Source organism: Dolichospermum lemmermannii CS-548 (genome assembly GCF_028330815.1).
Lineage (GTDB): Bacteria > Cyanobacteriota > Cyanobacteriia > Cyanobacteriales > Nostocaceae > Dolichospermum > Dolichospermum lemmermannii.
The window spans coordinates 1-55,450 of the sequence record NZ_JAQMTJ010000215.1; the positions used below are offsets into that span (position 1 = coordinate 1).

The 55,450-nt window shown below is 37.6% G+C and carries 62 protein-coding genes, 3 tRNA genes and 2 pseudogenes (1 of these 67 cut by a window edge); 39 read left to right on the forward strand and 28 right to left on the reverse strand.

Annotation, left to right across the window (positions count from 1 at the left end; genetic code table 11):
* Positions 1-289 precede the first annotated feature (289 nt).
* Both PN450_RS13920 and PN450_RS13925 read left to right on the forward strand, forming a co-directional pair.
* Positions 290-436: pseudogene (locus PN450_RS13920) on the forward strand (M23 family metallopeptidase); the annotation flags it as partial.
* A gap of 49 nt (positions 437-485) precedes the next feature.
* A tRNA-Arg gene (locus tag PN450_RS13925) sits at positions 486-558 on the forward strand.
* Positions 559-780: 222 nt separating this feature from the next.
* Here the strand turns inward: PN450_RS13925 and PN450_RS13930 are convergent.
* Positions 781-1,189: pseudogene (locus PN450_RS13930) on the reverse strand (transposase); the annotation flags it as partial.
* A 704-nt stretch (positions 1,190-1,893) separates the two neighbouring features.
* Between PN450_RS13930 and PN450_RS13935 the strand changes: the two are divergent.
* Positions 1,894-3,024, forward strand: a complete 1,131-nt coding sequence (locus PN450_RS13935; protein WP_271836689.1) for an aldo/keto reductase — start codon at positions 1,894-1,896, stop codon at positions 3,022-3,024.
* Between the two features lie 22 nt (positions 3,025-3,046).
* Here PN450_RS13935 and PN450_RS13940 read toward each other — a convergent pair whose 3' ends face one another.
* A complete protein-coding gene (locus PN450_RS13940; protein WP_148761759.1) occupies positions 3,047-4,927 on the reverse strand; it encodes a cation:proton antiporter in 1,881 nt (626 codons plus the stop codon).
* Between the two features lie 454 nt (positions 4,928-5,381).
* Between PN450_RS13940 and PN450_RS13945 the strand changes: the two genes are divergently transcribed.
* The 3 genes from PN450_RS13945 (at position 5,382) to PN450_RS13955 (ending at position 7,724) form a co-directional block, all read left to right on the forward strand.
* Positions 5,382-5,615 carry a hypothetical protein gene (locus tag PN450_RS13945; protein WP_271836690.1) on the forward strand — a complete coding sequence of 78 codons (234 nt, stop codon included), beginning with the start codon at positions 5,382-5,384 and terminating at the stop codon, positions 5,613-5,615.
* Positions 5,601-5,673, forward strand: a tRNA-Glu gene (locus PN450_RS13950). Before PN450_RS13945 ends, PN450_RS13950 begins: the two co-directional genes overlap by 15 nt.
* Before the next feature lie 377 nt (positions 5,674-6,050).
* Complete coding sequence (locus PN450_RS13955) at positions 6,051-7,724, forward strand: ABC1 kinase family protein (RefSeq protein ID WP_271836691.1); 1,674 nt, start codon at positions 6,051-6,053, stop codon at positions 7,722-7,724.
* A gap of 189 nt (positions 7,725-7,913) precedes the next feature.
* Here the strand turns inward: PN450_RS13955 and PN450_RS13960 are convergent, their stop codons facing one another.
* Positions 7,914-8,249 carry a ribbon-helix-helix domain-containing protein gene (locus PN450_RS13960; protein ID WP_015078842.1) on the reverse strand — a complete coding sequence of 112 codons (336 nt, stop codon included), beginning with the start codon at positions 8,247-8,249 and terminating at the stop codon, positions 7,914-7,916.
* Between the two features lie 83 nt (positions 8,250-8,332).
* On the opposite strand from PN450_RS13960, the gene PN450_RS13965 reads away from it, so the two are divergent.
* The 3 genes from PN450_RS13965 to PN450_RS13975 all read left to right on the forward strand — a co-directional run bounded on the left by PN450_RS13965 (position 8,333) and on the right by PN450_RS13975 (position 9,573).
* Positions 8,333-8,548 (forward strand): hypothetical protein, encoded by a 216-nt coding sequence (locus tag PN450_RS13965; RefSeq protein WP_015078841.1) that lies wholly within the window; start codon positions 8,333-8,335, stop codon positions 8,546-8,548.
* Between the two features lie 100 nt (positions 8,549-8,648).
* Positions 8,649-9,167: an HNH endonuclease gene (locus PN450_RS13970; protein WP_148761764.1), complete on the forward strand. Its 519-nt coding sequence runs from the start codon at positions 8,649-8,651 to the stop codon at positions 9,165-9,167.
* 16 nt (positions 9,168-9,183) lie between these two features.
* Positions 9,184-9,573, forward strand: a complete 390-nt coding sequence (locus PN450_RS13975; protein WP_015078839.1) for an alr0857 family protein — start codon at positions 9,184-9,186, stop codon at positions 9,571-9,573.
* A 6-nt stretch (positions 9,574-9,579) separates the two neighbouring features.
* Here PN450_RS13975 and PN450_RS13980 read toward each other — a convergent pair whose 3' ends face one another.
* The gene (locus tag PN450_RS13980; RefSeq protein ID WP_271836692.1) at positions 9,580-10,431 is read right to left on the reverse strand and encodes a polysaccharide deacetylase family protein; all 852 of its coding nucleotides are present in this window, start codon (positions 10,429-10,431) and stop codon (positions 9,580-9,582) included.
* A gap of 278 nt (positions 10,432-10,709) precedes the next feature.
* On the opposite strand from PN450_RS13980, the gene PN450_RS13985 reads away from it, so the two are divergent.
* Positions 10,710-11,477, forward strand: a complete 768-nt coding sequence (locus PN450_RS13985; RefSeq protein ID WP_015078837.1) for a ChaB family protein — start codon at positions 10,710-10,712, stop codon at positions 11,475-11,477.
* 217 nt (positions 11,478-11,694) lie between these two features.
* Here the strand turns inward: PN450_RS13985 and PN450_RS13990 are convergent.
* Positions 11,695-11,779: transfer RNA gene (locus PN450_RS13990), tRNA-Leu, on the reverse strand.
* Between the two features lie 406 nt (positions 11,780-12,185).
* Here PN450_RS13990 and ndhL point away from each other — a divergent pair.
* The 4 genes from ndhL to PN450_RS14010 all read left to right on the forward strand — a co-directional run bounded on the left by ndhL (position 12,186) and on the right by PN450_RS14010 (position 14,509).
* Positions 12,186-12,395 (forward strand): NAD(P)H-quinone oxidoreductase subunit L, encoded by a 210-nt coding sequence (ndhL, locus tag PN450_RS13995; RefSeq protein ID WP_080683924.1) that lies wholly within the window; start codon positions 12,186-12,188, stop codon positions 12,393-12,395.
* A 26-nt stretch (positions 12,396-12,421) separates the two neighbouring features.
* Positions 12,422-12,733: a DUF3007 family protein gene (locus PN450_RS14000; RefSeq protein WP_015078835.1), complete on the forward strand. Its 312-nt coding sequence runs from the start codon at positions 12,422-12,424 to the stop codon at positions 12,731-12,733.
* A 64-nt stretch (positions 12,734-12,797) separates the two neighbouring features.
* The gene (trpA, locus tag PN450_RS14005; protein WP_213711722.1) at positions 12,798-13,601 is read left to right on the forward strand and encodes a tryptophan synthase subunit alpha; all 804 of its coding nucleotides are present in this window, start codon (positions 12,798-12,800) and stop codon (positions 13,599-13,601) included.
* A gap of 239 nt (positions 13,602-13,840) precedes the next feature.
* Positions 13,841-14,509, forward strand: coding sequence for a hypothetical protein (locus tag PN450_RS14010; protein ID WP_015078833.1), 669 nt, complete (start codon positions 13,841-13,843; stop codon positions 14,507-14,509).
* Positions 14,510-14,907: 398 nt separating this feature from the next.
* Here PN450_RS14010 and PN450_RS14015 read toward each other — a convergent pair whose 3' ends face one another.
* From PN450_RS14015 to PN450_RS14025, 3 genes are all read right to left on the reverse strand, one after another.
* A complete protein-coding gene (locus tag PN450_RS14015) occupies positions 14,908-15,183 on the reverse strand; it encodes a hypothetical protein (RefSeq protein WP_271836693.1) in 276 nt (91 codons plus the stop codon).
* Between the two features lie 64 nt (positions 15,184-15,247).
* Positions 15,248-15,460: a type II toxin-antitoxin system HicB family antitoxin gene (locus PN450_RS14020; RefSeq protein ID WP_015078826.1), complete on the reverse strand. Its 213-nt coding sequence runs from the start codon at positions 15,458-15,460 to the stop codon at positions 15,248-15,250.
* Positions 15,460-15,651 (reverse strand): type II toxin-antitoxin system HicA family toxin, encoded by a 192-nt coding sequence (locus tag PN450_RS14025; RefSeq protein WP_271836694.1) that lies wholly within the window; start codon positions 15,649-15,651, stop codon positions 15,460-15,462. Before PN450_RS14025 ends, PN450_RS14020 begins: the two co-directional genes overlap by 1 nt.
* A gap of 204 nt (positions 15,652-15,855) precedes the next feature.
* On the opposite strand from PN450_RS14025, the gene PN450_RS14030 reads away from it, so the two are divergent.
* From PN450_RS14030 to PN450_RS14045, 4 genes are all read left to right on the forward strand, one after another.
* Positions 15,856-16,185, forward strand: a complete 330-nt coding sequence (locus PN450_RS14030; protein WP_271836695.1) for a XisI protein — start codon at positions 15,856-15,858, stop codon at positions 16,183-16,185.
* A 266-nt stretch (positions 16,186-16,451) separates the two neighbouring features.
* Positions 16,452-16,853: a Pepco domain-containing protein gene (locus PN450_RS14035; protein ID WP_271836696.1), complete on the forward strand. Its 402-nt coding sequence runs from the start codon at positions 16,452-16,454 to the stop codon at positions 16,851-16,853.
* 6 nt (positions 16,854-16,859) lie between these two features.
* Entirely contained in the window at positions 16,860-19,112 is a 2,253-nt protein-coding gene (locus PN450_RS14040) for an SUMF1/EgtB/PvdO family nonheme iron enzyme (RefSeq protein WP_271836697.1), read from the forward strand.
* Between the two features lie 72 nt (positions 19,113-19,184).
* On the forward strand, positions 19,185-19,787 hold the full coding sequence (locus tag PN450_RS14045; protein ID WP_271836698.1) for a Uma2 family endonuclease: 603 nt from the start codon (positions 19,185-19,187) through the stop codon (positions 19,785-19,787).
* Between the two features lie 162 nt (positions 19,788-19,949).
* On the opposite strand, the gene PN450_RS14050 is transcribed toward PN450_RS14045, so the two are convergent.
* Entirely contained in the window at positions 19,950-21,791 is a 1,842-nt protein-coding gene (locus PN450_RS14050; RefSeq protein ID WP_271836699.1) for a protein kinase domain-containing protein, read from the reverse strand.
* Positions 21,792-21,957: 166 nt separating this feature from the next.
* On the opposite strand from PN450_RS14050, the gene PN450_RS14055 reads away from it, so the two are divergent.
* A complete protein-coding gene (locus tag PN450_RS14055) occupies positions 21,958-22,452 on the forward strand; it encodes a hypothetical protein (protein ID WP_168695762.1) in 495 nt (164 codons plus the stop codon).
* 245 nt (positions 22,453-22,697) lie between these two features.
* Positions 22,698-24,266 carry a metallophosphoesterase family protein gene (locus PN450_RS14060; RefSeq protein ID WP_271836700.1) on the forward strand — a complete coding sequence of 523 codons (1,569 nt, stop codon included), beginning with the start codon at positions 22,698-22,700 and terminating at the stop codon, positions 24,264-24,266.
* A gap of 73 nt (positions 24,267-24,339) precedes the next feature.
* Here the strand turns inward: PN450_RS14060 and PN450_RS14065 are convergent, their stop codons facing one another.
* The 6 genes from PN450_RS14065 to PN450_RS14090 form a co-directional block, all read right to left on the reverse strand.
* A complete protein-coding gene (locus PN450_RS14065; RefSeq protein WP_148761787.1) occupies positions 24,340-24,618 on the reverse strand; it encodes a hypothetical protein in 279 nt (92 codons plus the stop codon).
* Between the two features lie 8 nt (positions 24,619-24,626).
* Positions 24,627-25,073 (reverse strand): VOC family protein, encoded by a 447-nt coding sequence (locus PN450_RS14070; RefSeq protein WP_148761789.1) that lies wholly within the window; start codon positions 25,071-25,073, stop codon positions 24,627-24,629.
* A gap of 53 nt (positions 25,074-25,126) precedes the next feature.
* Positions 25,127-25,720 (reverse strand): Uma2 family endonuclease, encoded by a 594-nt coding sequence (locus tag PN450_RS14075; protein WP_271836701.1) that lies wholly within the window; start codon positions 25,718-25,720, stop codon positions 25,127-25,129.
* A 312-nt stretch (positions 25,721-26,032) separates the two neighbouring features.
* Positions 26,033-27,052: an aldo/keto reductase gene (locus PN450_RS14080; RefSeq protein ID WP_271836702.1), complete on the reverse strand. Its 1,020-nt coding sequence runs from the start codon at positions 27,050-27,052 to the stop codon at positions 26,033-26,035.
* Between the two features lie 13 nt (positions 27,053-27,065).
* Positions 27,066-27,401: a cytochrome c6 PetJ gene (petJ, locus tag PN450_RS14085; RefSeq protein WP_213798636.1), complete on the reverse strand. Its 336-nt coding sequence runs from the start codon at positions 27,399-27,401 to the stop codon at positions 27,066-27,068.
* On the reverse strand, positions 27,398-27,622 hold the full coding sequence (locus PN450_RS14090) for a hypothetical protein (RefSeq protein ID WP_271836703.1): 225 nt from the start codon (positions 27,620-27,622) through the stop codon (positions 27,398-27,400). The genes petJ and PN450_RS14090 overlap by 4 nt, the downstream gene beginning before the upstream one ends.
* Positions 27,623-27,831: 209 nt before the next feature.
* Here PN450_RS14090 and PN450_RS14095 point away from each other — a divergent pair, with 209 nt between their 5' ends.
* Positions 27,832-28,608, forward strand: a complete 777-nt coding sequence (locus PN450_RS14095; RefSeq protein WP_148761799.1) for a histidine kinase — start codon at positions 27,832-27,834, stop codon at positions 28,606-28,608.
* Positions 28,609-28,673: 65 nt separating this feature from the next.
* On the opposite strand, the gene PN450_RS14100 is transcribed toward PN450_RS14095, so the two are convergent.
* From PN450_RS14100 to PN450_RS14120, 5 genes are all read right to left on the reverse strand, one after another.
* On the reverse strand, positions 28,674-28,865 hold the full coding sequence (locus tag PN450_RS14100; RefSeq protein ID WP_015078806.1) for a YqaE/Pmp3 family membrane protein: 192 nt from the start codon (positions 28,863-28,865) through the stop codon (positions 28,674-28,676).
* 31 nt (positions 28,866-28,896) lie between these two features.
* Entirely contained in the window at positions 28,897-29,265 is a 369-nt protein-coding gene (locus tag PN450_RS14105) for a phage holin family protein (protein WP_148761801.1), read from the reverse strand.
* A gap of 407 nt (positions 29,266-29,672) precedes the next feature.
* On the reverse strand, positions 29,673-30,524 hold the full coding sequence (locus tag PN450_RS14110) for a hypothetical protein (RefSeq protein WP_148761803.1): 852 nt from the start codon (positions 30,522-30,524) through the stop codon (positions 29,673-29,675).
* Between the two features lie 5 nt (positions 30,525-30,529).
* Entirely contained in the window at positions 30,530-30,697 is a 168-nt protein-coding gene (locus tag PN450_RS14115; protein ID WP_168204413.1) for a hypothetical protein, read from the reverse strand.
* Between the two features lie 137 nt (positions 30,698-30,834).
* A complete protein-coding gene (locus PN450_RS14120) occupies positions 30,835-32,994 on the reverse strand; it encodes a Tex family protein (protein WP_271836704.1) in 2,160 nt (719 codons plus the stop codon).
* Between the two features lie 221 nt (positions 32,995-33,215).
* Here PN450_RS14120 and PN450_RS14125 point away from each other — a divergent pair, with 221 nt between their 5' ends.
* The 5 genes from PN450_RS14125 to PN450_RS14145 all read left to right on the forward strand — a co-directional run bounded on the left by PN450_RS14125 (position 33,216) and on the right by PN450_RS14145 (position 38,625).
* Positions 33,216-33,428, forward strand: coding sequence for a hypothetical protein (locus PN450_RS14125; protein ID WP_039202163.1), 213 nt, complete (start codon positions 33,216-33,218; stop codon positions 33,426-33,428).
* A 331-nt stretch (positions 33,429-33,759) separates the two neighbouring features.
* Positions 33,760-35,010 (forward strand): AAA family ATPase, encoded by a 1,251-nt coding sequence (locus PN450_RS14130; RefSeq protein ID WP_271836705.1) that lies wholly within the window; start codon positions 33,760-33,762, stop codon positions 35,008-35,010.
* A gap of 8 nt (positions 35,011-35,018) precedes the next feature.
* A complete protein-coding gene (locus tag PN450_RS14135) occupies positions 35,019-35,543 on the forward strand; it encodes a hypothetical protein (protein WP_271836706.1) in 525 nt (174 codons plus the stop codon).
* Positions 35,544-35,688: 145 nt separating this feature from the next.
* Positions 35,689-37,161, forward strand: a complete 1,473-nt coding sequence (locus PN450_RS14140; RefSeq protein WP_271836707.1) for a TldD/PmbA family protein — start codon at positions 35,689-35,691, stop codon at positions 37,159-37,161.
* A 123-nt stretch (positions 37,162-37,284) separates the two neighbouring features.
* Positions 37,285-38,625, forward strand: a complete 1,341-nt coding sequence (locus PN450_RS14145; protein ID WP_271836708.1) for a TldD/PmbA family protein — start codon at positions 37,285-37,287, stop codon at positions 38,623-38,625.
* A 252-nt stretch (positions 38,626-38,877) separates the two neighbouring features.
* On the opposite strand, the gene PN450_RS14150 is transcribed toward PN450_RS14145, so the two are convergent.
* Both PN450_RS14150 and PN450_RS14155 read right to left on the reverse strand, forming a co-directional pair.
* The gene (locus PN450_RS14150; RefSeq protein ID WP_271836709.1) at positions 38,878-39,567 is read right to left on the reverse strand and encodes a hypothetical protein; all 690 of its coding nucleotides are present in this window, start codon (positions 39,565-39,567) and stop codon (positions 38,878-38,880) included.
* Between the two features lie 193 nt (positions 39,568-39,760).
* Positions 39,761-40,408, reverse strand: a complete 648-nt coding sequence (locus PN450_RS14155) for a sigma-70 family RNA polymerase sigma factor (RefSeq protein ID WP_271836710.1) — start codon at positions 40,406-40,408, stop codon at positions 39,761-39,763.
* Between the two features lie 884 nt (positions 40,409-41,292).
* Here PN450_RS14155 and PN450_RS14160 point away from each other — a divergent pair.
* Positions 41,293-41,475: a hypothetical protein gene (locus PN450_RS14160; protein ID WP_168651053.1), complete on the forward strand. Its 183-nt coding sequence runs from the start codon at positions 41,293-41,295 to the stop codon at positions 41,473-41,475.
* Positions 41,476-41,749: 274 nt separating this feature from the next.
* On the forward strand, positions 41,750-41,938 hold the full coding sequence (locus PN450_RS14165; protein WP_039201479.1) for a hypothetical protein: 189 nt from the start codon (positions 41,750-41,752) through the stop codon (positions 41,936-41,938).
* Between the two features lie 269 nt (positions 41,939-42,207).
* Here the strand turns inward: PN450_RS14165 and PN450_RS14170 are convergent, their stop codons facing one another.
* Together PN450_RS14170 and larC are read right to left on the reverse strand one after the other, a co-directional pair.
* Complete coding sequence (locus PN450_RS14170; protein ID WP_271836711.1) at positions 42,208-43,119, reverse strand: lysylphosphatidylglycerol synthase domain-containing protein; 912 nt, start codon at positions 43,117-43,119, stop codon at positions 42,208-42,210.
* 66 nt (positions 43,120-43,185) lie between these two features.
* A complete protein-coding gene (gene larC, locus PN450_RS14175; protein WP_271836712.1) occupies positions 43,186-44,457 on the reverse strand; it encodes a nickel pincer cofactor biosynthesis protein LarC in 1,272 nt (423 codons plus the stop codon).
* A gap of 297 nt (positions 44,458-44,754) precedes the next feature.
* On the opposite strand from larC, the gene PN450_RS14180 reads away from it, so the two are divergent.
* From PN450_RS14180 to PN450_RS14190, 3 genes are all read left to right on the forward strand, one after another.
* A complete protein-coding gene (locus tag PN450_RS14180) occupies positions 44,755-45,414 on the forward strand; it encodes an L-threonylcarbamoyladenylate synthase (RefSeq protein WP_271836718.1) in 660 nt (219 codons plus the stop codon).
* Between the two features lie 121 nt (positions 45,415-45,535).
* Positions 45,536-45,679 carry a hypothetical protein gene (locus tag PN450_RS14185; RefSeq protein ID WP_158310511.1) on the forward strand — a complete coding sequence of 48 codons (144 nt, stop codon included), beginning with the start codon at positions 45,536-45,538 and terminating at the stop codon, positions 45,677-45,679.
* A gap of 150 nt (positions 45,680-45,829) precedes the next feature.
* Positions 45,830-47,050: a HetZ-related protein gene (locus PN450_RS14190; RefSeq protein WP_168695745.1), complete on the forward strand. Its 1,221-nt coding sequence runs from the start codon at positions 45,830-45,832 to the stop codon at positions 47,048-47,050.
* A gap of 443 nt (positions 47,051-47,493) precedes the next feature.
* Here PN450_RS14190 and PN450_RS14195 read toward each other — a convergent pair whose 3' ends face one another.
* A complete protein-coding gene (locus PN450_RS14195; RefSeq protein WP_148761828.1) occupies positions 47,494-48,330 on the reverse strand; it encodes a DNA adenine methylase in 837 nt (278 codons plus the stop codon).
* A gap of 65 nt (positions 48,331-48,395) precedes the next feature.
* Here PN450_RS14195 and PN450_RS14200 point away from each other — a divergent pair, with 65 nt between their 5' ends.
* The 3 genes from PN450_RS14200 to PN450_RS14210 all read left to right on the forward strand — a co-directional run bounded on the left by PN450_RS14200 (position 48,396) and on the right by PN450_RS14210 (position 49,871).
* Complete coding sequence (locus tag PN450_RS14200; protein ID WP_015079326.1) at positions 48,396-48,602, forward strand: DUF751 family protein; 207 nt, start codon at positions 48,396-48,398, stop codon at positions 48,600-48,602.
* 117 nt (positions 48,603-48,719) lie between these two features.
* On the forward strand, positions 48,720-49,118 hold the full coding sequence (gene rbfA, locus PN450_RS14205; protein ID WP_148761830.1) for a 30S ribosome-binding factor RbfA: 399 nt from the start codon (positions 48,720-48,722) through the stop codon (positions 49,116-49,118).
* Between the two features lie 510 nt (positions 49,119-49,628).
* The gene (locus PN450_RS14210; protein ID WP_015079328.1) at positions 49,629-49,871 is read left to right on the forward strand and encodes a DUF4327 family protein; all 243 of its coding nucleotides are present in this window, start codon (positions 49,629-49,631) and stop codon (positions 49,869-49,871) included.
* A 319-nt stretch (positions 49,872-50,190) separates the two neighbouring features.
* Here PN450_RS14210 and PN450_RS14215 read toward each other — a convergent pair whose 3' ends face one another.
* Entirely contained in the window at positions 50,191-50,352 is a 162-nt protein-coding gene (locus PN450_RS14215) for a hypothetical protein (protein ID WP_015079329.1), read from the reverse strand.
* A 7-nt stretch (positions 50,353-50,359) separates the two neighbouring features.
* Complete coding sequence (gene petN, locus PN450_RS14220) at positions 50,360-50,446, reverse strand: cytochrome b6-f complex subunit PetN (RefSeq protein ID WP_013189847.1); 87 nt, start codon at positions 50,444-50,446, stop codon at positions 50,360-50,362.
* Between the two features lie 101 nt (positions 50,447-50,547).
* On the opposite strand from petN, the gene PN450_RS14225 reads away from it, so the two are divergent.
* Together PN450_RS14225 and PN450_RS14230 are read left to right on the forward strand one after the other, a co-directional pair.
* Entirely contained in the window at positions 50,548-50,988 is a 441-nt protein-coding gene (locus PN450_RS14225; RefSeq protein WP_148761832.1) for a hypothetical protein, read from the forward strand.
* 79 nt (positions 50,989-51,067) lie between these two features.
* Complete coding sequence (locus PN450_RS14230) at positions 51,068-51,622, forward strand: 3'-5' exonuclease (protein WP_148761834.1); 555 nt, start codon at positions 51,068-51,070, stop codon at positions 51,620-51,622.
* Between the two features lie 101 nt (positions 51,623-51,723).
* Here PN450_RS14230 and PN450_RS14235 read toward each other — a convergent pair whose 3' ends face one another.
* On the reverse strand, positions 51,724-52,149 hold the full coding sequence (locus tag PN450_RS14235) for a DUF4363 domain-containing protein (RefSeq protein WP_148761836.1): 426 nt from the start codon (positions 52,147-52,149) through the stop codon (positions 51,724-51,726).
* Positions 52,150-52,214: 65 nt separating this feature from the next.
* On the opposite strand from PN450_RS14235, the gene PN450_RS14240 reads away from it, so the two are divergent.
* The 3 genes from PN450_RS14240 to PN450_RS14250 form a co-directional block, all read left to right on the forward strand.
* Entirely contained in the window at positions 52,215-52,439 is a 225-nt protein-coding gene (locus PN450_RS14240; protein WP_271836713.1) for an ATP-binding protein, read from the forward strand.
* Positions 52,440-52,516: 77 nt separating this feature from the next.
* On the forward strand, positions 52,517-55,117 hold the full coding sequence (locus tag PN450_RS14245) for a cation-translocating P-type ATPase (protein ID WP_271836714.1): 2,601 nt from the start codon (positions 52,517-52,519) through the stop codon (positions 55,115-55,117).
* 125 nt (positions 55,118-55,242) lie between these two features.
* Positions 55,243-55,450: the 5' portion of a cytochrome b family protein gene (locus PN450_RS14250; protein ID WP_148761842.1), read on the forward strand. Its footprint extends 77 nt past the window's final position; the window shows 208 of its 285 coding nt (coding positions 1-208); the start codon lies at positions 55,243-55,245; its stop codon lies beyond the right edge, outside the window.

Below are 55,450 nucleotides of genomic sequence, written 5' to 3' on the forward strand. Positions count from 1 at the left end.
ATAGATTTTGATGACATTTTTGGTGATTTACTGTTTCTCAAATGCCTTTTTTCACTTTATCTGTTTGTTTTGATGCTCCCTTTGATTTTCATCTCCGTAATTTCCCTCTGTAACATTTTGGGGTGCGGAATGTGGGTTTAACATAAAGCCGTCCTGGAAGGACGGGGCTGTCCCGTCTTTTCGGTCAGGCATAATACTGTTTATGTCTGCACTTTTTGGGCTAAATGTAACTAGTTGAAAAGGGTATTAAGGGTATTAAGGGTATTTTTGCAAAAAATTAGATTGTGGTAGCGAATTATATATCAGTGAAGGACAAACTGTACAAAAAGGACAAGCGATCGCTGCTGTCGGTTCTACAGGCTTCTCCACAGGTCTCCATCTCCATTTTAAAGTCTGCCGCGATGGTACACCTGTTGACCCAGCAAATTACTTATAATTAAATGCTGTTTAAATTCAAAAAGTATGTTATACTATGAAATGTATAAGGGCGCGTGGCTCAGTGGATAGAGCAACAGGTTCCGGTCCTGTAGGTCGGGGGTTCGAATCCCTCCGCGCTCATTTTTTATAATGTCACTTGTCAGATTATTTGACCGCGTTGACAAGTTGGTGTCCGTCTTGCCAAATTATTGTCCGCGTTGACAATTTATTTGTCAGGCATCAATAATTTCTTTGCCACACTTCTTATAGTATGGCAAAACTTTTTATTGTGTCTAAAAAAATATTTAGGGCTTGCTGAAAAAGTGGGAAAAGGCAAGAAAAAAGATAACTAAGTAATTTTATTTCTAACGTCTGTTCCACAATTTTTCGATTGATTTTGTTAACTAAATTTATGTCTATTCTTTCTCTAAAGTGAACTAGCATTGAAGCGTCAAATGGTGGTTTATTACTATCTTGTTGACATTCCTATAAAGTATTGCAGGTAAGGGTTTTCCCCTATCTGTTCTACTGTTTCTCTATCACTAACTCCTAATTTTTCTTTGATTATCAATGCTCCTAATGCCATCCTAAATGTTTTGGCTGGTGCGCCTATTTCCGAGGAAAATATTGCTGCATATTCTGCTTCAAATTCAGACCAAGGTATCATTTTTGTCATGATTACCCACCGATTATCTAATGCCAATTTCTCCTCGAAAGGTAAGTAAGTTGGCGTTAAACAATCAACATATGTAACGAAATGTAAATTCGACAAATACCTTATAGATAGGTTATTTAAGGGTTTTTACGAAAAAAATGTATATTGATTTTATCGTGCCGACTTACTTAGTTGAAACTTTTCTGGTGCTGTTTCTTGTTATTGCGCTTTTTTATACATTTTAATACGCTTTCGTGCAAGGGTTTTTACGCATTTTAACTCTTTTTCTTGCACCTTTTCATCTTCTATCCCCCTCAAGTCATTGATTTGTCACGGTTCTATGTTTATTCAGCAAGCCCTAGTTAGATGTCTGAGATAAACCAAAGTCAAAATTATTTGTTCTGGGAGCGATAATTTAGGTTTTCTACCACCTCCACCTGCAATGATTCTAGTTTTATTTGATTCTAATAAATCTTGTTTCTCATTGTATAATTGTTCGAGCTTTTGAATTAATTTTTGTAGCTGCTCATAATCTAGACTAAGTAAGTTGGCGTTAAACAATCAACATATGTAACGAGATGTAAATTCGACAAATACCTTATAGATAGGTTATTTAAGGGTTTTTACGAAAAAAATGTATATTGATTTTATCGTGCCGACTTACTTAATTAATCTTTGTGTTTCTTTATGATTCTCTTCAATGTGATTCAGTATTAAACTCATATTTTCCTGTTGAAAACTAATTATTATATTCTTTTACCATAAAATGTTACTATTTTGGATATGTCTATTAGATAAGATAATTCCTGATTACCTGCTATATGCAATATCGTCGTTTTGGTAAAACTAATTTACATCTTTCTGTTTTTTCATTGGGAACAATGCGCTATTTAAATGATAGTGAAAATGTCCAACAGACCATTGAAAAAGCTTTATTTTTAGGAATTAATCATTTAGAAACAGCTAGAGGTTATGGTGATAGTGAAGCATATTTGGGTAAAGCTATAAAAGCTGGTTTATCAGTACCCCGTAATCAGATTTATATTACTACTAAAATTCCCCCAACACCAGATGCTGACACTATGCGTCGGTATATTGATGAATCTTTAAATCGCTTGAATTTAGATTATCTGGATTGTTTAGGAATTCATGGATTAAATACTTGGCAACATTTAGAATGGGTACAAGCTAAAAATGGTTGTATGCAGGCTGTGGAGGAAGCTATTAATGATGGGAGAGTGCGACATATTGGGTTTTCTACTCACGGTTCATTAGATGTAATTTTAGCAGCTATAAATACAGATTTTTTTGAATTTGTTAATCTTCATTATTACTATTTTTTTCAACATAATGCCCCTGCAATTCAGTTGACAACAGAAAAAGATATGGGCGTTTTTATTATTTCTCCTACGGATAAGGGCGGAAAATTATATACTCCACCCCAAACTTTAAAAGAACTCTGTTATCCATTCACACCATTAAATTTAAATTATCGTTTTTTGTTAAGTGATAACCGCATTAATACTTTGAGTATAGGACCAGCAAAACCAGAAGAGTTAGTAATATCTCCAGAACTTTTTGATCCTCCAAATGAATTAACTAAAGCTGAAATTGATATTTTTGAAAAATTAGAAAATCAGCAAAATGATGTTTTACTAACTGATAAATGTAGTCAATGTTATGATTGTTTACCTTGCCCAGAAAATATTCATATTCCCGAAGTTTTAAGATTACGAAATTTAGCCCTAGCTTATGATATGAAAGACTATGGACAATATCGTTATGGAATGTTTGAAAATGCTGGTCATTGGTTTCCAGGGATGAAAGCTAACCGTTGTACAGAATGTGGTGATTGTTTGCCCAAATGTCCAGAAAATTTAGATATTCCCACTTTGCTAAAAGATACCCATGAAAGATTGCAGGGGAAAGCAGGAAGAAGATTATGGGGATAAATCCAAAATCTAAAATCTAAAGTTATTTAACTTTTACTTCTTCAACTTCTGCTAATGTTTCCATAGTTAGCGGTGTAGACTGACTAGCCCCAGAAAGAAGTTTTAAAAGATTAGGACGGGAATCATATAATAGATAGATAATGCGATCGCCTATTTCCCATTCTTGAGTAGCCGACATTACCTGTAAACGTTCTTGTCTTTCTAACAACAGTGGTACTAAAATCCCATCTCGAATTTTTTCTTGTATATGTTCTTGTTGAGAGTCAAATTCTGCCGCATTTAATGTAGTTGTTCCCAATTTCACCTGTCCATTCATCAAATATTCATTCCAAGTTTTTACTGGTAAATCAGAGACAAAAGCTTGATCAACTTTACTATTCTCCGAAGGAGATCCTTGAGGATGTCGGGGGAATATAGCTAAAACACGGGGAGGATTAAATTCCTCAGCAGCGCGTTGAGCTAAAACAAAATTCACTTCACCATTACTGGTAATGGCTAAAAAAGTCCCCATCGAACCAATACCAGCTTCTTCCAGTATTTCCCCATCTAAAGCACTACTAGCAATCACTCGGAGATTTTGGGCTTCAGCTTGGGCTAACCGTTCCGGGTCAGTATCAATCATCACTACACTTTCTCCCCGTTCTTGAAAAAAGCGGGCAATTAATAAACCCAAGGGATTACAGCCCACAATTACCGCCCCAGTTGCATCTTTAGAGGTAATTCGTAACCATTTAACCAACCAGCCAGCGGTTAAACCTTGACAAAAAACCGTCATGATAATTGTCAAAAAGACTAAGGCTTTAATCGAATCACCACCATTAATGCCCCTCTGTGTCAGTAAAATCGCAAATAAAGACGCTACAGAGGCGGAAACTATGCCTCTGGGTGCAACCCAACTTAAAAATAGTTTCTGTCGCCAATTCAGATCACTATTCCAAGTACACAAAATAATGTTAATGGGGCGAACGACAAACATTAACACCAAAACGGTGAATAAACTCCCCCAACCTAAAGCCAAGACACTAGCAATGGATAAATCAGCCGCTAGGAGGATGAATAATACAGAAACGCTGAGAATTGTCAGTTGATTTTTAAAGCTTCGCAATAACCGCTCTTCGGGAACTGAAGAATTAGCAAACACCGCACCTGCTACCACTGTGGTCATAATTCCCGATTCAGAGCGAATCATTTGCGCTAGGGCAAACAACACCCATAAAACTGCCAGTACAACCAGATTTTTCAGTTCAAAGGAGATAAAATTGGCGCGTTTGAACATCCAACTCATTAAATATCCACCAACGCCACCAATGCCCGCACCCACAGCGAAACGTAAAATTAGACCAATAATCGCATTAATCGGGTCTGTATCACCATTTAAAATCGTATCCAGGACAACGTAAGCTAGGATAGCTCCCACTGGATCTATTAAAACTCCTTCGCCTTCTAATAGCGTTCCTACTTGTCTATCTACGTTAATTTGTTGAATTAAAGGCCCAATTACGGTCGGTCCGGTAACAACAACAATGGACGCATAAAGCACTGCTATATTCCAGGGAAACTCCCCTAGCCAGTGTGCCGCCAGACTTCCCCCTAGTAGGGTGATCAGTGTTCCCAAGGTAACGAGTAACTGGAGACTGAGGGAAACTTTGCCCAACTCCTGCCGATCTAATTTGAGTCCACCTTCAAACAAAATGATTGCTGTTGCTAGGGAAACAATCACTTCCAATCCTGTGCCTAGTAAATGCGGTTGTAATATTCCCAGCCCGTCTTTACCTAAAAGGATGCCTAAGAGGAGTAGTAAGACGATGCTGGGTAGTTTGAAATATGCAGCCATTACCTGGGCGCTAATGCCTGCAAAAACAGTGATCACCATCTGGAGGGTGATTTCAAAAGGTGCTTCCATATTGTAGATTTTGAGCCATTGATTTCAAAATCCTCTCTAAAGAATCATAAATATTAACTTTACAGAAATATCCGGTAAGCGTAAAGCTCAGGGGCTAAAGCCTTGAGATATAAGCGACACGGGCAGTTCGACAAGCTCACTGACCACGGTTTTAACCGCATAGAGTTTCTTTTTGGCAGAGATAGGGAAAAGTTAAGTGGACTCGTTGAACCAAGAATCTCAGCGGCTTTAGCCAGTGAGAGTGTCAAAGAAATATAGTGGCAAGTTTATACGCCTTGTAGCAGAAACTAGTACATCACAGCGTAAATAAAGCAACCATATTCAATCGCCAAAAAGCCTACTGTATATTAGTTTTGACTTTTGACTTTTGACTTCCGCCCTGCGGTACTAGTAGTTTGTCAAGATAAAAATGATGGACTGTAGTGTGAGCGTCTCGCTCACGCGGGCAAGAAAGATGCCCGCACTACCAAAAACCCGTCAAAATAAATTTGACAGACTACTAGAAATTTCTCAAGAATTTATTGCTCTTGGCAAAAGGACAGGGTTAATAGTCCAGAAATATTCCCTCTGCTCCTTACTTTGTGGCTTTTTCACCTCCTCTAAAAAAATCTTTCCAAAACCTCTTGACATTCTCAAAAAAACCCGCTATATTGTTAAAAGTGAAGAGAAACAAGCCCCCATCGTCTAGAGGCCTAGGACACCTCCCTTTCACGGAGGTAACAGGGATTCGAATTCCCTTGGGGGTATTATAAAAGGGATAGAGAAAGAATTTTTCTTTTTCTATCCCTTTGATGTTTTTATGATTCCTGTGTCGGAATATTTACAAGATTTAATTTTGTTATTAGGTAGGGGTTTAGCAGTGCTAAACCCTTAGAAATCCAGGTTTTTTGTAATCTGGCAAAAGTCCATTTCCCAACCGTGTTTAGTATGGACTATTGTATTAATTGCTTGTATATACCACAGGCTAATTGCTACACGATTAGTTTACAAGTCTTCATTGGGACGGTGTTTAATAATTTATACTATGCAGTGTAGTTATTCAGGAGCTAGGAAAGAAATAGCCAACAATTACCGCTATATTATAAACAATTAATCATGGAAACATCAAATTTTGTTTATATTTATGATGGCAAAGTCTAAAAAGTTTCGTTGGCAAAAAACTAAATATTCTACCTTAGCCCGAAAAATAGACATTTTCAGGGCTGCGGCTAAATTTATGTTATTTCTGTGGTGGGATAGTATTTTTCCTCAAGATTCTTTAGAACATAAGAAAAACCGCGCTACTTGGTTTGTGAATACTTTAATTGATTTAGGTGCTACTTTTATTAAAATTGGTCAAACTTTGTCAACTCGTGCCGATTTATTGCCTCTAGAATATATAGAAGCTTTGGGAACTTTACAGGATCAAGTTCCGGCTTTTAGTAGTCAAGAGGCAATTAAGATGATTGAATTAGAATTAGGTAAACCTCTACAATTTATCTATAAAGAATTTGAATTTAATCCTTTGGCTGCTGCTAGTTTAGGTCAAGTTCATAAGGCTACATTATACTCTAACGAAGAGGTGGTTGTTAAAGTCCAACGTCCGGGTTTAGAGACTTTATTTAATTTAGATTTTAAGATATTATTACAGTTAATTAAGTTTTGCAATAAATATTTGACTGGGGTAAGAAAGTATAATTTACAATCAATTTACAATGAGTTCTTTGATTTGTTGTTTCAAGAAATTGATTATATTCAAGAGGGAAAAAATTCAGATAAATTCCGAGAAAATTTTCGTGGATATCCGCGAGTTATTGTCCCTAAAGTCTATTGGCAATATACAACAACGAAGATATTAACTTTAGAATATAAACCGGGAATTAAAATTAATGATAAAGCGGCTTTGGAAGCCTGCGGAATTAATATTCATCAGGTAAATGAAACGGGTATTTGTTGTTATTTAAAGCAACTATTACAAGATGGGTTTTTCCAAGTTGATCCCCATCCAGGGAATATGGCCGTCAATCCAGATGGGAGTATTATCTTCTATGATTTTGGCATGATGTCAGAAATCGGAACTTTGAATAAGGAGGAGATGATTAAAACTTTTTTTGCTATTTTAAAAAAGGATAGTAATGAGGTAGTAAATACTTTAATGAGGATGGGATTACTTGAACCTGTCCCAGATATGACTCCAGTAAAAAGATTAGTCACATTTTTATTAGATAAATTCACCGATAAACCTTTAGATATTAAAGCATTAGGTGAGGTAAAAATTGAACTTTATGAAATGTTTGAACAGCAACCATTTCGCTTACCTGCTCAAATGACATTTATTTTAAAAGCTATAACTACATTAGATGGTATTGCCAGGACTTTAGAGCCTCAATATAATCCTACAGTATTATCCCAGGCATTTATCAAAAGTCTGGCAGTCACAAAAAGTAAAGGAAGTACAATCGCTCAATTAAGCCATCAAGCTAGGGATTTTATTCAATATCAACTGACAAAACCGAATAAAACCGAAGTTTTAGTTAAGAAATTAGAGGAAAGAATTGAAAGAGGAGAGTTACAATTAAGAGTTAAAAATGTTGAAAGCGATCGCATCTTAGGACGAATTTATCTAGCAGTCAAAACATTAATTTATGCTTGTTTAACAGGGTTCAGTCTGTTGACAGGGTTAATTTTGATCATCGTCAAGTATCATAATTGGGCGATCGCAATTTTTTGTGTATGTGCTTTTTGTCTATATTTATTAGTTAAATCGTTAATGAAATTAGCAGTGATAGAGAAAATAGAAAAAATGGGCAAAAAGTAGCTAAGTAAGGATTCAGGTCTAACGTCTTCCGTAATTCCTCTATAATTAACCCGGAAATCTCAGGCTTTGCATCCGAATTAACACGGGAAACCTGAATTAATCCAGGAAATTGTCTTAAATAAATCTAAAAATTAGTATTTTACCCAGTTACTAAGGTAGCGTCTGGGTAAAATTAACTAAAATTACCGACTAATCAACCAAACTCTCAAGACTCAGAGGAACCATATCACCATTCCTCGTCAATCCCAATAACATTGATTGTTGTGATGCAATTAATTTACCTGTGAGGACACAACGCTCATCTTGTTGGGCTACAGCAGCAATACTAGCGCGAATATCAGATTTAGAAAAACGCGGTTTCCACTCACCTGATTTTTGCTGGATATAATTCCAGAGAATATCTCGAATTAGAGACTGATATCCCTGATTACCAGCGATATCTTTAAGTTTCTCCTTGAGTTTCCGTTCTAGACGAATACTGGTAACTTCCATATCAGTTGTTGGGGTGCGTGTAATGGTCTGCATGATTTTTTCTCCTTATAGGTATAGACAGGATAGTAATACAAGTGTAGTATGTTTAAAGGAATGTTCAATAGGTGAAATTTTCTGTGAAATCCATTTATCCCATCTCTACCTCTTCACAAGCAACCAAACGCCTCGGCAGTTGGGAATTTGCTGCTGCGGACGTGGAGAATTTATTTATGGGCAAGGATAGCCAACATCAAGGGCAAAGAACAAAAGGCAATTATGATTTTAAATATCCCAGCATGAATTTGCTGAATACAAAACCACAAATAGAGATCAAACGCGGGAGGTACAGGTAAAGAAATGCTGTACCAAAATAAGACGAAAACCATCAGGTCAATTGTTAACCCCCGCAGCGTCTAAGACAGAACCGGGGGTTTTTTTATAAGGAGTTAGGCTGTGACAAGCGCAATCCAAGTATTAGAGCAATCTGTAGTCGTGTTTTCCCAGAATTACTTACCACTGTGTCGGATAAATATCAAGCGGGCGATAGTGTTGCTAGTTAGCAATAAAGCCGAACCATTAGAATTTTCGACAGAAGACGGTTGGTTAATTCACTCATCTCGATTTGTGCTGTCTGTACCCAAGCACATCCGCTTAACAATTGCTGCTACGGAACGAATGTGGAAAATTCCGCCAGTCAATCGTCGGGAGGTTTTACGACGAGATCATAGCAGTTGTCAATATTGCGGTACTAACAAACATCTCACCCTAGATCATGTTATCCCCCGATCTAAAGGTGGCCGACATACTTGGGATAACGTAGTCATAGCCTGCGAAAAATGTAACTCTCGCAAAGGCAATAAAACACCCGCTGAAGCTGGAATGCCTTTGCGGAAATTACCGAAAGCACCTATTCACCCAACGGTGATATTTGCTGAGAAGTTTTGGAATGATATGCAAGCAAACCTGGAATAACAGGAGAGCAAAAGGAATGCTGAAATTAACTTACACCGAAAACTGTTTTTATTTAGAGTGTCTCACTCAATCTCTTGAGGAATGGGTAGCGCAAAGAGTGATTTTGGCACTGCGTGTCAGTCAAACTTTGCGGATTGAACCCACCACAGCTTCCTTTATGCTACCTCTTGATTTGCCAGGAGTAGAAAGACTAAAAGCCGAAGTAAATCGCCATGATAGTGAAATTATGGGCTTATCTAACTGTGATCCTGAATACTTAGAAGTTACCCTCGATGGTTCTTGGTTATCTGATGGTAATCATGATGCTGTCGGTGTATTTGTCACCACTATGAGCTATAGCACGGAGTTTTTTTTGTATAAACTTTGGCAAGAGTCTCAAATTTGTGCTTCTGTCGTCACTGAGTAAGGATGATCATGGCTGCATTTCTAAAAGTTCAGGAACTGTAACAAATCGGTAGCCTTGCTGTTTGAGTCCGCTGACGATTGCTGGCAAGGCTTTGACTGTTCTTTCCCGATTTCCGCCACCATCGTGCATTAACACAATAGAACCGGGTTTAGCATCTCTGATCACATTTTTCACAAATACTTGATATTTTGCCCGCGGATCGGTGTCTGCTGAAGTCACTGACCACATAACAACGGAGTTTTTCTGACTTTTAGCATAAGCAGCTAATCCGTTGTTTAAATAGCCTCCAGGGGGACGGAAAAATGATGTTTTGACACCTGTTGTTTTATAGATTAATTCATTTGTTTTTTCAATTTCACTTTTAGCTGTGGCTTCATCCATCTTTCGATACCAATGATGCCAAGTATGATTACCAATAGCATGGCCTTCAGCTACAACTCGTTTGGCAATTTCGGGATTTTCTTGTAAGGCACTTCCTACCCAAAAGAATGTAGCTTTTACATGATTTCGTTTGAGGATATCTAACATTTCTGCGGTGGTTTTTGGCCAGGGACCATCATCAATAGTTAAAGCAATTACTTTCTCTTTATTGCTGGGTTCAACTTTATAGATAGTTTTTGCTTGATATTTAGCTGGGACAGTAAAATCTAGGTTTTCAACTTTAGTTAGTAGTTGTGATTTGGGATTAATTTGATTAGTCGGAATGGCAACTTTTAAGGGTTCGCTATTGGTTTTTAATTGGCGTGGATTTGGGATGTTAGTACAAGCTGTAAAAGACAATGCTATTGCGGCAATAGCAATTTCTTTTAGTCTTTTATTGTGGTTATTTGTGGGAAAGGAATTATAATTTTTGGGCATAAAGTTCTGTGATATATTCTACACCTTGGGAAATTGAAATCTTCCAAAATTAATAAGAAACTTAGTTGGGTAAGGATTTGACTAAATCGGCAGTTAGAAACTGCATTTACAAAAGTCATCAAACGCGGGGTTTCGCAACTTCTAGGATTTTTTTATTGGGGATGAGATTTATCTATTGAATATTACAGCCAATTCTCTCTAAAGATTGATTAAGAAAATATTTAATTCAATTAGTATTTATAGGCACAGTCAATCATCACAGTAAAATGAGTGGACAAATGTCAGAAACATATCAAGCAGAGCGTACCATCTCATCTATATTTAAAGAACAGAAACAAATTGATGATGTAATTCATCGGTTACTAGATAGAGGCGTTTCCAGCGATTATATATCCGTTTTGGGCAGAAATTTTCAATCAGAAACCAGAATTGCTGGCTTTATTACTAAGCGGGATGTAATTTTGGGAGGATTAAGAACTGGGGCGATTTTTGGTTCTTTATTTGGTTCTTTCCTTAGTTTATTAACTGGGGTCGGTGTATTATTTATTCCCTTTGTTGGTCCAATTGTGGCAGCAGGTCCGATTGGAGCGATATTATTAGGGGCCGCAAGTGGAGCGCTCGCTGGTAGTGCTGGGGCAGGTTTGGTATCAGTTCTTACTGCCTTGGGGATGTCAGAAGACAAAGCTACGGTTTATCAAACCCGCTTAGAAGCTGGTGAATTTTTATTAATGATCGAAGTCCCGATCAATCGGAGTGGCGAATTTCAATTACTATTGGAAAGTTCAGGTGGTGAAGAAATTAATATCATTGGCAAAACACTACCTCATCCTTGTCCTGGAAAATGCAAAAATTCAGATGATTTATCTCCTGAAGTTCGCACCCATCTTTCACCAGAAGCTCAGAATATATTCATTGAACGCTATAATACTGCACTGAATGATAATATGGACAAGCTTACATCTGAACAAATGGCTTGGGATGAAGTTCATAAGCGATTTGATGAAGATGAAAATGGCGTTTGGTCAAAAGTTAAAGTTTTGCGATAGGATGTTCTTCTAAGAGAATTCCACAAAAAAGATGATCCAATTTTGTGGGATGGGCATCTTGCCCGTCCTTGTGTTGTTAGCGGGCAAGATGCCCGCACCACAAGAGATTTTGGGATATTTTTTTAATTGGAAGTCTCTAATTAGAAGTTCCTAAAATCTTTAAATACAAAAACGCACCAAATCAAAAGACTTGGTGCATTTTCGATTAATTTTTAGATGGGAGCGGGGGGGCTCGAACCCCCACGACCGTTTAAGGTCAACGGATTTTAAGTCCGTAGCGTCTACCATTCCGCCACGCTCCCGTAAGGTTATTTACTGTTTTTGAGGCAGTATTCACCCGCTTGTCTGTTATACCACTAATTGCTTTTTTTTGGCAAGTAGATTTTAAAATTTTATTTGCTAACGCTAATATTTGACATTTAGCACTGAAACAAAATTTTAGGTTAGCCATTTAGCTCACGCTTGATGACTGGAGAACATTATATCACAAGTTTCGATTTTTGGGCAATTTATTTTTGGGGGATGGAAAATAACACAATTAAATGAACCAGGAATAAATGAACCACGAAGAAGCGAAGACCGCGAAGGTAAGAGGTTTTGAGAGATATTTCGCGTCAGTTCTGATAATTACTGATTTCCTCAACTTAGCCATTGGGCATATCATGGGAAGTGAATGCACCAAATATAGTTCAAATTGCGGTAAGGAATATGGTTGTAGCACTACTGTATCTGAGTTTGGCTGGCGCTTATTTGCTGGTAATCCCCATTGCTGTCTTTTTCTACTTGAGTTTAAGATGGTATACCTGTGGTTCTGTGGAACGGGTGTTTATGTACTTTTTAGTGTTCTTTTTCTTTCCGGGGTTGCTAGTTCTCTCCCCGTTTGTGAATTTGAACCCCCGTCCGCGAAAAATTGCTTAAATTAAGATTGGTAGGTCATAATTCTCATGCGACGTATTGACGCGATTGGTATTGGCTTCGGCGTTTTTGTCGCCGGTGGCTTGGCTTATGTGGGTTTGCAAGTAGTAGGTTTAGATAGTCAGAATGCTGGTATCTGGAGTCAAGTTTTCTTGATTGCTGGCTTAATTGGCTGGTTATGTACCTATCTTTTCCGCGCGATGGGGAATAAAATGACCTACCATCAACAACGGGAAGCTTATGAAACGGCTTTTTTGCAAAAGCGTCTGGATGAACTTTCTCCGGAAGAATTAGCCAAACTGCAAGCGAAGATTGAAGAGGAAAAAGAATCTCAGGTTTAGGGTTATTATTGTTCAGTGGTTTGTTGACAAATGACCACTGACCACTAACTACTGACTAGGTGAAATGACTGCTATTTCTCGTTGCTTTGAAAATTTAAGACGGAATCAAGAGTGCGCGTTGATTCCCTTTATTACGGCTGGTGATCCAGATTTAGAAACTACTGCTAAGGCTTTGCAGGTTCTTGATAATTCTGGGGCTGATATCATTGAGTTGGGTGTCCCCTATTCTGATCCTTTGGCTGATGGTCCGGTGATTCAGGCTGCGGCTACTCGCGCTTTGGCACGGGGGACTACTTTAGAGCAGGTGTTAGAGATGCTCAAGGGGATTAGTCCGAGTTTGCGATCGCCAATTATTTTATTTACCTATTACAATCCGATTTTATATCGAGGTGTTGATAAGTTCTTGGGGCAAATTAAAGATGCTGGGGTAGCAGGTTTAGTTGTGCCTGATTTGCCTTTGGAAGAGTCAGCAGGACTCATTAAACCAGCGGCGGAGATGGGAATAGATTTAACCTTATTGGTAGCTCCTACGAGTTCTCCTGAAAGAATAGAAGCGATCGCTCGCGCTTCCCAGGGATTTATCTATTTGGTCAGTGTTACTGGTGTCACGGGAATACGAACCCAAATGCAAACACGAGTTGGTGATTTACTCCAACAAATTCGCCATGTTACAGATAAACCCATCGGTGTCGGGTTTGGGATTTCTGATCCTGAACAAGCGCGACAAGTGAAAGCATGGGGCGCAGATGCAGCAATTGTAGGTAGTGCCATTGTGAAACGACTGGCAGAAGGTACACCAGAGCAGGGATTAGATGCGATCGCTCAATTTTGCCAAAGTCTCAAGATAGCTATCAAAAATCCCTCTTAAACCCAAGGGAGAAATTGCCAAACAGTGTATGTTTTTGTTATTTTTTAGTGGACAATTTGACTATGATCGTCTTAAATAATAACAGCATATCTTAGGATAGACAAAAAAACTAACTGATACACTGGTTTATCTTGACCCTTAACTTAAATATACTATCAAAGTAGGCAAAAAATTATGCGTGTGAGAGTGTGTCAGTCACAACTGAGTTACTGTTCTGTAGTATTTGAGGGGTAACAGCAATGAGCGAAAGTATGGCATTTATTGGCGGAGTCGCGGTGGCTGGGTTAGCGGCTTTAGTCTTGCTGAAAGGAACAAATACCCCAATCCCATCGAATTTTGGTGTTAGCCCCCAAATGCCAGGGACAGTTATGGCTCCCCAGGTAATGCAGTATCCTCCCAATTACGGGCAACCTGCCTATTTTAATCAACCCACAACTACTCAACCCCCAACTGCTCCTAATTCTGATCAGCGTCTAGAAATGGAAAAGCTGAAAATGAATATGCAGCTAGAGAAGTTGAAAGCTGACAATGAACAACTCAAGTTACAAAACCAACAATTCCAGGTACAAGCTCAAAGCTTTACCCAACGGGAGTGGCAATTAGCACAACAAGCTAATCAACAAAAAATGGCGACATCATTACAACAACCTGAACAAAATAATTGGTGGTCTTCACCCATGCTTTGGGCTGTGGGTGGTGCGACGTTGACTATTGGTGGGGGTGTTGTGGTGGCTGGTGTTCTTTCTTTGTTTGCACCAAAACAGCGGGGTACTCGGACAGTTCAGGTGATTCATCCCTACAATGGACAAGCACCATCTTTAAATCCTGTCCGTCGGGCTGAGTTTTTACCTTCCTCGCGGATGGAATCTAGAAGGGTAGAAACGGCAGAATACGACGAAATGCAATAAGTTGTTGTGCTGAATAGTTGAGACATTGAGACGGCAGAAAAGTAAAAATCAGAATGCAATTAGTGGGGTTAAGTATTAGAGGATGTTTGAAAAGTTTTGAATGTATAAATTGACCCATCTCCAAACCTCTCCCCGACGCGGGGAGAGGCTTTGAAAACCCCATTCCCTGGTAGGGAAGGGGGGCAGGGGGGTTAGGTTTTTGGAGATTATGGGTTTCATCTGATACTTTTCAAACAACCTCTAAAAAAGTTTCTAGATAAGCTGTAGCTTCTTCTATGTCTTTAAGAGAGGAAATAAGATAATCATGGTAACTTCTGCTTTTAGCTGTTGCTGTTTTCACTTCTGTCATAATCTCTCCAATATTCTTTAGCTATTAAAATGTCTTGATCTTGACTGCATTAAAATCTTCGTCCTTCTTCAATCATTTCACGGATTAGATTTTTATCTAAACCTACTTCTTTTCTTAGTTGTTGGATTCTACTAATTGCATCTTGAATTGATTTTTTAGTAGTAATTTTTCCCCAAGCATTATGTTTTATTGTTGTACTTTCTGTATTATCTAATGGTTGGACAACTACCAATACTTCTACAGATTTATCTTTAAAATCCGTAGGTGTTTGAATTTGCAATATACCATCTGTACCGATATGTGCCAGCAATTTCATTGTTTCCATTTTTTACCACCATTCTTAGGGACAGGTTGCCAATTTCCGTATTTATTCATATCTATATTACTACTTAAATTAAAACTTCAACTTCCTGAGCGATACTTGTAGGTTGAGGAATTGGTAAACCTAACTCTATTAAACCTTCTATATGAAATTCTATGGATTCTACAATCATTTGTTGAACTTCTGCTAATGTTTCAGCCACGGCTATACAACCGGGTAAGTCGGGAACATAAGCACCATAACTGGTATTTCCTTTTTCAATTACTACTGTATAACGCATTATTCGTCCTCCAATTGAGCTTGTCTCCAAATACTTTTGAGTGTACCAATGGGTACGTCAATATTAGGTTTACCGGAAACTGTAACTGTACCAAGTTTATGAGGATGTTTAAACTGACGATGACTTCCTCTAGTTCTGGATAAATACCAACCATCAGCTTCTAGTCGCTGAATCACTGCTCGCACTTTCATATTAACATCTATTTGTAATCAATAGTTTGATTTATTGTATAATCAATTATCTAGCTCGCTGATAAAATATACAAGATATCCTAACTATTTTAATGTAAAATCCATATCCCGACTGGGAATTCATTCCCAGTCTTATAGCACAAGTCATCTGAAGATGACTAAATAACCAAAAAAATTTTAACTTTTAACCCAGGAGATTGTTTTATGGAAAGAATAAATTACTCGCAAATTATTCAAGATATTTTAAGCAATCATTCTATTAATGATATTGCAAATGGTACAGAAATTCAACTGCTTTTTGATACGCAACGTCATCATTATCAAGTATTAAATATTGGTTGGAAACAACAAATTAGAACTTATGGTGTGATTATTCATGTTGATATTAAAGATGATAAAATCTGGATACAAAGAGATGGTACAGAAATTGGTATTGCGAATGAATTAATGGCTGCTGGTGTACCTAAAGAAGATATTGTTTTAGGATTTCATGCTCCTTATAAACGGCAATTTACAGGTTTTGCGGTGGGATAATAAATACTTTGAGTAAATTATTTATTGATGTTAAAAATCGGGGATCTTTTCGTGGGTTTTAAGATCCCCGACTTCTAGCATAAATTAATCGTTTATGAATAAGATTGAAAACAGAAGTCGGGGATCTGGATGTGTGGTAAATATTCTCGGCTTCTGTTTGGTTTACCGGTAACTGTAACAGTACCGGGTTTATATTGACGTATTACTTTAAAAATAGTAGTATGTTCCATATAGATAGTAATATGCACTTATAATCCCTAAATTTTATGCCAGCAGAATTTCCTACCCCAGACAGCTTATGGATTATTACTGAAGAAGTGGCAGAAACCTCAACGACGACTATTGGCGCTAGAGGTAGTCATGATACAGGTGGATTATTGGGAAGTAAAACTACTGAGGAACAAATAATAGTCACTAAAGAAAAAGACAAAGTAGTAATTACTAGGCGTAAAGTTGAGGTAACAAAACTCAAGCAGGAAATGAGGGGATTTATACAAGCTATGCGAGAATGTTTAGATGAAGCTGATACCGATGACTCTAAAATCCGCCTAGACGAAGTGGAAGTTTCTGTAGAAGTCAATGGAGAAGGACAACTGAGTTTATTCGGAACAGGGGGAAAAGTAGGTGGTAAAGGCAGTCTAACTTTTAAATTCAAGCGACAACCATAGATTAAAATGGGTAAAAATTGGGCAATTAGTATTGGTATTAATAAATATAATAACCTGCAACCCCTAAACTTTGCTAAACGGGACGCAGAAGCAATGGACGCTTGGTTTCGGGAAGAAGCCAAATTTGATCGGGTGTTTTTGTTTACAGAGGACTCTCCACCCATTAATACCAGTCCACCTATTCCCACTGAACCAACCTTCGGAGGGTTGCGGGGGTTTTTACGAAGACAGTTTGAACAACCTCTATTACAACCAGAGGATAATTTATGGTTCTTTTTTGCTGGACATGGTATGCGTCATGCAGACAAAGACTATTTAATGCTTGCAGATAGTGATCCTGGTGCTATTGAACATACAGCTATTTCTGTTGAATACATCACTGAAAGATTGCGTCGTAGTCGTGCTGATAATGTGGTTTTGTTATTGGATGCCTGTCGAGAAGAAAATAGTCGTAGCGGTTTAGGAATAGGTGAAGAAAAGCATCAAGGAGTAATTACTTTTTATTCCTGTGCTGCTAACGAAAAATCTTGGGAAATTGCCGAATTACAACATGGTTCATTTACACACACACTATTAACAGGTTTAAGATTATATGGTGAAGCTAATTGTGCCACTGTGGAACGACTAGATAGATATTTAAATTCTTTCGTTCCTCAATTAAATATTAAATATCAAAAGCCAAAACAAAATCCTTATCTCAAGGCAGAACCGCCATATAAAATGTATTATATTTTGTTAGAGCAATCTGCTACTCTTAAAGATGTTAAATCATTAAAATTACAGGCATTCTTATCTGAAAATTCTGGAAATTTTGAGTTAGCAGAACAAATATGGATTAGAGTTTTAGGTGTGTCTCCTCGTGATTTAGATGCAATATCGGCTCTTAAACGAATTACAATTATTGAAAATAATCGCAAACAAGAGGAATACCGACAGGCTGTTTTAAAAGAAGTCGAACAACAGTTTCCTCTGAATCAAAAAAGTATTGATAATTTAGCTAATTTACAAAAATCCTTGCAACTTAGTGAAGAAGAAGTATTGAAAATAAGACAACTAATTTTTATTCAAAAAGAAGCAGAATATCGAAAACGCCAGGAAGAAGAGAGGATTAGAAGAGAACAAGAAGCTGAAAGAACTCATCAACAACATCAGGAAAATTTAGACCAGTATCAACGGGAATTTTTAACAACTATTGAGAGAGAATATCCCCTTAGTCAAGCAAGTAAAAATAAATTAAAAAAACTACAAAATTCCTTGCGACTTAGTGAACAGGAAATATTGCAAATAGAAGAACAATCTGTAAATTTTCCAAGGACACCACAACCAACCCTATTTTCTATAAATCGCAGACAATTTTTAACCTATGCTGGTTTAGGAGGGACAGGTTTAGTTACTACTGTTGTATTCAGTCAGATGTTTAAGGTACAACCTAAATTACTTGAATTATTAACATTTGAGTTTGAAACTAAAACAGTTGACAAAACAGGGAAAATAGTTAATCAAGAGAATCACCAAGCTAAATATTTTAAAGAAGATTTGGGGAATAATATCACCCTGGAAATGGTACAAATCCCTGGTGGTTCTTTTATGATGGGTTCACCAGAGTCAGAAAAAGGCTGGGATAAACGTGAAAGTCCACAACATGAGGTAAATGTACCCGCTTTTTCTATTGGTAAATTTGTTGTGACTCAAGAACAGTACCAACAAATCATGGATAAAAATCCCTCTAGTTTCCCAGGAGCAAAACGTCCTGTAGAACAAGTGTCTTGGAATAATGCTGTAGAGTTTTGTCAAAAGTTGAGTCAAAAGACAGGACGGGAATATCGTCTACCCACCGAAGCAGAATGGGAATATGCTTGTCGTGCGGGGACGATTACACCCTTTCATTTTGGGGAAACTCTAACAACTAAGTTAGCTAATTATAATGGAACTTACACCTATGCTTCTGAGCCAAAGGGTATATTCCGTGAACAAACAACAGATGTAGGTATTTTTCTGCCTAATGCTTTTGGATTATACGATATGCACGGCAATGTGTGGGAATGGTGTCAAGATGATTATTATGATAATTATGCAAATGCGCCTAAAGATGGTAGTCCTTGGACAAGTCAAAGTGGTAATAGAAAGCTGCTGCGGGGCGGGTCTTGGTTCGACAATCCTCAATACTGCCGTTCCGCGGCTCGTATATACAGCATCATCCGCGACCTCCACAACCTCATTATTGGTTTTCGTGTTGTCTGCGTTGTTGGGAGGACTTAGTAGCCCTTTGCACTCTTACGCTTTTGCTAAAGTTAGTTAAAATAAACCTAACATGAGAAACAATCTAAAATTATGACCTATACCCCAGTAAAACCACTCACCTTTGAGCAATTTTTAATTGAATATGGGGATAATACCCGCTATGAACTAATTGACGGAGAACTCAGAGACACCGAATCAACAGGACCCCACGAAGAAGTTGCTGGAAATATTGCCGGGAGAATTTACACAGAGATTATTCATAATAAATTAAACTGGTTGATTCCCAAAAATTGCTTAATTAAACCCTTCGCTGGGTCAGCTACAGCACTCCGTCCAGATGTAATTGTCTTAGATAAAGCAAAACTTAATCAAGAACCACTGTGGCAAAAAGAACCAATAATTTGCAATGGTAATACCATTAAATTAGTTGCTGAAGTTGTGAGTACAAATTGGCAAGATGATTATGCCAGAAAAATAGAAGAATATGCCTTTTTGGAAATACCAGAATATTGGATAATAGACTTTCGGGCATTAGATGGAATTCAATTTATTGGCAACCCTAAACAACCGACATTAACAATTTGTCAATTAATTAATGGAGTCTATCAACAAGAAAAATATCGTTTAGAAGATAGGATAATTTCTCCTCTATGTCCAGATTTGAAACTTAAATTAGATGACATCATGCCATAAAATTGTAGCTTGTATTTGTAGGTTGGGTAGAAGAAAGTGTTCGCGGAGCGTGGCGAAGCCATAACCCAACAAACCCCAATACAAAAATGAAAATAAAATGTTGGGTTTCGTTCCTCAACCCAACCTACATAATAATAAAGACCACTATGGAAAACGGCATATTTAAACCCCACTTTTTGGTGTTGCTATGGGAGTTGGTTTATTTTCCTGGGGTAATACTTGTTTAGCGGCATTTTCAGCAGCTTGTTTAAACATTGGTTCTAACTTATCACGCCAATATTTAATATTCGGGAGCTTTTCAGGATGATCTCGATAAGCTAAAACTTCATCCCATTTACCATTATCAATAGCCTTATTAATATCCTTCGCTAAAGCCTCAGCTTTTGCCCAATCATTCTGCCATTGATTAACAGTATCCACCGTTTCTTTAATTCCAGAAATAGCATTTCCTGAAGTTGATTTTAGCAAAGAAATTGCTCCTTGTAAATCTCCTGATTCAAATTTTTCTCTAGCTTTTGCCACCGTTTTAGATTTATCTTCAGTAGCAGCCGGAGTTGGTTTGGGTGCAGAAGTTTCCACAGCAGGTTTTTGTGAAACTTGAGGAACAGGAAGGGATGCAATTAAAGAACTATCATCTACAATTTGAATAGCTAAACCTTTATCACGTCGGCAAGAAATCCATGTTTCATTATTAGAAATAATATCAGAATGCGCCCAAGCCAAGCGACCAGATGAAAGTTTAATTTCTACCCAGCCGCGATTTGTGCGCTTACCCGTCACCTCAAATTTACTAGCTGCACCCAAGGTCTTCAAAATATTATCAGAATTAATCGCACTAGGTTCAGAACGAATATTAGAATTAGCCGCAACTACAGCCAGACAATTATTTATTAATTTGGTCTTTTCTCCTGTCCAATTACCAGTTAAATTCTGTAAATTGGGATATATATTTGTAAATAAAGCCGCTACACCACCTACTAATAATATGCCAATTAATAAAGGTAAAGGATCAGGTTTATTAGATTCTTGAGGAATATATTGTTGTTGAGGGGCAGGTTGAGAAGGAACACGATTAGCGGGAGAAACCGCCATTGTTTTCTGTATAAATCTGGAAGCTAGGGGTGGTGGAGATTGATAAATAATTTGAGGAGATAGGGACGGTTGGGATAATTCTGGGGTGATATTCACCAAGTCTCGACAAGCTTGTAAGGCTTCCGTTGCTGTTTGATAGCGTTCTTTGAAATGATAACGCACCATCTTCGTTAAAATTGCGACTAACTCAGGATTAACAGGAATTAAATGCTGCCAGTTAATTTCCCCTGTATCTGGATCTTCTTGTAATTGACTAACTGGGACTCCCGTTAATGCTTGAATGACAATAATCCCCAAAGCGTAAATATCGCTATTAGGTCTAGGCTTACCTTGTCCCTGTTCTGTAGGCATATAGCCAGGCGTGCCAATAGCTACCGTAGCCGTTTGTTGTCCACCCACCACAACCAAAGGGGAGCGTAGTTGTTTAACTGCGCCAAAATCTACTAAAACTAATTTATAATCAGCCTCACGGCGAATAATATTATCTGGCTTAATATCGCGGTGAATCACACCTTCTTGGTGAACAAACTCTAAAATACTCAAAATTTCCAACAGCATTTGCATAACTTGGACTTCACTCCAAGGCTGTCCGGGAATGAGTTCTTCACTTAGAGTGTGGCCGTCAATAAATTCTTGGACTAAAAAGAATTCTTGATTTTCGTCAAAATAAGCTAAAAGCCTGGGTATTTGGTCATTGTTGCTCAGTTTCTCTAAAGTTTCTGCTTCGCTATTAAACAGGCGTTTAGCAGTAACAAAGATGTTAGGGTCAGAATTAGCCGGTTTCAGGTGTTTAACCACGCAGATGGGGTTGCCTGGCCGTCTGGTATCTTGGGCAATATAGGTTTGACCAAATCCCCCTGTCGCCAAGACGCGAATGACTTGGTAGCGATGATCTAGTAATTTGCCTATCATAATTTCCCTCCCCAGCTTTACAGCTTAAATTTTCCTGCTAGTAGTAAATATCTCCAAATTTCTCTTTCTGAAATCAGGTATCTTGAGAAAAGATTTAAATTAAAAGTATAGTTTTTTCATCGAACCAAATTGTTAATTTTACTATCAGTATCCTTATTTACTAGCTATGCCACCTAAGATAACTAATTCTACCTCATGGCAACAAGCTGAGATCTTGATGCAACCTGCTTTTATTCGCGTGATTGATAATCTTCGCAAGCAGTTGGATATATCTGACTGGAAAGGGACTTACCAGGATGTGTTGACTTGGCCTGCTAACACTACTGATGAAACTAAAGCCTTGGTAACTCAGTTGGTGCAAGAAATGGAAACCGCAACACCAATACAAGTAGAAGAAATTAGAAAAACTCTGGCTAGTTTGCCTATGCCCCACCCGGGATATCACTTGCTTTTACAACGTCACGGGGAACAAGTCAATATAGATTTATGGGATTTGTGTTATCAAGTATGTTTTCTGAATTATAGTCCAGAGAATACAGCGGTTGATATTGATACTAGCTTAATTGATGAATATGGCGATGTGGATTGGCAATATTTAGAAAATAAAACTCAGATATTGGTGGAACAGGTTTTCGCTAGTTTACCAATATTAGGCGATTAAAAATCGCAGCTACACAAACAAAGTCCGCCTACGCGGACTAACAGGACTCACGCAAAATATCTTTCAAACCCTCATTTCTCCGTGACCTCTGTGCCTCTGTGGTTCGTTATTCTTGTACCGTAATATAAGTCCTAACTAATTTAACCTTAAATCCTGGACATCTTGATAGCGTAGCGTGGCGTATGACTCCTACGTCGTCACGCAAGCTATAGCCATTTCTGACAAAATACTCATTAATATTTCCTATGAGATTGATTTCTGAACCACCAATTGCGGTCAAAATTCAAAAGATGAAACAACGGGTGCGGTGGCAGCATTCGAGTATTCTACAGCAGGGCATTGACCAAACCTGTATAGTGATAGATGATGGCAACTCAGACAGTCCAGAGTTTTCGTTTATGGTGATGGGTGATACTGGGACTAAATCCCATTCTGGACACCATCCCCAACGAGAAGTTGCCAAAATGATGTTAAATCATGGTGATGATTGCCGGTTTGTGCTGCACACTGGTGATGTGATTTATATGGTGGGTTCTCGTGAATATTACCCAGCCAATTTTATTGAACCTTATCGGGAATTTTTGGTGGGCGGTAATCAACCCCAAGATATCACTTATGATCAAATGGTATTTAAGTTGCCAATTTTACCAGTATTGGGGAATCATGATTACTATGATGTGCCTTTATTGTATCGGTTGCTGACTGGTCCAACTTTGCCTTTGCGGCGAATGTTTCGTTATAAAGATATTGAAATTGGTTGGCATGGATCAAATCAAGGTGATGCTTATGCTAGAGCATTTTTAGATTATTTGGCGGAAGTTTCTCCAGCGGAGTTAGAACAGCATTTAAAACAGCATTACACCGCTAAAACTGGTATGGGTCGGTGTTTGCGTTATCAACCGGGAAGTTTTACGCGTTTACCTAATCGCTATTATAATTTTTGTTACGGTGGGATTGACTTTTTTGCCTTAGATTCTAATACTTTCAATACTCCAGATCCTTTACCTCATAACCAAGCTGGGGATAATTTCCGTCGGGAATTAGAAACCCGTCGTCAGGAAATTGATCAAGAAGAACTACGGATGTTGACGGAGTTTGACAAGCTAAATCCCGAAAAACCTGATCAAGCGGAATTATTGGCGGAACTTGGTGCTAAATTAGACCAAATCAATGAAGTGAAAATTGATATTGAAAAGCAATTGGCATCTCACACCAATACTAATGTTGATTTTGAACAATTGGCGTGGTTAAGAGATAGATTAATTGCATCTTGGCATAATTCCGCAGTCAGGGGGCGGGTAATATTTTTACACCATCCACCTTATGTTACAGAAGGAAGTAAATGGAATCAAGGACAGACTTTAGCTGTCCGTCATCGTTTACGGGAGGTTTTCGATGAGGTGGCGAAAAGTTTAAGTAATCTCACTCAGGAACGCCCGGTAGTAGATATAGTATTTAGCGGACACGCCCATTGTTTAGAACATTTACGGACAGTTAATACAGGACACGCAGATTCTCATATTAATTATATTATTTCTGGTGGTAGTGGTCGCGGTCCTCGTCGTCAACGCCAAGAAGGGGGAGAATTAATGGAAACCTTTACCAGCAATAATGATCTTTCCATTCGCAAGGTTGCAGATTCGCTGTTGTATGTGGGACGGAGTGGTAGCGGTTTTGAGAGTAAAAAACCTTATTCTTGTGTGCGGGTGGATGTGTTGGAGGGTTTTCCGGCTAAGTTTATGATCACACCTTTAGTTACAGAGTTAATTGAGGGTAAATGGTGCGAACGTCAATTAAAACCTTTGATAATTTAATCTTTGTATTTGTAGTGATATCCTATGTGAAAAACCGCAGATTAATTCATTCCTGCGGTTATTAACGAAAACTCTAGGCTTGAGGAATCAAATTGGTGGTTTTATTCACATTATCCCAAACTATCCAGTTGATATTATTGGCTAAATCATCGGCTTGATTGGTAACTTTAAAATAGAATTTGTCACCGTTTTTAAACTGCACAGCAAAATCAGCATTTTGGGCAAAAACAACTATAAAACCCCTATCCCGTAAGCAATACATTGCCCAATTTTTTAAGGATTGTTTCTGGGGTTCGTGGGGAATTGGTGGATTAGCAATTACGTCTGCAATGACTTTTAAAATTTTTTCCATTTTTGGATTTAATCAGGATCACAACGAATTTCTATCATAAACCCATCGGGGTCATAAAAGTACACTCCTCTACCAGTAGGACGGGTAACAGGTCCATAAGCAATAACTAAATTATTTTCTGTAATTACTGCTAATGCTTGGTCAAATAATTCTGGATCAATATCAAAGGCTAAATGATATGCTCTGGTAAAGAACTTACTGGGATCTGGATTTGGTGGTAATAATTCTGGTTCTCCAAATAAGTCTATAATTGTGCCGTCGGGAGTGATGAAATTAGCTACTTTACCAGCATTGACAAGTTCTATTAATGTGGCAGGTACTTCATCCCCTGTGAGTTCGTGTAAGCCTAAAATATGACCATAAAAATGGCGAGAGGCTGCCATATTTTGGACGTTAAAAGCGATATGATGGACTTTGCGGAGGTAGCCGGTGGGAATGGTGTTTTGAGAAATCATATTTTTTATAACGAACCACTTCAGACACAGAGAACACAGAGATAAGAATAAGTCTATGGATTTAAAATTATCTGTAAATCGAGTATAAAGCCAGGTAAAATATCTTCACCAGAAAGTTTTGGTGGGTTGTCAAAATCAAAGTTTAAAACTTCTACATCTTTTCCGTAACGATAAATTTCTACCGAGGGTGTTTGTGGATCAATTAACCAACCTAAAAGCGCCCCATTATTTTGGTATTCTCGCATTTTAGTGCGTAATTTTTCTAAACTATCAGTTTCCGAGCGCAATTCAATCACAAAATCAGGACAAAGGGGGGGAAACCGTCTTTTTTCTTCTTTACTTAATGCCTCCCAACGTGCTAGCTTTACCCAAGCTGCATCAGGACAGCGATAAGCACCACTAGGTAATTTAAACTCTGTAGAAGAGTCAAATACTTTGCCTAATTTAGTTTGACGATTCCAAATACTTAAATCTGTAGTTATATCTGAGTTTCTAATTCCGCTTTCTCCACCTGTGGGGGGCATAATAATTAATTCTCCGGTTTGGGTAAGTTCTAATTGCCAAGGTTCGTTGGCAATGCAAAGTTGATAAAACTGCTCATCTGTTAAATTTACTGCGGGAGGTATGTTTAAGGTGAGGGTTTCCATAGATTTTGCTTAAAGAGGCTAGTTTTATTATCAGATAAAATTCATGAAAATTCAGAAAAATTTAGGTTAGGCGATCGCTAAAATTGACCCCAATGATATAGTACAATACCGATCCAATACTGCTCGGTTAGGCCTCGAAACGAAACCCAACGAAATCCTTGGTAATGTTGGGTTTCGCTGTCGCTCAACCCAACCTACATTTCCTTAACTATTTCTTCCTTTGCGTCTTTGCTTCTTTGCGTCTTTGCGCGAAACTTCAATAAAAATCATTGTAAAAATGGTGGGTTAAGCTGTAATTAACCCACCCTAAAACTACCTCCTATATTCATCCCCACAATCACCAATTAACTGATACAAATCCCGTGACTGTTGAGAAACTGCATCTATTTTCCCTATATCCTCAGCATCTAAATTAAAACCAAACACCTTAGCATTATCTGACAAATGTTCCACAATTCCTAATCTAGCACCGACAATTACACCCCCGACTGCTGGCTGATTTAAAATGTAATTTACAGCCACATTAGCAATACTAACTTGATGTTTATCAGCGATTTGTTTCAGAGTATATAGTAACTCTTGAAATAATCTCCAACCACCCCAATTAGCAATCATTTGTTTGTATTTTCTCAAGCTAGTGGTGTTGATTTCTGAGCTTTTTGGTTCTGGGTTACTCAAATATTTTTCTGATAATAAACCACCGCAAACACTACCATAGGCAAATATTTTGATATTATGATCTTGACAGAATTTAACCATATTTACTTGTGGTCTTCTGTCAACTAAGGAAAACTGGACTTGATTAGAAACAATCTTGATTCCTGCTTCGGTGATAATTTGCAAATGTTCCGTATCAAAATTAGTTAAAGCTAAATGTTTGATCTTACCCTCATCTTGCAATTCTGCCATATATTTGAGAGCATCTAAATAATTAGAATCTCCATATTCCCACCAATGGAACTGCATTAAATCTAATGATTTAACATCCATTCTTCTCAAAGAAATATTAATATTGTCCTCGACCAGTTTTTTTGTCATCTTCCCCGCACGAGGAACCCATTTTGTAAAAGCTTGAATATTATTTGCAGCTTCTTCTCCACGAGTTGCTATGAGTTGACGACGAAACTCACCAATAAAATCTTCTGCTGGTCCATAATGATCTGCTAAATCCCAGGTTGTAAAACCAGCATCTACATATTCAAACATGGACTCAATAGCAGTTGTGGGGTTAATGCGTCCATGTCCTCCCGAAACTTGCCACATTCCATTTAAAATCCGGCAAATTTTCAAGTCGGGAGTAAATTGTAAATAGCTTTCTTGAGGTAACATCATATTTTTTATATTGTTATTTCCAGTCTTTTTCTGCTTGTTCCAAAACATAAGCCGCAACTTTTTGAATTTCTTCTGTTGTCAATCTTTCTTTATAAGCTGACATATTATTTTTACCATTAGTAACAATGGTTGTAATCGCTGCTAAAGAATCCATTCCATATTTTTTAAGTGCATTCTTTTTGAGGTTTTTACCGCGTCTAATGATATTTTCTCCATGAATATGACAACCAGCACAGTGGAAACTAAAAATTTCCGCACCATTTCCTGTATCTAAAGCATTAGCAGGTAAGGTAAAATTGATAGTCCACAAGCAAAATGTGCATAATATCAATATTATTACTTTCTTCATAAAGCTTCAAAATCAGAAATGAAGCCGACAAACTTTGTACATTCTTCTTGGAAAGCTTCTGCTTCGCTAACATCTTCAATTTTATAAGACATGATGCGTTTTCCATCTGGCATTTTTTTAGAACCAATCAATTCAGCTTGGTAATTTCCTACCATTTTCTTAAATTCAACACCGTACACTTTCCAAGCTTCACCATCACAAGTGATATTTACCTGCCACATAATTAGAATCTAGTTATTGATCAACATTGATTATTTCATAAATTGGCAACATTTAACTAAAAAAATCAAAAATTCAGGGATATTGTGATTAATGTACTTTAAACTACCTGAAGATAGATATGATTTTATCTCTTTAGAGGGTGTTAATAGCAAAAATATCTCGCCATACTGAATGTAAGTGTTGTATGAGATTTGCATTTAATATGACCATGAATAAAAACGTTAAAGAACAAATTCAATTAGATTTACGCCAAGCTCAAGAAACAGGACAATTAAAATCTGAACGGATTCGGGAAATTGTGAAATCTGCTGTTTCTCAAGTAGGTTCTGAATTTCAAGAAGGTTCTCATGAATTGCGTAATTTAGTTAATGATGCTGTTTCTACCGTCGTTGATAATTTGCAAGAAAAAGGTAGTGAATTTAAAGAAGGAGTTGTAGCTTCAATTGAAGGCGCTATGGAAGCTATAAGTCTGAAAAAACACTCAGATATTGTCAAAACCCAAACCGAAATTAAGCAGCTACAAGCTCAATTAGATCGGGAAGAAGAAGAACTACAAGCAGAAATTGAAGGAATTTTAACCAAGATAGTCGAAACGAGTCAAGATAAATCAGCAGATACAAAAATTGCCATTGATTCAGCCATTGATTCGATCAAAGATAGTGAAGAAATCGGATTATTAAAGAAACGCTATGCACAATTACAAGCACAATCAGCAATTGTCAGAGCAAATTTATCTGCACGTTATAGTGGAAGTGATCAAGAGGTACAGGATTATTTAAATGAAGCAAAACAATGGTGTGATAAATCCCATCCCAAAGCCGAATCTATCACAGCACAAGTAAAAGAAAGTTACTCAGTTCTAGAAAAAAAATTGACAGACGCAGGTGCAGTTATAGCAAAGAAAGAACGTCAATTAAAACAAACTTTACGCGAGTTACTTTTAGCAACGGCTGATTTATTCAAAGATAAAGATATTCGTGCTTAAAGACTAACTATACTTTAGATCCCCGACTTCTCTAAGAAGTCGGGGATCTTGTTATTGTTACATACTTAATAAGTACCTTCCTCTCTATTCATATTTTCTTCATGCTTGACAATTACCCAAACTGCATGAATGCTACCAGGAAGCCAACCAAGCAAAGTCAGCAAAATGTTAATTAACAAAGTTGGACCAAATCCAACTGTGAGAAAAACTCCCAAGGGGGGTAAAAATAACCCGATAAGTATCCGTAATAAGTTCATGGATATTTCCTAGTTTTTAAATTGGGTTTACCTATTGATTATCTTGTAATTCAAAACCTTTTTCTGCGAAGTATTTACTGAGAAAGGTATTAGCTAAAGAAAGAACTACAGGACCGAGAATAAAAGCGATTAATCCTTGAACTTGAAAACCTGGAACTAAAACTGATGCTAACCAAAAGCAAATTCCGTTAACAATGAGGGAAAAACCCCCCAATGTCAGATATGTCAAAGGTAAAGACAAGATATTAATAGTTGGTTTAACTCCACTATTAATTAAACCAATCACAACCGCAGCAATTAAAGCTGCGGGGAAATTAGCAATATCTACACCAGGAACAACTAAATCAACAATCAGCAAACTCAAAGCTGTAGCGAGTGCGATGAAAAAATATGACAGCATTTTTTACCTCAGTAACAGCAATATCTGTGCTGATTACTATTTTCAAAGATAGATTCATGTTTGACATCTTTTCTTGGGTATAATTCTTATCTATCTGAGGTTAGATTAAATAACAAATTTTCAGTAAGATCCCCGCCTTCTCTAAGAAATTATTGTATAACCAAAAAACTTGTATTGCATCCGAACGATAACCGCTATAATTATTTATATTCTCTGTAAATTTAATTGAGAATAGGCACTATTGTTAAAACTGAAATCTAGCCTTCTATTTGCTACACCATCTTACAAAATTCTTCTAGCTTTAATTTTACCTGATGGCGTATCTAAATGCCAAGCTGTATAAATAACTCTTCCTTCACTACTTGCTTGCAACAAATCCTTACCTAATTGATGACGATCTTCTAAACCTAGTTTATTTTTTCCATATATTTGGCTTGCTTTTCAACATAAGAAGATAAACTTTGAGATTTAGAAAGTTGAGAACTATCTGTTTTGCATTCAAACACCAAATAGGTTGCACTACTACGTTTTAACTGCTCCCAATTTTCTATATCCTTACGGCTGATAACCATAAGAACGGAGTCTACTGAATAAGGATCTCCACCACTAAAGAGACGACTAGCAATAGCATATTTAGTAGATGGATTTTTTGCTAAAAATTCTTTTGCTGTCTGATAGGCCAGTTCTTCCGTAGTAGTTTCTACTGGTAAACCTGTTTGTCCTTCTAAAAACCAACAACTATCTATAATTTCAGGTAAAAAAGCATGACAAAGACTTTCGCCAATTTTGCCTTTAGCAATCTTGATGCCTTGAGCAATACTGCGTGTCTTAAATATTTGAAACTTGTCTTGTGCTGACATTAATGTTTTCAGCAGTGTTCCAAAGTCTGGATCTAACTGTGTTTCATAAATAGAATTGACAGCAGGAAAATTAAACTTCGCTCCAGAAGATACGGGTACAGAATTTGAGTTTACACTGGAAGTATTGCTAGATATGTTAGTAATATTCCCAGTACGTGAGTGATAATGCTGTATAGTAGCATTTCCCCATTGACGATTAATGTCCATCAAACAATCACCTGTATGGCTTAATTGTCCTTCTAGTTCTTCACATAAATTTTGAAGTTGTCGAAAGAAATAAGATAACTCATCTTCTGGGCAATCTTGAATTTCATTACAGAGGCGATAAAAATATTCCGTTGTTTCTAAACAACGATTCAAATGCCTCCGAAATTGTTCAATATCATCTTTCAGGGTCATGTACTTTAACCCCACCGATTACTAATGTCGTCTAGTAATTCAGTTGTAGATTTAAGTTGTTTGTGGTTTTCTTCCAAGCCTTCCATAAGTTCAGCAAATTTTCTGCTCAGAAGTGCCGCCTCAGTTTGGGGGACTGTGCGGGAAGAATTACTAACTTCCTCTAGTTGTTCCACAAGGACAGGTGAAAATTTGGTGATTGGTGATAAAATCTCTGGTTTTCATCCTGTTCATCCTTTAATCCTGGATATACTGTTCGCGTAGTTTGGAGTTAGCCACTTCTGACAATTTACCTAATTAGCAACTTACGTTATTATTGTTTGATTCCTTTCATTGATAAGCTTATGCGTTTGAGTTTTTCGTTGATTTCTAAAACTTGTACTTTAACGACTTGTCCAACTTTGACGATTTTTTTGGGATCATCTACAAATTTATCAGCAAGTTGGGAAATATGCACTAAGCCATCTTGATGAACTCCAATATCAACGAAAGCACCGAAGTTAGCAACGTTGGTAATGATTCCTTCTAGTTGCATTCCGACGGTTAGATCTTTAATTTCTTTGATTCCTTCTTTAAAGGTAGCATATTTAAATTCCGCACGAGGATCTCTGCCTGGTTTTTCTAATTCGCTGAGAATGTCGCGCAGGGTTGGTTCTCCAATGGTTTCGGTAACGTATTTTTTGATGTTGGCTTTTTTGAGGTTTTCTGCAACTTGTGTCACTTGATTTAAGGATACTCCTAAATCAGCCGCGATAGATTGTACCAAAGAGTAACTTTCTGGATGAACTGCGGTATTATCTAAGGGGTTTTCACCACCACGAATTCTTAAAAACCCTGCTGCTTGTTCAAAGGCTTTTGGTCCTAATTTCGCTACTTTCAAAAGTTGACGACGATTTTTAAATGCACCATTTTCGTTACGATAGGCAATAATATTATTAGCTATGGTGGGGGTAATTCCCGAAACAAAGGTGAGAAGTTCTTTAGAAGCTGTATTTAAGTCTACACCCACATAATTAACGCAACTTTCGACGGTTTCATCTAATTTCTTTTTCAGTAATTTTTGATCAACGTCATGTTGATATTGTCCGACACCAATTGATTTAGGATCTATTTTAACTAGTTCTGCTAAAGGATCTTGTAATCTTCTCCCAATACTAATTGCACCCCGCACGGTAATATCTAAATCGGGAAATTCTTCTCTAGCTACGTCGCTGGCAGAATATATAGATGCACCAGATTCATTTACCATAACTTTAACTGGTTTATGGGCTATATTTGGTAATATTTCGGCCACAAATTCTTCTGTTTCCCGTGACGCTGTACCGTTACCAATAGCAATTAATTGAACTTGGTATTTTTCAATTAGTTTCTTAATAGTTTGGGCGGCTTTTTGGCGTTGTTCTGCTGCTTGGTGGGGAAAGACAGCTTGATATTCTAAAAATTGCCCAGTTTCATCTAATATAGCGACTTTACACCCGGTTCTAAAACCTGGATCTATAGCCATTGTTGGTTTCATTCCTGCTGGTGCGGATAATAGCAATTCTCGTAAATTGGTTTCAAAAGTTTTGATTGATTCTATGTCAGCAAAGGTTTTTTTCTCGTTTGTTACTTCGCTAATTAAGGAAGTTTTCATCAAGCGGTTAAAACTATCTTTTAACATGACTTGATAAAAATCTCGAATATTGCGAACTTGAGTTTTTATTTCTTGAGATTCTAAATAACCCAGCACAAAATCTTCATCATAAGCAACTTCAAAACTGAGAATTTTTTCATCTTCTCCTCGACATAAGGCCAACAGATTATGAGGGGCAATATTTTTGACTCTAATCTGATAATTTCGGTACATTTCAAATTTAGTTGTCCCTTGAGGATGTTCGTCTTTAATCCGAGAAATAAACACCCCATTTTCTAACAGATAATCGCGGATATATGCGCGTGATTCTGCTTTTTCTGCTACTTCTTCAGCTAAAATATCAGACGCACCTTTTAAAGCTTCATCTGCGCTTTTTACTCCCAAGGTTTCCGAAATATACTTTGCTGATTCTGCCTCTAAAGATGCGGAAATACCATTTTTAACATTTAGGGATTTAATAAATGTAGCCAGTGCTTCTAGCCCTTTTTCTCTGGCAATGGTAGCGCGTGTCCGACGTTTAGGACGATAGGGTAAATATAAATCTTCCAGTTCGGTTTTTTGGAGACAGGATGCTATTTTTGCTTGTAGTTCTGGGGTAAGTTTATCTTGTTGAGCGATCGCATTCACAATTACTTTTTTTCTTTCTTCTAATTCCGTTAAGTAATTATGCCTATCTTGTAAATCCCGTAATTGCACTTCATCCATTTCATCAGTGCGTTCTTTACGGTAACGCGCAATAAAGGGAATTGTTGCCCCTTCTGCTAAGAGTTCTAGCGCATTTTGTACTTGGTGGGGTTTAAGTTTTAGTTCAGTTGCGAGGAGTTGGGAAATGTTCAACATTGGATATTTAAATTGAAAGTGTTAAGTTGATTCCAGCACGAATAGATAGTGTTAACTTAATTTAGCAAATAATGGCATCATTTGAGAATAGCTAATTTCATCACTTGAGAATAAATTTGTTGCCATTTTGTCTTACTTAAGTATAATGTTAATAACGTTCTTGAAGAAGGTTAAAATCTACTGGTATTAAACAGTAGCTCGTAGTTTGGAGATTAGTGAAAATGCCTTTATTTTTCTTAATAACATTAGTTACAGGTGTAATGACTGGCTATCTCTTCCAAAGAAATGATGATGAAATCACCAATATTGCAGGTGTGTTCACAGCCGTCATTTTTATTGTAAGTTTAGTGTTATCACCTTGGCAAATTCAGTTTGGTATGTTAATGTTTGTGGTCATTGTCAGTAACAAATTACTGAATAAAAATTGGTTTTAAACCAATTTTCCCAATATTTAGAAATAAAATACAGTCAAGTCGGCAATTATCCACCCTCAATAAAATAATCATTGAGGGGAAAGAGGGTGTTGATAGTTGGATAAAAGATAGAATAGTCTCAAGGATAAAAAAGGATATTACCCCCTCACCATATCTTACGAGTTTTAACCCTTTTTGGTATAATTAAGGCTTGTCAAGCTCTCTCTTATTGCGCCTTTTTACTACCTTAACATCAAAAATGACGATATCAACCAGCAAGACTGATGTAGAATAAAGAAAATTTGATTTATATTACAAGTATTAAGTAAATAAAATATATGTAGTTTTGATTATGCTGAAAAAACTCATTCTCGAAAATTGGAAAAGTTTCCGTTATGCTGAACTTCCACTTGATCCTTTAACTGTGCTTATTGGAACTAATGCAAGTGGTAAGTCTAATGTGGTTGAAGCTTTGGAATTTTTGCAAAGAACATTTATAAGAAAGGATATTAGACCAGCGTTGGTGGGTGATTCCACTCTTCCTTCAATTAGAGGTGGTTTAGAAGGGGCTGCACTTAAACCAAATAAAGAATTCACATTAAAGATTATTGCTGGAGGTAATAATCTTAATATTGATTTTATTTATACTATTACAGTACAAACAAAACCATCTCTTAAAGTTGTACAAGAATTAATGGAACACCAGGAATTACAAAATGATTACGGGTTAGAAAATAGCAAAATTATAGACGTTTTAAGAACTAAATATTTAAATAAAGGTGAGTGCATTATAGAAAATATGTTGGGAAAAAATATTGGTAGTAATAATTCTTTTCTTACTCTACCACAATTTACAGATATTAACATGGTTTGGAGTCATATTCATATGCGTAATGATTCTGAGGAATCACTTGAATATTTTTTTGATTCTCTATACAATATTTTTGTCATCAATCCTCTTCCTGATAGAATGCGAAATTATTCACAGTTATCTGAATATATTGAAAGTGATGGTTCAAACATTGCTGGGGTATTAGCAGCATTACCAAAAAAACAAAAAACAGAAATAGAATTAACTATATCAAGGTATCTGAAAGAATTACCAGAAGGTGATATTAAAAAAGTATGGGCAGAAAAAGTAGGAAGATTTAAAACTGATGCTATGCTTTACTGTCAAGAAGAATGGAAACCAGGAGAAATAACAGAAATTGATGCTAGAAGTATGTCAGATGGAACATTACGCTTTCTAGCTATTCTCACAGCATTATTAACCCGTCCTGAAGGTAGTCAAATTGTCATCGAAGAAATAGATAATAGTTTACATCCTTCCCGTGCAGCATTATTGGTGAAAATATTAAAAGAAATTGGCAGTAAACGCAATATTGACATTTTACTTACTACCCATAACCCAGCTTTACTAGATGCTTTTGGTTCGGAAATAGTTCCTTTTGTAGTTGTCGCACATCGAGATTCAGAAACAGGAGAAAGTAAACTTACCCTTTTAGAAGATATTGACAACTTCCCCAAATTGTTTGCATCCTATTCCTTGGGACAAATGACAACAAAAGGCGCAATTGAACGCAGCCTTTCTCATGGGGAATAATTAAAAATATGAGAAAAGTTTTATTAATAGATACATCTTTATTGTGTGTTTGGTTAAAAGTTCCAGGTAAAGAAACTGCTGGTAATAATAAATGGGATTTTGAACTTGTTAATGAGAAAATTCTCACAGAAATTGCAAAAGGAACAACCTTGGTACTTCCATTAGCCACAGTTATAGAAACAGGTAATCATATTGCCCAAGCTAAAACTACAAATTCAGATAGTAAAAGAATAACATCAGAAAAATTTGCCCAAATCATGATTTATGCTGCTGATGAAACAAGTCCTTGGGCTGCTTTTAGTGAACAAATTGTACTATGGGAAGCAGAAAGATTGAAAAATTTAGCCGAAAAATTTCCTAATCAAGCTGTAGAAAAAACTTCTATGGGAGATGCGAGTATTGTAGTCTTGGGTTGGTATTACTATCACGAAAAAGGTTTTCATGTAGAATTTTTGACAGACGATAATGGTTTAAAATCTCAAGAACCACCACAGCCTCACCCACCGACACGCCGCAGTAGTCGCGGAAAATAATGAGAGTATTAAATAAATTTATCTGCAAATGGCGGAAAACCCCACAGCCTAACTGCCAACAACGACTTTCATAGATTTGTTAGACTGAACACACCAGGATTATTTCAGTTACATCTATAGATAACGCCAGCAGACGAGGCACTTCATGCTTACAAACACCCTACTTCTCTCAAATCAACTTCCCAGTTTACAATATTCATCCACCACAGAACGCTTCGATGACACTTGGGAAGCCCCTCTGGCAACCCTTTTAGGACTAGGACGCGCCGCCGGTGCTGATTTTGTGGAATACTTCTTAGAACGTCGCAACTACATCAGTTGTTTAGCCGAAGAAGACACCATTACCAGCATTTCCCCCAGTTTAGCTACCGGTGCAGGAGTGCGAGTATTTCGTGGCAAAGCTGACTGCTACGTTAGCACCAATAACCTCACATTTGCCGGTTTAAAAGCTGCTTTAGAAAAAGCTCTTTCCATCTTAGGCTTACAACTACCCGGACCGAGTGCCTTCATTCCCGAAATCAACCTAGAACTACTCAGAGACTACGCCAGCAAACGCGGTAAAGATGGTTGGCTACCCTTATGTAGTTCTATCAGCGAAATGGGAGAAGTCCTCCTTGATGGTACAGCCCAACTTAATAAAAAAGCTACCCACGTCCAATCCCGTCGCGCTTCCTACTTCCGTGATTGGCAAGAAGTATTAGTTGCTGGTAGTGATGGAACATTTGCCCGTGATATCCGCCTCACTCAGTCTGTCGGATTCAACCTGCTTTGTGCTGACGGTGCTAACCGCTCCTCCATTGGTGAACGGGCAGGTAACACCAGTGACGCTAACTTCCTGAGAACCTGGGATTATCAAAAAGCCTCCGAACAAATCGCCGAATCTGCTGGTAAAATGCTTTACGCAGATTACGTAGAATCAGGAACTTACCCCATTATCATGGCCAATCACTTTGGCGGTGTAATTTTCCATGAAGCTTGTGGACACCTTTTAGAAACCACCCAAATTGAACGCAAAACCACACCATTTGCCGACAAAAAAGGTGAAAAAATCGCCCATGAAAGCTTAACAGCTTGGGACGAAGGCCGCGCTGATAACGCCTTCGGGACAATTGATATGGACGACGAAGGAATGCCCGCCCAAAGAACATTATTAATTGAAAAAGGCATCCTCAAAAACTTCCTCGCTGATAGAACCGGTTCAGTGCGGACAGGACACCCCAGAACAGGCAGTGGCCGCCGTCAAAATTACACTTTTGCAGCCGCTAGTCGGATGCGAAATACCTATATTGATTGTGGAGAACACACAACAGAAGACCTATTTGCCTCCGTTGATAAAGGTATTTACTGTAAGAAAATGGGTGGCGGAAGTGTGGGCGCAACAGGTCAATTTAACTTTAGCGTTGATGAAGCTTACCTAATAGAAAATGGCAAAATTACCAAACCATTAAAAGGTGCTACTTTAATCGGTGAAGCCAAGGAAATCATGAATAAAATTTCCCTATGTTCCCAAGATTTAGAACTAGCTCCCGGCTTTTGTGGCTCAGTCAGCGGCAGCATTTATACCACAGTTGGACAACCCCACATTAAGGTTGACTCTATTACCGTTGGTGGCAGATAAAAATCATCAGATGAAAAACAGATAAACCATCCAGATTATCTGTTCTCATCATTAATTCTTTTCTTCCTTTGCGCCTTTGCTCCTTTGTACCTTTGCGCGAAACTTTCATCTTAAAATGTAATCATGTCTAACATTCAAGAAATCGCAACCTACGCCCAAGAAAATGCTGCCAAACTGGGCATTAAAAAATTCGATATTTACGGTTCAACTGTAGATGATACTAGCGTTCAAGTTGACCAAGGTGAACCCAAACAAGTCAAAGCTTCCAATCGTTCTGGAGTAACAGTTCGAGTTTGGAATGAAGAAAATACAATGGGTGTTACCAGCACCACAGATGTAGATCCTCAAGGATTAGAATTGGCTTTAAAAACTGCTTACGAAGCGAGCTTTTTTGGAGTTAAAGAAAACGTTCCTGATTTTAGTCCAGAAGCAACTATTCCTATTCCTAATACACATCAAAAGAAAGCCCTACAAGCACCTGTTTCTGAACTAATAGAAAAACTATTAGTAGCAGAAAAAGAATTAATGGCAAAACATCCTGCGATTACAAGTGTGCCTTATAATGGTTTAGCACAAAGAGATATTGACAGATTTTATCTCAATAGTGATGGTGCTGTGAGAACTGAATCTCATTCTTTAGCTTCTATTTATTTGTACAGCAAAACTGAAGAGGAAAATAAAAAACCCCGCAGTGCTGGTGCTTATCGAGTTAAGGAAAGTGTAGCCGATTTAGATATTGCTGGTTGTATTCAGGAAACTGCTGATAAAACTATCAGTCATTTGCATTATGAAAAAATCAAAACTGGTAAATATCAAGTAGTTTTCTCTGCTGAAGCTTTTTTAAGTTTGTTGGGGGCTTTTTCCAATTTATTTAACGCCCAAAGTATTCTGGATAATCAAAGTTTATCAAAAACTGATGATATCGGTAAAGAACTGGCTTCACCTTTACTGTCAGTTTATGATGATGCTTTACACCCCGCTAATATTGGGGCTGAAAGTTTTGATGGTGAAGGGACTCCCACCCGGCAAATTAAGTTAATAGAAAAGGGCATTTTAACTAGCTTTTTGCATAGTGCGGGAACTGCAAAACGGTTAAATGCTCAACCTACAGGTAATGCTAGTATTGGCGCAAAAGTAAGCGTTAGTCCCAATTTTTATCACGTTTTTGCAGCAGGAACTCCAGAGAAAGAATTGAGTTTGGAAACTGCGGAAAATGTGATTTTAATTGATGATTTACAAGCTCTTCATGCGGGTGTTAAGGCTTTACAAGGTTCTTTTTCTTTACCTTTTGATGGTTGGTTAATTAATAAGGGTGAAAAAACCAGTATTGAGTCGGCAACTGTAGCTGGTGATTTCTTAGAACTTTTGAAATCAATTGTTTATGTAGAAAAAGAAGTTGAGTTAACACCAGGAGGAGTTGCACCGAGAGTTTGGGTGAGTGAACTTTCTATTACTGGAGATTAATATCTTTTTTTACTCTGTGCGTCTGTGGTTTAAGGTTAATTTATCGAACCACAGAGGCACAGAGGACACGGAGGAATGAGATTAAGGAGAAATTTTTTCACCGTTGCTTAATTTAGCGGCAGTTTTAGGGGAACTGTTCGTTAATCAAGTTAATAATTCGCTTAATTCCTTGTGTAATTAGAAAGTGAATCTATTCAAAATATTGAAATTTCTCAAAAACTTTGACAAAAGCTTTGGTATCATGGCCTCAAATTAATCAATTTGAGGCTTTTTATTGACATCGAACTTAGTCCAGGTTCTATCAATTTGCAGGTCTTGTTCTAGTTGCAATGCTTCATTTAATACTGCATTGGTGAAGTTTATACTTTTCAAGTAAGTTTGGCAAGCTGCCACTGGTACTGTCAAGACATCACTCCAGGCTTGTTCTGCTTTGTGAAAATCTTGAATCTTTAAGCTATTTGCAGAAGATAAGCTACTATTTATTAAACCTAATTCCTGGATTTCTGATATTACTGATGGTTCTTTACCTAACCCATAATGATAGTCTCTAACGGTCAGGAGACAGTCATAAATCTGGCGCGATAGTCTGTTACCAACTGGCTGTAGCAAGTTACAAGCTAACCCTGGGATAATGTGCCATGTTTCAGCTAATAAATCTTTTTCTAGTCCAGATATTTTCGCAGGAATTAGCAAATCTACATCACTGAGAAAATCTGTTTCTCCTGATAGCAACATGACAGAAAAAATTAGCCACTCCTCGTTTGTATCTAGAATTGCTTCAGGTTCTTTGACAATCATTACATAGCGCGGTGGTGAGTTGCCTGCCAAAAAACTTTGTGCTGAGGAAGAGTAAAAAGTCTCTTGTTCTTGACTTGAGAATTTTAGAGGACTTCTTACTAAGCGACTCACTTCCCAAATTTCTCCAGGTTGTGGGATTGGCATATTAGACGCTTGCCTGTTTAAAAATGTGGATTTACTCAAGTTTACACGCATATATTTAGTTTCCCGACAAAAATTAACGACGAGCCGGGATTCTGGGTGTAGTCGCATCCAATCCCATATATTATGTAACGTTCGGACGCTTCTAAATATCAGGATTTACTCTCATTTCAATCAATTTGAGTATTTTATTCACTTACCACTGCTTTGTTGACCGATTGTATTCTCTCTTTTGCTGGCGATTTTCTTGCAGTTTGCCCTTGAGATCTTCAACTTTAAGTAGTCCTAAAGAATCAGCAATCCGTCCTAAAAGTTCCTGCCATCGTTTGGATATTTCACTCTGACTAACTCTCAATTCTCCAGCTAGTTGAGTTTGTGTTTTTCCATCAATTTTACCTTGCCATAATTTCAGATAGTTTTGGCGTGGATATTGTTGATCTAGTTGATAAATTTTCTCTATCGCTTTAAGAATTAAATCTGCCCTTTCTGTTGCTTCCAAAATATTAAATTCATCAGTAATTGTATCTAACAGGGCTATATCTGTTCCAGGGATATTGCAATCTAAACTTTGGCATTTTCGCAGATTTTCTTGACGGACAAAATCAATAATCGCACAGCGGGCTACTGTAGCAGCCCAGCGATAAAATTCTTCTAATCCTCCTTCTCTAAACTTTCCAGATTGCAGACCCTGAAATATTTTTAAATGGGCATTTTGAACCGCATCTTCCCAAGATATGCCTGTACCCCTAGTGTATTTGTGGGCAATTTTTTTTAATCTCTGGCGATAGTTTGAGTCAAGCCAAGTCTCTGAAGAATAAGACCATGATTCCTGCGCTGATAACATACAATATGTCCTTGATAAATAGGCTATTAACTAGGCAACAAATAATCTTTCCAATGTGCAAATTGCTGAATAATATGATTATTTTTGTGAAAATTGGAGCGTAAATTCAACTTACTTGAATAACGCCTTCACCAACAAATATATAAATTCAGCATTTATACTTTTTTCTCACATAAGGAAATGTAGAGAATGTTGATTAATACCATATAAATTTATGGTTTTGAAACCAAATCTTTTTTCTCTATATTTTCTTACTTACATTCCATGTCTCACACTAACTGCATAGACGGTTCACAGCTTGGTCATCATAAAATATTCGATGATTGCAATTACCCGGATTTGATATCACCGCATATTTTTATTTCGATTCTTCCTATTTAAGTCTCAATGCCAATCTATTCAACATCGTCTAAACAGTAGAGATAGAATTTAGCTTTTTTTATTACTCTAGATAGAGGAAAAATATAAAATTTATAATTATGCAACAGAAAAAAATATAGCAGTTCTTGATTGATAAAAACCTAAATACCATTAGTTGCGCTTGCTCAATACCTATTCAGCAAGGCTTCCAAATTTTCTTGCCAACTTCGGAATATTTTGTTTTGGGTGTTCGTTATAGAAAGTAAGGACAGTTCACCATCAAGTTCACAAAGAGGCAAGGAAGTTTGAGCATTAGTGAATATTTTACTTTGGCTCTAAACTACACCTGCTAGTGAAGCTATCCTCCGGGATGTTGTTTCCTAGTTCTCAAATTTTTGAGTGCTTTTTTAACTGTGAAATTTAATCTTTTTTGTGAACTGTGCGAGCAATGTGTGTACCTTTCTGCTTGAGAAAAGTGCCACTTCAATCTTTACCTTCATTCTGTTAATTAAGGAAAAAACATCATGCAAGTTATCGAAAATCATGAATTGTTTAGCGAACTTTCCAATGACGAATCTGCTGAGATGAATGGTGGTGCTGGTGCTGCTCAAGGAGCTAATGCGGTCGCCGTGTTCTTGACAGCTAACGGTGGTGTGCCGCTAACCCCTGCTCAAGGTGTTCTAGCATCAATAACAACATTGGCATAATCGCTCTGTAGCCTTTCATTCATTTGTTCTATCAAATGAAGTGAATAATGCGCCCCAGATTCCCAGAAATTCAAGCAGATACTCGCTACTTCAAAGTGAGGTGGGCGCATTTCTTAAACTTAGTAAAACCATAGACAATTTCCTCCTTAACTGTTCACTTCCCTACCCCTCAATTAATTTTTTCATAAGTTTTTTGGAAACTTTTCAGAGAGTAGGGGAGTGAATAATTACTTGGTTTTCTGATTAGATGTGCCTAATTAAGAAGAACACAATTATGTCAAAAATTAATAATCTCGAACATAAGGAACTGTTTACTGAACTTTCTTTGGAAGAATCCGCTACTGTTAGTGGTGGTGATGCTGCTGCTGCTGCTACCGCCCTCGCTGGATTCTTAGCTGCCAACGGTTCAGCACGTCTAACTCCTGCTCAAGCAGTGATGGTTATAGCAACAGCATTAGTATAATTTCTCTCTATTTAGGAATATTTAACTCTTGCAAAATAGCTATTTTGACTCACTTAAATATAAAGCCTTACTTACTATAAACTTCTCTGGCTGAACAAATTTTGCTTTGCTTATTTGTTTGTCAGGGAACTTTTATATCAAGCCTGATATCTTCACTCATTCCCTCATTGCCTTTCTAATTATCCTTCTAATATTTGCCCGATTTTATTTCACCAAAACTATAACATCAAATCTCGGTGACTCCTAAATGAGCATAGATATAAAATTGATTAAATCCTTTCAAATAGCCAAGCTAGGGCTGCTCCGGTGGTTTCTGCTAAGATACTAATGAGACGATAAAGCGCGATCGCACTAATCACCAAAGCCGCCGGAAAATGATATTGTAACAGTAACATCGCTGTGGTTTCAAATACTCCTAAACCACCAGGCGCACCAGGAACAATTAACCCCAATACCCAAGCACAACTAAAAGCTCCCACTAATAAGGGTATTTGCTCCCAATTTACAGAAGTTAAAGCCAACATAGTTAAAATAAATCCAGCACACCTCAACCCTAAAAAAACTAATTCTCCTAATAATGGTTTTACCGGGTAACGTTTAATTATAAAACTATTAATTAATTGATTTTCTCCATGAGATTTTTTATTTTTCCACCGTTCTAAAAGTTTAATAGCTGGATTTAAAAATCGAGGATGAAGTATACCCAAGACAATTATTAAACTCAGAAATTGCAGAATCATGAAATTAAATTTCAGATTATTAACAACAAGTTCACTACCAAATAAAACAATAATAATTAAAGCTGCTGCTAACATTAATAATGGTTCTAATAAAACACTTAAAGTAGCAATATTAGTAGGAATATTAGCATTTTTAGCCGCCATAATTCGCCCGTAATAATGCCAAATATTCCCAGGTAAATATTTAGCAATATTCGTTTTTAAATAAACTTGAATAAATTCAATAGCAGATACAGATTGATTTAACTCCCTTAATACCCAAGTCCAAATCCAACCCGCCCAAATATGTGCCAGTAAAGTTATAAATGTAGCAGCTACTAATATTAACCATCCATTTGCACTAATCCGAATAGCACTAACTCCCAACCAATTATCTTTTAACGCTTTCAACAAAAAAAATAGCGTACCACCTAAAATAAACCACCGGACAATTTTCTTCATTTTAGATTTATTGAAATATTTAGAAATATTCAGATCCCCGACATCTTCAAGAAGTCGGGGATCTTGTTAATTGTGCCAACTTTCTAACGCTAACCGATGAATTTCTCGCCAAGGAATATTATTTTGTCTTGCTAATTCTGCACAATCTTCATATTCTGGCTGCACATTAGTAATCACCTTTTCTGTAGCTTTTCCTGTCCAGGCAACTTTTACCGATATTGTCCCATAAATAGTTTCCACCTTTTGCATTTCTCGTTGTAAAATTGACCGTTTTTGAGTAGTACGACGAATCCCTAAAGTGCTAGTTTCTCGAAATAACACATCCTCACAACTAGCTAAATTTTCAGGATGACAAATCACAGTTAATAAAATTCCAGTTCGTGACTTTTTCATCCCTATGGGTTGGGTAAAAACATCCACCGCACCCGCAGCAAATAAAGCCTCAAATACATAACCGAATACTTGCGGATTTAAGTCATCTATTTGAGTTTCGAGGACAGTAATAGTTTCTAGATTTGGAGAATATTCCCCTAAATCAGAGTTATCAGTCTGTAAAGATTCATTTTCACCGTACCAGAGCCGTAGTATATTAGAAATGGGTAAATCTAGAGAACCCGCCCCTAATCCTATCTGTTTGATAGTCATTGGTGGTGGAGAACCAAAGTCTTGTACTAAGGTAGTAGCGATCGCCGCCCCCGTTGGTGTTACCAATTCTCTGTCAATACCATTGTTATAAACTGGACAACCCCGCATTTCCCACAACTTTAACACCGCTGGTACTGGTACAGCCATTCTTCCATGTGCCGCATTAACAGTACCACCTCCCGTTGGAAATGCAGAACAGTATAGCAAAGGCAACCCTGAGCGATCGCAATCAATACCCAACCAATCCAACCCTAAGCAAGTACCCACAATATCCACAATCGCATCCACAGCCCCCACTTCATGAAAATGAACTTTTTCCGGTGCGATGCCATGAACAGCCCCCTCAGCCACCGCCAACTGGCGGAAAACAGCTAAACTCCAAGCTTCCGCCCGCACTGGCAAATTCCCCTTGAGAATCATCTCCTCTATTTCTGGCAAATGACGGGTGTGGTGGTGATCATGTTCATTATGAGAATGATGATGATGGTGATGAACCAAATCCACATCAACCTTAGTCGCTTGTTGACCTTGACGGTGAACCAATTCCGCCCGTAATCGGTATTCTGCCTCAATTCCCAAGCCATTGAGTTTTTCCACCAAATACTCCACAGGCACACCGAGACTGACTAACGCCCCCAAGCACATATCACCAGAAATCCCTGTTGGGCATTGAAGATAAGCGATTTTATTCATAAATTTATTTGTTAGTTGTCAGTTGTCAGTAGGGGCGAAGCATTTGGAAGATAAATTATCAGTCATTGCCAAAAATAGTTCTCCAAATGCTTCGCCCGTACAGTTAGTTGTCAATTGTTAGTAGGGGCGAAGCATTTGGAAGATAAATTATCGGTCATTGCCAAAAATAGTTCTCCAAATGCTTCGCCCGTACAGTTGTCAGTGGTAAAACTATCACCAATTACCAATTACCAATTACCAATTACCAATTACCCATTACCCATTACCAATAATCATTACCCATTACCAATAATCATTATGGCCAAAATATTCACCATTCATCCTGATAATCCTCAAAGCCGCCGAATAGAGGAAATAAAGTTAGCGCTATTAGGTGGCGCTATCATGCTCTACCCTACAGACACAGTTTACGCAATTGGTTGTGACTTGAATGCCAAGTCGGCGGTCGAAAGAGTGCGGCAAATCAAACAGTTAGCAAATGATAAACCACTGACATTCTTATGTCCCTCACTCTCTAATGTGGCGACTTATGCCTTCGTAAGTGATACAGCCTACCGGATTATGAAGCGGTTAATACCAGGACCCTACACATTTTTGCTCCCTGCTACCAAACTCGTACCACGACTAGTACAAAGTCCCAAACGCAAAACCACAGGAATTCGAGTGCCAAATCATCAGGTTTGTTTGGCATTAATGGAAGCATTAGGAAACCCGATTATTTCTACTTCGGCTCATATTAGAGCAAATGACGAAGACCAGGAAATAGTTGAGAACGGAAAACAACCAATTTTGACAAGGGTAGATTTATATGATCATTTGGATAAATTGGTAGATATCATTATTGACACTGCCGAAGAACCTACATATCAAGTGTCTACCATTTTAGATTTGACCAATGAAGAACCAGTTATTATTCGGAGAGGTTTAGGTTGGGAAGCCGTAGCTACTTGGGTTTAAGAATAAAGCTTTACAAGTGCAACCCCTTGTTTTGGACTCCGTTGCGCTAATTATATGATCACCTTACGCCAATTTTGAAATTGTCATCCTTCCAGGTGCTGTCATCCTTAGTCATGTAATCATGGCTACGCCATACAGGCTATCAGCCAATCTTACTATGACTAGGCTTTTGGCAATTTGGCAATTTGCCCTCACAGTGAATATCTTATATGCCATCTTTGATTTAGTTGCTAAAAACAAACCGACACAATTAACAAGCCCTTAACTTTGGAAATTTCCTACAGTATTTACATATCAGCAATCTAGTTGGTGAATTTTGAGGAATAAATCTCCAAAGATTTTCCCTCCTGAGACTGGCATTAAATACCGTATCTGCATTTGAGTTAAGGTGCAATACCAATTTTATAGAAAAGTCATGAAAGCTAACATCGCCAATCTGCCTAATTCTACATCTGCTTTTGATAGCTATATTTCTCTTGAAGAATTGTCTATTCCCACCAGTGATACATTGGTGCAACTTTTATCCCATGAGATGCAATCTCAAGTTAAAGCTGCTACTTCTGGTGTGCAAGATGTCGTTGGACGCATAGCCAAAGAAGTAGAACGGATATGTGATAAAAGCTCTCGCATTCAAAACTCAGGACAAATTCAGTCTTGGCAAATTACTTTAGGAAGACATCGTTTACAAAAGTGTTTACGTTACTATCAACTTGGTTCTAAACAAGGACGGGTAGAATTACACAGCAGTTTGGGTGCAATTGTTTATCGTCACGTTACTGTTGCCGGCTCAGATTTAGGGTTTGAGGCTCGTTACAATCTGATTGAAGATTTTTTACAAGCTTTTTATATCGAAGCTATTAAAGCTTTTCGTCGAGAAACTGAATTACCTGAAAATTACACCCCTCGGACTCAGTTACAAGTAGCTGAATATATGGCGTTTACAGAACAATATGCCAAACGTCGGATTAATTTACCTGGTGGTGCTAATCAGCAATTAATTGTTTTACGCGCTCAAGGTTTTGCCCGTCGTCAACCCCAAGAAACTACTGTAGATATTGAAATGGCTGTGGATTCTGCGAAAACGGAAGAAGCAGAATCTTATCAACGCAATGTGGCAGTGCAGCAAATTCGCTCACAAATGATTGCTAAACCTGGTTTTGACCCTTCGGAAGAGTCGGAACGCAATCGAGTGATTACCGAATTAATGAAATATCTGGAGTCTCAAGGACAATCTGATTGTATGAATTACTTGACTCTCAAACTCCAGGATCTTTCTGCACCGGAAATTGATCAAATTCTGGGTTTAACTAGTCGTCAACGCGATTATTTGCAGCAAAGATTTAAATATCACGTTGAGAAGTTTGCCAAACAGCACCAATGGCAATTAGTTCATCAATGGTTAGGTGCTGGTTTAGAACATAAGTTAGGTTTATCTTCCCAGCAATGGGATATTTTTTGGCATCAACTTACACCACAGCAACAGCAAATTTTTGAGTTAAAAACTGCCTGTCAAAGTGATCTACTTATTTCTAAAGCTGTTCAATGTACTCCTAAACAACTCCAAAAACGCTGGACACAAATGTTGGAATTAGCATGGTCTATTCGTAACGGTCATGCTGAAGCTAAAAATAATTAAAGTCAATTCCGTAGGTTGGGTTGACGCAAGGAAACCCAACATTTTCATGGAAATGTTAGATTTTACAATGTTGGGTTTCACTGTTTTTTAGAATTTTGGGTTTCACTGTTTTTTAGAATTTTGGGTTTCACTGTTTTTTAGAATTTTGGGTTTTACCGTTTTTTAGAATTTTGGGTTTTACCGTTTTTTAGAATTTTGGGTTTTACCGTTTTTAACAATGTTGGGTTTTACCGTTTTTAGAATGTTGGGTTTCACTGTTTTAACAATGTTGGGTTTCACTGTTTTTAACAATGTTGGGTTTCACTGTTTTTAGAATGTTGGGTTTCACTGTTTTTAACAATGTTGGGTTTTACCGTTTTTAACAATGTTGGGTTTCACTGTTTTTAACAATGTTGGGTTTCACTGTTTTTAACAATGTTGGGTTTCACTTCGTTCTACCCAACCTACAATTTTTTATAAGAAGTTACTAATACTTCAGTGATTTTCCCTCGCTTTTGAGCATCAGAATTAATTGACCTCGCTGCTGATATGGTGTGAATATTAAAATCACTATAAAGATCACGAATAAATGGACAATCTGAATTAGATAGCATAACTTTTACACCTTTATTAGCTAATTTAATAAAAATATCTCTGAGTTTGATTTGTTGATTCTCGTCAAAACAAAAATTACTGTAAGCTGTAAAATTGCTAGTTTTATTTAGAGGATAATAGGGAGGATCAAAATAAACAAATTCATTACTACCAGTTGCATAATTTAGCACTTCATCAAAATTAGCTTGTTTGATTTCTACTTTTTTTAGGGATTCAGACGCTAATTTTAAAATTTCTTCTTGACAAATACCAGGATTTTTATATTTTCCCACAGGGACATTAAATTTACCCTGAGAATTAACCCGATAAAGTCCATTAAAACAAGTTTTATTCAGATAAATAAACCGAGCCGCTTTTTCTAAATCTGTCCCAGTATAAGAATTTCTCACATCATAATAATAATCTGAATTATGTCTTTGTTTATGTGCTTGCAGCAAAGTTATTAAGTCCTCAAGATCATCTCTAACGCACCGATAAGTAAGAATCAAATCTGCATTAATATCAGTTAAAACTGCTTTGGATGGTTGCAAATAGAAAAAAACTGCTCCCCCACCTAAAAATGGTTCATAATAAGTCTGATAATGCTGAGGAAAATAGTCTTTATATTGCGAAATTAATCTAGTCTTACCCCCAGCCCACTTTAAAAATGGCCGTGGGTAAGTTTGTTTAGGGATTTGACTTACCATCTACTTACGATTAAACTAAAAACTAACTAATCAATAAAGTTTATAATAAGGCAGTCTAAATTCAAATGTTTGATGGATTTTGGGATAACGTCTTTCGCTACCCTCGGTACTTGATTAGTATCGTCTTGGGTATTTTTCTAAACACCCTTGAGCCGCTGTTTCCATTCTTGAAACGTCCTGTGACGCTGATTGCTATTTTAGGCTTTTTTGCCGGTGGTCTTTTTTTCGTAACGCTTACCGTGCGGGCTATGCTGGGATTGAATCCAATCTAAACTAGAACTAAAAAAGGGTTGAGCTTATTGGACTGTTGCTGTTAATTTTATGCACCGTCCACTCTAATTTGCATTTAGAATCATGTTATTAAACCTCTGTGAGAAGGCGGAATTTATATGGCTACAAATCGCCGCGTTTCCCGCGTTGCTGAATTAATTAAACGGGAAGTTAGCCAAATGCTATTTAACGGTATTAAAGATGACCGTGTGGGCATGGGAATGGTCAGTGTTACTGATGTGGATGTTTCTGGGGATCTACAACACGCTACCATATTTGTAAGCATCTATGGAACTGAGGAAGCGAAGACGGAAACAATGGCTGGTTTAAAGTCAGCTACGGGTTACGTTCGCAGTGAGCTTGGCTCTAGGGTTAGATTAAGACGGACTCCAGAGGTAATTTTTGTGGAAGATCGTTCTATAGAACGAGGTACTAAAGTGCTGAGTTTGTTAAATCAACTGGAGCAAAAACGGACATTGTCAAGTATGGATGAGGGAGCAGAAGAGATGGCTGAATAATTGCGCTAAAGTTGACCAAAATATCCATAAATCTGGAACTTGTTGCTTGTTAAAACCATCTAGATGGTGATAATGGGCAATACCGTAATTCCCTATTTTTAGAGAATTACGGGTGTTGCAAATCCTGTGTCTGAGGGTAGAGGTCAAACGCCATAAGCCTATATATACTGATACAGTTAACCTCATAGCAAATCTAGTATAGCTTTAATAGTTTTTATACAAATTAATGTTAAAAAATGTTAAAAATAGAAATATCTAGGTTTGATTAGTAAACTTAACTGCTGTTATCTTAGGAATATCAAATTCAATTACCATGAATGTCACGCTTTCTTGACAAACTTAACATTTCTTTAGATAATTTAGAGGTGTATAGCGTCAAAATGATAATAGTTCCGTATAGCAAACTACAAAACCCTGAACACAGGTTTAATTATTGCCATCTTTGTTCCTCGTGCATAATAGGAACGCTATCTAAATGTATTTTTGATGTAATTTTGTGAGAAAAAAACCATGAGTGTGAATACGGTGCCTTCTATCAATTACAATTACTACTCTCTGAATGTTATTCAGGACGAAGCACGCCGACTGGTGGAAAGGGGAATGGTTGGCCGTCAACAGCCAATATATACACTTTGCCAGTTTATTCCGGCTAGAGAGTGGGTTTGTGTAGAATGTGAATTAGAGAAATGTGATTTTTTACTCCGCGATCGCATTGGTGATTTAATCGGACGTGAAGAGTGGGATAACGACTAATAATTTTGTTTTTTTAATAAACTACTGTTATTTTTAATTGTACTTGTTTGTAGTTTTTGGCTATAGACAGGTATATTTTTTTCTATTTTACTTAATTAATTTTATTTCGCGCAGAGGCGCTAAGGAGCAAAGGCGCAAAGAGGAAGAGAGAGAATTATTATTAGTCGGTTTTAACCGACTTTGGCTATTAGACAGGGAATTTATTCCCTGGATATCTGCTTTAACAATAAATATAGATTATGTAGGGATACGAATAGCTGTTATCCCTACATAAACACTTTTTAACGCAAAATACAGCTATACGTCAGCTGTAAGAGAATCATTTTCGCTTGCTAGTGCTACGTCGGGCTTCGCGGGTTTCGTCTTCGAGACGACGGCGATCGCGCCAATCTGCTAATGTTAGATAAACAACACCACCAGTGACTCCTACTAGCAGCACTACACCAAATACGGCTAAAATACCCAAAAATGGACTTTCCACGATGCCTCTATAGTCCGTTGCGTCCCCAAACTACCATAGAAATAGACCAAGTAAACACAACTAACAGCGATACCCAACCCAGTGTCAAAATCATAGTTCTACTTTTCAAATAATTACAAAACGGCTCTAATATTCATCATACTGGGAAAACGCAGTGGATTTATTAACTATATTGGTAGGAGAGTTAGAAAAATTATGGAATTAATGGCAGAACGGTTAGAATCCCTCAAAGCGGGAGCAATTGGTAGCGTATCTTTAGGTTTAGCTTTCCTTAGCACTAGCTTTATTAATGTTTTATGGCTGGATAAGTATTTTCCCTTGGTTAGTTATGATAAAATTGATATAGTAAATTTACAGATATTATTAAATGGTGTTATCGCCGGGTTTTCTGGGTTTCTATTTGGTGTCACCTATCGCTATATTATCCGCGTAGATACCAATTCTCATCTCAAAACTGGTGGAGTTTGGGCCTTTGGTTTGGTGCGGGGTTTAACTCAAATAGAAGTTGGTTGGCATATAAATAATCCGGTTTTGCCTTTTTTAATCTTAGCAGGAGAAAGTATATTGTGGTTTGCCTTTGCTGCTTTTGCTTTAGATATTGCTATTTTACGAAAATGGCTCAAACCTTTTTCATGAATTGTCAGAATCAGGATATCCAGGATGAAAGGATGAACAGGATGAAAGTAAGTATTTTATCACCTATTATCAATTATCTATGAATAACTACTTTTTAATAATTGATCTTGAAGCTACTTGTTGTCATCAAAAGAGCATTCCCCGTCATATAATGGAAATTATTGAAATTGGTGCGGTAATGCTAAATCGTCAAACTTGGGAAATTGATGATGAGTTTCAACAATTTATTAAACCTGTGAGAAATCCTCAACTTACAGCTTTTTGCACAGAATTGACTAGTATTTCTCAGCAACAAGTTGACGCAGCACCGAATTTCCCAGAAGTGATGTCAAAATTAACTGATTGGATGAATTTATTTCCTAATAATATATTTTGTTCTTGGGGTAATTACGATAAATCGCAATTTATCCAAGATTGTAAATTTCATCATATTCCTTATCCTTTTGGTGCAGAACACAGAAATATTAAAACGGAATTTTCTGAATATTTAGGTGTATCTGATAAGTTTGGTATGGCACAAGCTTTGGAACATTTAGGAATGGAATTACAAGGTACACATCATCGAGGTATTGATGATGCTCGGAATATAGCAGCAATTTATCGTTATATACAAACTACTCAAAAAAGTGACTAATCCAAGACATTTAAGCAAGAATGGTGGGCATTACCCACCCTACAGAAAACAGATTTTATTTAAATGTTGTCCCATTCAAAATTATTGCATTTGAGATCTTATTAAGACTTGGAAATAGCATTAATAGTTTTTTCTAATGACTGTAATGATGCTAATAACTTGTCTTTTTGAGGTTTAGCAGCTTTGAGTTCTCCTGAAATTTCATCCATACTTTTTTCTACAGCGTCATAATTATTACGAGATTTAGCTTTGATTCCATCTTCTACTTCTTTCCAAGCATCTTCAAATTTGTCAAATTCTTTTTTGGCTTGAACAAAATTGCCAGCTTTAACTGCGGTTTTTGTTTTGGAGACTACAGCGAGTAAACCTGCATTACTTACTGTGGATTTTTGTCCTGGGACTTTTTCTGTAGAATTGGAAGTTGCTGCTGGGGTAGTTTCGGTGGCAGCTTGTTCGGGTTTATTACAACCTACTAAAGTCAGTAAGCTGATACTTGCAATAATTAACATCGGTTTGAAACTTTTCATACTGTCAACTCCTAATGGATATTTTTATTTGTACCGCTCTGATATTTCCCATGATAAAACAGCAAATGTCAAGAACTCGGAAAGGACAACGTGGCAATTTGCTAGGAAATACTTTGCAATATCCATCTAATGATGGTCTGGTCAGGATAAAAATCGTTAAATGGGATGATTTTGTAGTTATGGAAGTGGCGGATACTGGTATTGGTGTCCCCTCTAATAGTGCAGCATACCGCTATAAGCCTATGAGTGGGAACGCTCTGCTCAGAATAACAGTTTTAAGAGATTTTTAAGATAAATTTTGCGGATTTATTGGCGATCGCTATATGTACTCTGCACGCTACGTGGACGTGAAAACAAAACTTTTATCATGACTCATAAAATTGAACTCCAATCTATTACAGGGTTATCTGCATTAACCGCAGGTGATCGCCTCAAACAAGAAGGATATAATGAGTTACCATCTAGCAAACATCGTCAAATCTGGGAAATTGCCTTAGAAATCTTCAAAGAGCCAATTTTTCTCCTGTTATTAGGTTGTGGTATCATTTATTTGTTTTTGGGTGATGCTCAGGAAGCGTTGATTTTGTTAGGTTTCATCTTTTTTATTGTCGGCATCAACTTATACCAAGAACAAAAAACAGAAAAATCCTTGGAAGCATTACGGGATCTTTCTAGTCCCCGTGCATTGGTGATTCGTGATGGTGAACGTCAACGGATTGCAGGACGGGAAGTAGTTCGAGAAGATGTGATTGTTTTGTCAGAGGGTGATAGAGTTCCTGCGGATGCTGTGGTGATGTGGTCTACCCATTTGAGCGTGGATGAATCTCTATTAACCGGTGAATCTTTACCTGTTCGCAAGCAATCAGTAGAAGATAGCACCGATTTAGAAAACACCATGAGAACAGCCACCCAGCACCGTCCTGGTGGTGAAGATCTACCTTTTGTCTATTCAGGAACGTTGATAGTTCAAGGTCAGGGAATTGCCCAAGTCTATGCCACAGGTATGCAGACGGAAATGGGTAAAATTGGGAAAGCCTTGCAAACTGTGGAACAGGAGGACACGGTTTTGCAACGGGAAACTCGAAAAATTGTCAGTAAATTGACCTTTGTAGCGATCGCTATTTGCGTGGCTGTCATCGTTATTTACGGTGCAACTAGGAACGATTGGCTACAAGGAATTTTAGCAGGTTTGGCGCTGGCAATGGCGATTTTGCCAAATGAAATTCCTGTGGTCTTGGCAATTTTCCTGGCTTTAGGTGCTTGGAGATTTTCCCAGGCTAGGGTTTTAACTCGGCGTGTTCCCGTAGTAGAAACATTGGGTTCAGCGACCGTTCTCTGTGTAGATAAAACCGGAACGCTGACTTTTAACCGGATGTCAGTTCAGCAATTATTTGTGTATCAGCCGACAACATTAACATCGCAATTTTACGATGTTGCCCTCCATGAACGGGAAGCCCTGCCGGAAACTTTTCATGAATTAATCGAATTTGGGATTTTAGCCAGTCGCAAAGACCCTTTCGACCCCATGGAAAAAGCCCTCAAACAAGTGGGTGATGATTATTTAGCTAGAACAGAACATTTACATCAAGATTGGGAAATACTGCGGGAATATCCCCTCACGGGTCAATTATTAGCCATGTCCTGTGTGTGGCAATCTCCAGAAGATAAGTTAGTAGTTGCTACCAAAGGAGCGCCCGAAGCGATCGCTGATCTTTGTCATTTTAACACCCAACAAAGGCAAAATTTAGAACAACAAATTAATAAAATGGCTGCTGCTGGTTTGCGTGTTTTAGGTGTAGCCAAAGTCATTGGGCAACATCAAAAAAATAAAACCCTCAAATCTCTTCCTGAAGCCCAGCATGACTTTGAATTTGCCTTTTTAGGAATGCTAGGCATGGCTGACCCCGTGCGCCCAACTGTTGCCCCAGCTATTGCCGAATGTTACACTGCTGGTATTCGGGTAGTAATGATTACAGGTGATTATCCCGCCACAGCCCAAAATATTGCCCGCCAAATCGGTCTAAAACCTGCCACAGAAGTAATTACCGGGGCAGAACTGGAAACAATGCCAGAAGGTGAATTACTGTCTCGCATTCAAACCGTGAATATCTTCGCGCGGGTTGTTCCCGAACAAAAATTACTGATTGTGAACGCCCTCAAACGCTGCGGTGAAATCGTGGCTATGACTGGAGATGGTGTCAATGATGCCCCAGCTTTGAAAGCCGCAAATATCGGTATTGCTATGGGGGAAAGGGGTACAGATGTTGCCCGTGAAGCTGCGGATTTAGTTTTGTTAGATGATGATTTTTCTGCCATTGTCCAATCTGTGAGGCTGGGACGACGAGTATTTGATAACCTCAAAAAAGGGATGGCTTATACTTTGGCGGTTCACATTCCGATTGCGGGAATGTCCTTGATTCCGGTAATATTTCACTGGCCGCTGGTGCTACTGCCGATTCACATTGCTTTTTTACATTTAATTATTGACCCGGCTTGTACTGTAGTATTTGAGGCTGAACCAGAAGAAAGCAATATCATGAACCGTCCACCCCGCAATCCTAGAGAGTCATTATTCAGCCGTCGGACTTTGAAATTAGCACTGCTGCAAGGGGTAGGTGTCTTGGTGGTGCTGGTGGTTGTATTTGGTGTGGCTTTTTACTCTGGACATGGAGAATTTGATGCTCGCGCTTTGGCTTTTACTACTTTAATTGTCTCGAATTTGAGTATGATTTTGAGTAATCGTTCTTGGTCGCGGACTATTCCTGAAATGTTACGCACTCCTAATACAGCACTTTGGTGGGTATTAGGTGGTGGTGTGGTGTTTATGGGACTGGTGCTTTATGTTCCTGTGTTACGCCATTTATTCCGGTTCTCTTTTCTGCATTTTGATGATTTGTTAGTTAGTCTCACTTCTGGGGTTTTTAGTATTTTGTGGTTTGAAGGATTGAAGGTTTGGCGACGCAGATAATTAAGATGTTTCGCGCAAAGAGGCAAAGGAGCAAAGGCGCAAAGGTAATACTAATCTCTTAATTCATCTGCGTTTATCTGCGTTTATCTGCGTTTAATAATTTTATTCTATTTTGGAGGATTACTGTGAAAAAAGCATTTCGTAAATATCATCGGATTATTGGCATTATTGTTTGTGTCCCACTTTTATTAACTGTGTTGACGGGAATGTTAGCTACTGTTGTTAAGGAATGGCCGATTAATATTGGACTTTCTTCTCGATTGATGTTGGAAATTCATACTGGGGAAATTTTTCATTTACAGGCAATTTATCCGATTTTGAATGGTTTTGGAT

What these genes read in the sequence shown, in the direction of transcription:
- PN450_RS14235 (WP_148761836.1), bottom strand. Translation starts at nt 52,149, where the DNA reads ATGAAAAGTTTCAAACCGATGTTAATTATTGCAAGTATCAGCTTACTG.
- PN450_RS14110 (WP_148761803.1), bottom strand. Translation starts at nt 30,524, where the DNA reads ATGACCCTGAAAGATGATATTGAACAATTTCGGAGGCATTTGAATCGT.
- PN450_RS14065 (WP_148761787.1), bottom strand. Translation starts at nt 24,618, where the DNA reads ATGGAAAAAATTTTAAAAGTCATTGCAGACGTAATTGCTAATCCACCA.
- PN450_RS14075 (WP_271836701.1), bottom strand. Translation starts at nt 25,720, where the DNA reads ATGGAAACCCTCACCTTAAACATACCTCCCGCAGTAAATTTAACAGAT.
- PN450_RS14015 (WP_271836693.1), bottom strand. Translation starts at nt 15,183, where the DNA reads ATGGAAACAATGAAATTGCTGGCACATATCGGTACAGATGGTATATTG.
- PN450_RS14210 (WP_015079328.1), top strand. Translation starts at nt 49,629, where the DNA reads ATGAGTGTGAATACGGTGCCTTCTATCAATTACAATTACTACTCTCTG.
- PN450_RS14160 (WP_168651053.1), top strand. Translation starts at nt 41,293, where the DNA reads ATGCAAGTTATCGAAAATCATGAATTGTTTAGCGAACTTTCCAATGAC.
- PN450_RS14095 (WP_148761799.1), top strand. Translation starts at nt 27,832, where the DNA reads ATGAATAAAAACGTTAAAGAACAAATTCAATTAGATTTACGCCAAGCT.
- PN450_RS14035 (WP_271836696.1), top strand. Translation starts at nt 16,452, where the DNA reads ATGCCAGCAGAATTTCCTACCCCAGACAGCTTATGGATTATTACTGAA.
- PN450_RS14185 (WP_158310511.1), top strand. Translation starts at nt 45,536, where the DNA reads ATGGCTACGCCATACAGGCTATCAGCCAATCTTACTATGACTAGGCTT.
- ndhL (WP_080683924.1), top strand. Translation starts at nt 12,186, where the DNA reads ATGGTTGTAGCACTACTGTATCTGAGTTTGGCTGGCGCTTATTTGCTG.
- PN450_RS13960 (WP_015078842.1), bottom strand. Translation starts at nt 8,249, where the DNA reads ATGCAGACCATTACACGCACCCCAACAACTGATATGGAAGTTACCAGT.
- PN450_RS14140 (WP_271836707.1), top strand. Translation starts at nt 35,689, where the DNA reads ATGCTTACAAACACCCTACTTCTCTCAAATCAACTTCCCAGTTTACAA.
- PN450_RS14060 (WP_271836700.1), top strand. Translation starts at nt 22,698, where the DNA reads ATGAGATTGATTTCTGAACCACCAATTGCGGTCAAAATTCAAAAGATG.
- PN450_RS14070 (WP_148761789.1), bottom strand. Translation starts at nt 25,073, where the DNA reads ATGATTTCTCAAAACACCATTCCCACCGGCTACCTCCGCAAAGTCCAT.
- PN450_RS13980 (WP_271836692.1), bottom strand. Translation starts at nt 10,431, where the DNA reads ATGCCCAAAAATTATAATTCCTTTCCCACAAATAACCACAATAAAAGA.
- PN450_RS13935 (WP_271836689.1), top strand. Translation starts at nt 1,894, where the DNA reads ATGCAATATCGTCGTTTTGGTAAAACTAATTTACATCTTTCTGTTTTT.
- PN450_RS14165 (WP_039201479.1), top strand. Translation starts at nt 41,750, where the DNA reads ATGTCAAAAATTAATAATCTCGAACATAAGGAACTGTTTACTGAACTT.
- PN450_RS14045 (WP_271836698.1), top strand. Translation starts at nt 19,185, where the DNA reads ATGACCTATACCCCAGTAAAACCACTCACCTTTGAGCAATTTTTAATT.
- PN450_RS14055 (WP_168695762.1), top strand. Translation starts at nt 21,958, where the DNA reads ATGCCACCTAAGATAACTAATTCTACCTCATGGCAACAAGCTGAGATC.
- PN450_RS14090 (WP_271836703.1), bottom strand. Translation starts at nt 27,622, where the DNA reads ATGTGGCAGGTAAATATCACTTGTGATGGTGAAGCTTGGAAAGTGTAC.
- PN450_RS14120 (WP_271836704.1), bottom strand. Translation starts at nt 32,994, where the DNA reads ATGTTGAACATTTCCCAACTCCTCGCAACTGAACTAAAACTTAAACCC.
- PN450_RS14190 (WP_168695745.1), top strand. Translation starts at nt 45,830, where the DNA reads ATGAAAGCTAACATCGCCAATCTGCCTAATTCTACATCTGCTTTTGAT.
- PN450_RS14240 (WP_271836713.1), top strand. Translation starts at nt 52,215, where the DNA reads ATGTCAAGAACTCGGAAAGGACAACGTGGCAATTTGCTAGGAAATACT.
- larC (WP_271836712.1), bottom strand. Translation starts at nt 44,457, where the DNA reads ATGAATAAAATCGCTTATCTTCAATGCCCAACAGGGATTTCTGGTGAT.
- rbfA (WP_148761830.1), top strand. Translation starts at nt 48,720, where the DNA reads ATGGCTACAAATCGCCGCGTTTCCCGCGTTGCTGAATTAATTAAACGG.
- PN450_RS14105 (WP_148761801.1), bottom strand. Translation starts at nt 29,265, where the DNA reads ATGCTGTCATATTTTTTCATCGCACTCGCTACAGCTTTGAGTTTGCTG.
- PN450_RS14020 (WP_015078826.1), bottom strand. Translation starts at nt 15,460, where the DNA reads ATGCGTTATACAGTAGTAATTGAAAAAGGAAATACCAGTTATGGTGCT.
- PN450_RS14040 (WP_271836697.1), top strand. Translation starts at nt 16,860, where the DNA reads ATGGGTAAAAATTGGGCAATTAGTATTGGTATTAATAAATATAATAAC.
- PN450_RS13975 (WP_015078839.1), top strand. Translation starts at nt 9,184, where the DNA reads ATGCTGAAATTAACTTACACCGAAAACTGTTTTTATTTAGAGTGTCTC.
- PN450_RS14195 (WP_148761828.1), bottom strand. Translation starts at nt 48,330, where the DNA reads ATGGTAAGTCAAATCCCTAAACAAACTTACCCACGGCCATTTTTAAAG.
- PN450_RS14170 (WP_271836711.1), bottom strand. Translation starts at nt 43,119, where the DNA reads ATGAAGAAAATTGTCCGGTGGTTTATTTTAGGTGGTACGCTATTTTTT.
- PN450_RS14130 (WP_271836705.1), top strand. Translation starts at nt 33,760, where the DNA reads ATGCTGAAAAAACTCATTCTCGAAAATTGGAAAAGTTTCCGTTATGCT.
- PN450_RS14200 (WP_015079326.1), top strand. Translation starts at nt 48,396, where the DNA reads ATGTTTGATGGATTTTGGGATAACGTCTTTCGCTACCCTCGGTACTTG.
- petJ (WP_213798636.1), bottom strand. Translation starts at nt 27,401, where the DNA reads ATGAAGAAAGTAATAATATTGATATTATGCACATTTTGCTTGTGGACT.
- PN450_RS14010 (WP_015078833.1), top strand. Translation starts at nt 13,841, where the DNA reads ATGAGCGAAAGTATGGCATTTATTGGCGGAGTCGCGGTGGCTGGGTTA.
- PN450_RS13985 (WP_015078837.1), top strand. Translation starts at nt 10,710, where the DNA reads ATGTCAGAAACATATCAAGCAGAGCGTACCATCTCATCTATATTTAAA.
- PN450_RS14125 (WP_039202163.1), top strand. Translation starts at nt 33,216, where the DNA reads ATGCCTTTATTTTTCTTAATAACATTAGTTACAGGTGTAATGACTGGC.
- PN450_RS14155 (WP_271836710.1), bottom strand. Translation starts at nt 40,408, where the DNA reads ATGTTATCAGCGCAGGAATCATGGTCTTATTCTTCAGAGACTTGGCTT.
- PN450_RS13955 (WP_271836691.1), top strand. Translation starts at nt 6,051, where the DNA reads ATGATGGCAAAGTCTAAAAAGTTTCGTTGGCAAAAAACTAAATATTCT.
- PN450_RS14135 (WP_271836706.1), top strand. Translation starts at nt 35,019, where the DNA reads ATGAGAAAAGTTTTATTAATAGATACATCTTTATTGTGTGTTTGGTTA.
- PN450_RS14080 (WP_271836702.1), bottom strand. Translation starts at nt 27,052, where the DNA reads ATGATGTTACCTCAAGAAAGCTATTTACAATTTACTCCCGACTTGAAA.
- PN450_RS14145 (WP_271836708.1), top strand. Translation starts at nt 37,285, where the DNA reads ATGTCTAACATTCAAGAAATCGCAACCTACGCCCAAGAAAATGCTGCC.
- PN450_RS14025 (WP_271836694.1), bottom strand. Translation starts at nt 15,651, where the DNA reads ATGAAAGTGCGAGCAGTGATTCAGCGACTAGAAGCTGATGGTTGGTAT.
- PN450_RS14000 (WP_015078835.1), top strand. Translation starts at nt 12,422, where the DNA reads ATGCGACGTATTGACGCGATTGGTATTGGCTTCGGCGTTTTTGTCGCC.
- petN (WP_013189847.1), bottom strand. Translation starts at nt 50,446, where the DNA reads ATGATTTTGACACTGGGTTGGGTATCGCTGTTAGTTGTGTTTACTTGG.
- PN450_RS14230 (WP_148761834.1), top strand. Translation starts at nt 51,068, where the DNA reads ATGAATAACTACTTTTTAATAATTGATCTTGAAGCTACTTGTTGTCAT.
- PN450_RS14225 (WP_148761832.1), top strand. Translation starts at nt 50,548, where the DNA reads ATGGAATTAATGGCAGAACGGTTAGAATCCCTCAAAGCGGGAGCAATT.
- PN450_RS13945 (WP_271836690.1), top strand. Translation starts at nt 5,382, where the DNA reads ATGCCCGCACTACCAAAAACCCGTCAAAATAAATTTGACAGACTACTA.
- PN450_RS14030 (WP_271836695.1), top strand. Translation starts at nt 15,856, where the DNA reads ATGGAAAGAATAAATTACTCGCAAATTATTCAAGATATTTTAAGCAAT.
- PN450_RS14245 (WP_271836714.1), top strand. Translation starts at nt 52,517, where the DNA reads ATGACTCATAAAATTGAACTCCAATCTATTACAGGGTTATCTGCATTA.
- PN450_RS14100 (WP_015078806.1), bottom strand. Translation starts at nt 28,865, where the DNA reads ATGAACTTATTACGGATACTTATCGGGTTATTTTTACCCCCCTTGGGA.
- PN450_RS14180 (WP_271836718.1), top strand. Translation starts at nt 44,755, where the DNA reads ATGGCCAAAATATTCACCATTCATCCTGATAATCCTCAAAGCCGCCGA.
- trpA (WP_213711722.1), top strand. Translation starts at nt 12,798, where the DNA reads ATGACTGCTATTTCTCGTTGCTTTGAAAATTTAAGACGGAATCAAGAG.
- PN450_RS14150 (WP_271836709.1), bottom strand. Translation starts at nt 39,567, where the DNA reads ATGCCAATCCCACAACCTGGAGAAATTTGGGAAGTGAGTCGCTTAGTA.
- PN450_RS14050 (WP_271836699.1), bottom strand. Translation starts at nt 21,791, where the DNA reads ATGATAGGCAAATTACTAGATCATCGCTACCAAGTCATTCGCGTCTTG.
- PN450_RS13940 (WP_148761759.1), bottom strand. Translation starts at nt 4,927, where the DNA reads ATGGAAGCACCTTTTGAAATCACCCTCCAGATGGTGATCACTGTTTTT.